Source organism: Vibrio splendidus (assembly GCF_002873455.1).
GTDB classification, from domain to species: domain Bacteria; phylum Pseudomonadota; class Gammaproteobacteria; order Enterobacterales; family Vibrionaceae; genus Vibrio; species Vibrio splendidus_J.
Genome location: NZ_MCUN01000054.1, coordinates 403,700 through 453,465, shown reverse-complemented (window position 1 = coordinate 453,465; position 49,766 = coordinate 403,700). Strand labels below are relative to the sequence as shown.

Here is a 49,766-nt window from a genome sequence, read left to right as displayed (position 1 = left end):
GTTGAGAATCAACAGCAGGAGCAATTGGTTCTGGTATTACTTCAACATCAGCTTCAGCATCGGCTTCTGCCAATGCGTCTTCTTCATTAAACTCAGGAAGTTCGAAGTCATCAAACGAGAACTCTTCTTCGCTGTCTTGTCCTGGAACTTCAGCTTGTTCCGTAGCTTCAATTTTCGGTGCCGTTTCTGCTTTAGGTTCAGCGTCTAGTTGAGGTTCAACAGCAGGAGTAACTGGGTCTGGTATTACTTCAACATCAGCTTCAGCGTCCGCTTCCGCCAACGCATCTTCTTTAGCTGTATCGTCTCCAATCAGCCAATCATTGTCTTCTGGTACACCGAACTCATTTGGAATGATTTCTGGCATATGTGCAGCACGGACTGGCTCTGGCTCTGGCTCTGGCTCTGGCTCTGGCTCTGGCTCTGGCTCTGGCTCTGGCTCTGGCAAGGATTCAACGATATTTTCAAGTTCATCGCTACCTTGAATTTTCGGTTCAAAGTCAAAATCAGAGTCTATATTCGCAGGAGATTCAACATCATCAATGGCTTCGGCTAACCAATCTTCTACCGTTTCTTCATCGTCTTCAGAGATATCATTTAAAGACGACGGCAAAGCTTGATCTTCAGTACTCGCAGCGATGTCTTCACGCTGATCTTGTACGTCGGCTTCTTTCGGTTCTAATTCTTGTTGCTCAGTGTCTTCTTGAGTCGGCTCTTCAAAAACTGGTTTGTCAAAGTCAGAATTCTCAGAGAGCAACGAGTCAATATCCAGTTCATCATCTTTAACAGACGACACCGCTTCTTCTGGTGATAATTCATGACTATCAGAAAGGGACGTTTGTTCTGGCTCCAAAGCACTTTCGATTGATGCTTCAGCTGACTCTTCAGTAGCTTGCAACGAATCGCTGTCATCAGAAGTCATCAACTCATCAATCAATGCTTCATCTGTTGTTTCTAGTGCGTCATCAAGCAACGCATCCGTTGCAGGCGCTACACCAAACAAGTCATCGATAAAGTCATCACGATTAAAGGCTTCATCATTTTCTGGCTTAACATCAGCACCGTCTTGAATCAGTTCCGAATCTAATGAAGCATCACCAACAAGTTCAGGTTGTGGTGTTTCAGTAATGTCCGTTATTTGCTCAAGCTCGGCTTCAGAAGGCTCTGACGTTAATTGAGTATGTTCAACATCTGAATCCTTGATAAGGTCGTCGCCGGCTTTATCAGAACCAAAGGTAGCATCTAGCTCTTTATCAAACGTCTGCTCTTCTGATTCAAGCTCGTCTTCAATGCCACTTGTCAGTAAATCATCAAACGGGTCTAAAGATTCCGATTTTGGTGAATCGGCTTGGTCCGCTGAAAGCGCATCATCCGATAGTTCACTATCAAGGAAATCATCAAGTAAGTCGGTGCTCTCTGCGTCGAGTTCGAAGTCATCATCAGAATCTCCGATTAATTCATCCAAAGTTTCCGTGCTGTCTTCTGCAATGTTTAGCTCATCATCAGTCGATAAACCAGAAAGCTCTTCAAGTTCGGATAAGGCATCAAAACCTAAAGGCTCACTTTCAGATTCATCATCCGATTCATCGCCCAGCATGTCATCAAGGAGGTCGGTCGAGTTACTTAGGTCAACGTCATCCCCTTCCAACTGCTCATCAAGCAGGTCAACGCTGTCTTGAGTCTCTTCATCAACGATTGGCTTATCAAACTGAGACAGGATGTTTTCGATATCATCATCAGACGCCAAACCATTGTTTAGGTTCGTCGCTATCTCATCGTCGCTATCGAGGTTGAAAGGATCATTCGCTTGCTCGTTCTGAGCGGTAACCTGAGCAAAGATGTCATCAATATCATCCTCTACACTAGGAGCTGCAGATTGAGTTGTCTGTTGTTCAGAGATCAGAGCATCAATATCAAAGTCGTCATTGCTTATGTCCGAAGGCGTAGCATCGCTTTGTTGTTCTGAGATAAGCGCATCGATATCAAAATCATCGGTTATTGATGTGTCGACACGAGAAGTAGAATCATTTTGCTCTTCCGAAATCAAAGCATCGATGTCGAAGCTATCATCATCTTCGTCATCGAGAGAAAACAGATCATCTAATAAAGACTGGTCTAATTCGTTAGAGCCTAAATCTTCAGTCTCGGATTCTTTAGATAGCAGTGCTTCAATGTCATCAGCAGACATTGCGTTATCATCTGAGAGATCAAAATCGACTTCATCGGTATCAAGTGCGCTTTCTGCGCTTTTATCGAGCGCGCGCTCCATCTCTTCAAGACCAAGCGCTTTCTCTTCACCATTAACACTGATGCCATTGCTGCTGTCCAAGTCCAGATCATCAAAGTTAGTGTCTAAATCACCATTTTCGCCAATGCTCGCAAATGGGTCATCATCTTCACCGTCGAGATTGAAATCGAGATCAGATTCATCCAATCCTGCAAATACATCGTCTTCTTCAGCAAGAGCTTGGTCGTCAAACAACTTGTTGGCATCATCTTCAGAGCCAAACAAATCATCGTCTAAAGACAGCTCATTAAGGTCGTCCATCTCGTCGCCCAATGTAATAGGCGCGACGCTGCTTGGTTCAGGCTGAATCGGTTGCTCTTGAGTGGTTTGCTGTTGTTCTTCATTTTTAGAACGACGGCCAATCAACATCACGATGATCAAGCCAAGTAGAAGACCCGGAATAATCGCAAGAGCCGCAACTAACCAGCCATTAGATAACAGTTCATCCATGGCACTTGGTGCCATTTTTTCAATTTCGGCGTTCTTTCTACGTTCTTCATCAAGCAGCTTTTCCACTTCACTACGAATGCGGTCTTCATCACTAAGCTCTGTTTTTAGCTCATCCACTTCCAATTGAACATTCGACAACATCAAACGAAGTTGGTGATTTTTTTCTTCAAGTGACAGTAACTCAGTTTCTGAAAGCTCTAACTGCTTCTCAAGGTGGTTCATTTCCTTAGCACCCGTTAGCGGCTTGTTACTCACTACCTCTTGATTACCAATTATCGATTTTTCGACAACTTTAGGTTCGCTAGCCTTGGCTTTGGGTTGTGCATTTTTAGGCGCTACATCTGGTCGACTTTGCGCTACTTTAGGTTTTGAGGCGGTAGGCTTTGTCGCAGGAGCATCAAGCTTAGCAAGGTGCGAGTTCATGATGTTGATGGCTTGCTGCGTCGAACTTGCACGTGCTTGCTCTAAAGAAGGCACACGTAAATTACTGGCAGGCAGCAGGCTATGGATATTCTGGTTTTCAAATGCTTGTGGGTTTAAGCGATAAATCGCCAACAACGTTTGTTGGACTGAAACGGAGTTATCAGGGCGTAACCTTGAAGCAATAGACCATAGCGTTTCAGAGCCACGAGTTGGGCCATAGAAACGAGAAGGCTCAGCGCTATTCAATTGCGCTCTTTGAAGAGGTTCTGAAAACGTAGGCGCTGATTGTATCTGGCCATTAGGCCCTACAACTCGAATGGAATCTGCACGAACAACGGAAATCTGAGTCGCAATGATAAAGGCAAAAGGCATTAACCACGGCTTGAAAAATTGAAACATAAAAGGCTCAGCTAGGTGCTTAAATTCGGAAAAGTGATGATCTATTAAATATATCGGATAAATGACGTAAAACTATAGAGATGAAAACAAAAAATGTGTTGCAGCAACAATATTCGCAGCAATTTCACACAATTTGACTAACAATATTTTCAATCGATTAAAAAAGCCCCACTAAAGAGTGAGGCTTGATAATCAAAGCAATGAAGCTTAGAAGTAATCGCGAATCAAAACTTCAGCGATTTGAACTGCGTTCGTTGCTGCGCCTTTACGTACGTTATCAGCTACTACCCACATGTTCACACCGCTGTGATGGCTAATATCGTTACGAATACGACCAACCATTACGTGGTCTTTACCACCAGCATCACGAACCTGAGTTGGGAAGTCTAAAGCTTGAAATACTTCAACACCTTCCGTGTTCTCTAGAAGCTGAATAACTTGCTCTGCACCGATTGGCGCGCGAGTTTCAACGTGTAGAGATTCAGCGTGACCGTAGAACACAGGAACACGAACACAAGTCGGGTTCACCGTGATTGACGAATCAGCAAAGATTTTCTGAGTTTCCCAAACCATCTTCATTTCTTCACGTGTGTAGCCGTTCTCTGTAAATTCATCAATCTGAGGAATACAGTTGAACGCGATCTGCTGTGAGAATGCTGACTTGTCAGCTGGCATGCCGTTAAGAAGCTTAGCGGTTTGGCCTGCTAGCTCATCGATACCCGGCTTACCTGCACCAGACACAGATTGGTAAGTAGAAACGTTAATACGCTCAAGACCTACTTCATCGTGAATAGGTTTAAGTGCTACTACCATCTGAATAGTAGAACAGTTAGGGTTCGCGATGATGTTGCGGTTACGGAACTCAGCAATCGCTTCAGGGTTCACTTCTGGCACAACCAGAGGAACATCGTATTCATAACGGAAACGTGATGTGTTATCGATAACAACCACACCTTCGTCAGCGGCGATTGGAGCCCAACGTTCTGAAAGCTCGCTACCTGCAGAGAAAAACGCAATATGTACTTGAGACCAATCGAAGTCTTCTACGTTTTGTACTTGTATTGTTTTGCCGTTAAAACGGGAAGTTTTGCCTTCACTACGTTCACTTGCTAGTAAGTGCATTTCACCGACAGGGAATTTACGCTCTTTAAGTACTTCAAGAATGGTTTCACCAACCGCACCAGTCGCACCTAAAATAGCAATATTAAATTCTTGGCTCATTGTTTCTCTCTTTTATAAAGTTGGCTTTACCATAAAACCGAGTTTAGATAACGGCGTTAAATTACAAGATTCATCGCCCGTTAACTCGACTGCACTGTACTCTCTACGGTCCCAATATTCTTTACGCATCTTGTCAAAAGAACCCGGCGTAGAGATATTGCGACGGAATAAGGCGTCGTCTTTGCGCACATCATAGATCAACTGAGTCAAATTGTGCAGTGTTGCTTCATCCCAAGCTCTATCTAATTTCATTTGAGGCACTGGGGCTGTCGGCAGAAGATCGCTTGCATAAGCACGCTGTTCAGTACCTAAAAACTCGCAATAACTGTTGAAGATCATCGTGGTACCACGTGCTTTACCCTCTAAACCGTAGCCCGCTACGTGAGGAGTTGCAAAAGCAAGCAGTGGAAGCAGCTCAAAATCGACTTCAGGTTCAAACTCAAACACGTCAAGAACGGCAGTGAAACCGTCAGCTTTTTGCAGACGAGCTTTTAGCGCTTGGTTATCAACAACAGGGCCACGAGCCGCATTGATCAGAATTTGATCAGCGCGTAAGCTGTTCAGTACTTGCTCATTGATTAAGTGGTGCGTTGGAAACTCACCCGTCTTAGTGATTGGCGTATGCAGAGTGATTACATCCGATTGCTCAAGCAGTGTCTCTAATTCTGTAAACTCACGAGTATCACCCTCTTGTAGTTTGAGAGGATCGTTCAGCAAGACTTTAATGCCAATACCTTCAAGGCACTTCGCTAAATAGCTACCCACTTGGCCACAGCCGATAATACCGACCGTTTTTTCGAATACAGAGAAACCTTGTTGCTGCGCAAGCACCATCATTGCGCTGAAGGCATACTCAGCCACACCCACCTTGTTACAGCCAGGCGCCGCAGTAAAGAAAATGCCACGCTCTTTCATCAATTCTTGGTCAACGTGATCCATACCAGCCGTTGCGGTTCCAACAAACTTAAGCTTGTTCGCTTTGCTGATCAGCGCTTCATTGACCTTAGTCACGGAGCGAATCATCAGAGCATCTACGTCAACAAGATCGTCAGCGGTTAGCGTTCGACCGGACTTCATTGTCACTTCACCTAGCTGGCTAAAAAGCGCTTCAGCATAAGGCATATTTTCATCGATTAAGATTTTCATTGGGAAGGTACTTTCGTTGGGGTCTGTCGACCTTAAATGTGAATTGAAATGATTGTGCAAAATTCCACACACGGTGTCGAGTCGCAATTGGAATACATTATAAATAAAGGGCTGAATCGCCGAGCCTGCACATACAAGAACAGAAATATGAGCCAATATCTAAAATCAAAAAGCAAAAGTCAGAAGACTAAAACGAAAAATGCCCGATTGAATAAACAATCGGGCAAACATCCAGAACAAAAGGATCCTATCTCGCTCTCCAGGAGACAGAGTCTTGCGTCTGTTCAACCAGTACTAACCAAAGTCACTACTGATCAAGCTCTGGAAACCTTTCAACTTTTAAATCTTGATTTAAAAAGCTATTTTCTAAAGCGAAGCTTACAAAGCTAGGGTTTAAAAACACGCTTAAAACCATATTTATAAAAGCTATGTTCTGATGGTCATGATTACTGGGTGACCTGTGCGTGTTGAATCTGCACTCACGTCACCCATTAACGATTAACCTTTTATTAATTTAACCTTGGCTTCAATTAGCCTTGGTATTTTTTGATTACTAGCGTTGCGTTCGTACCACCGAAACCAAAGCTGTTAGACATAACCGTTGTTAGCTCTTGTTCACGAGCTTCCGTTACGATGTCTAGGCCTGCGCCTGCTTCGTCTAGGTTTGCAACGTTAATGCTTGGTGCGATAAAGCCGTTATCAAGCATTAGTGTTGAGTAAATTGCTTCGTGTACACCAGCTGCACCTAGAGCGTGACCTGTCATCGCTTTAGTTGCTGAGATTGCAGGGCTGTTGCCGCCAAAGACTTCTTGGATTGCACCAAGTTCTTTAACGTCACCAACAGGAGTTGAAGTACCGTGAGTGTTCACGTAGTCAACGCCATCAACGTTTTGCATTGCCATCTTCATACAACGAACCGCGCCTTCGCCAGAAGGAGCAACCATGTCGTAGCCATCTGAAGTTGCGCCGTAACCCACGATCTCGCCGTAGATTTTTGCGCCACGAGCAACAGCGTGCTCAAGTTCTTCGATAACTAGCATGCCGCCGCCACCAGAGATAACGAAACCGTCACGGTCTGCATCGTAGGTACGAGAAGCCAATTCTGGAGTGTCGTTGTACTTAGTAGAAAGTGCGCCCATTGCGTCGAACATCATAGTCAGAGACCAATCCAGTTCTTCACCGCCACCAGCGAATACAACGTCTTGTTTACCCAGTTGGATAAGCTCCATTGCGTGACCAATACAGTGTGCAGATGTCGCACATGCAGAACTCATAGAGTAGTTCACGCCACGGATTTTGAATGGTGTAGCAAGACAAGCAGAAACCGTAGAAGCCATTGTACGTGGAACCATGTATGGACCAACGCGCTTAACGCCTTTTTCACGGATGATGTCTACAGCGTTAACTTGGTTTAGAGATGAAGCACCACCTGAACCCGCAACGATACCTGTGCGGTCATTAGATACTTGGTCTTCAGTTAAACCAGAGTCAGCAATTGCTTGCTCCATTGAAAGATAAGCGAATGCCGCTGCATCACCCATAAAGCGCATTTTTTTGCGATCGATATGGTCAGCAGGGTTCATTTTCAGGTTACCCCAAACTTGAGAGCGCAAGCCATTTTCCTTGAACTGCTCTGAAGCGGTAATACCTGATTTACCCTCTTTCAGTGATGCTAAAACTTCTTCGACGTTGTTACCGATACTTGAAACAATACCCATACCGGTGATTACGACTCGTTTCATGTGACATTCCTATAATTCTAAATTCAGCTAGATGATAACTAAGAAGCCTAACAAAAGTGGTCAGCTTTCCTAGAAATTCGTACAATCCCTACCAACATATCGCTTCAAATCACAAAATGATAGATTTTATGACTTCAATTACTAATGCAGAACTGGAATGGAATGAGTCTGGCACGCCAGTTTCAGACCAATTTGACGACGTTTACTTCTCTAATGTTAACGGTTTAGAAGAAACTCGCTACGTCTTTTTAAAACAAAACCACCTTCCAGAGCGTTGGGTTGAACATCAACAACGCCGTTTTGTGATTGCTGAAACCGGTTTTGGTACAGGTTTAAACTTTCTCGCAGTCTGGCAATGGTTCGATGCTTTTCTTAAAGATAACCCACAAGCTATGACCAAAGAGTTACATTTCATCAGTTTTGAAAAATATCCTTTAAATAAAGATGATCTGATCAAAGCGCACCAATCTTGGCCAGAATTAGCCCAGTATGCGACGCAACTCCAAGAACACTATCCGATTGCTCTGCCTGAATGTCACCGCATTGTGTTGGGCGATGGCGCGATCACTCTCGATTTATGGTTTGGTGATATTAAAGATTGTATGCCAAACGTGCCGACCCCGCAGGAAGGTTTGGTTGACGCTTGGTTCTTAGATGGCTTTGCGCCAAGTAAGAACCCTGAAATGTGGAATCAAAACCTATTCAACGGCATGGCCAAACTGGCAAAACAAGATTGCAGCTGTGCAACGTTTACCGCTGCCGGCTTTGTTCGACGCGGTTTAATCGAAGCCGGCTTTGCAATGAAAAAAGTTAAAGGCTTTGGTACTAAGCGGGAAATGATTGCAGGTCGCCTTGACGAAAAGCACGCTCACACCAACATTAAACCTTGGTATGGCCTAGCTCAACACAGTGATTCACAAGATATCGCCATTATCGGTGGTGGTGTTGCCAGCGCTGCGCTCGCAAAAACGTTAAGCCGACGCGGTAAAGACATCACGCTTTATTGTGAACACCAACAAGCCGCTGGAAATGCCTCTGGCAACAATCAAGGTGCCATTTATCCGCTACTCAGCGAAGCGACATCGAATGTCTCAAGAATATTTGGTCCGGGCTTATTGTTTGCCCGCCAATTTATTAATCAAGCAGCACAATCAGTAAACTTCGATCACAACTGGTGTGGCGTGAATATCTTGATGTGGGATGAAGGTTCAACCAAAAAGCTCAACCGTATGTTGGAAGGCAATTTCCACACAGACTTGATTCAGCGCTTAACGCCTGAACAAGCGAACGAAAAGATTGGCTTACCTGTTGATAAAGAGAGTGTTTACTTCCCTCTGGGTGGTTGGTTAAGCCCTCTTCAGCTTACTCAAGGTTTGATTGGTAAGTTAGAAGAGACCAACCGAGTAAGCGCACACTATCAACACCAAGTTACGCAACTTGAATGGTTAGAAGCAGAGCAGCAATGGTTGCTGACGATTGAGACACCTCAAGGTGAGATTAAAACCAAGCACGACCAGGTGGTTGTCGCGAATGGACACAAGTTCACCCAATTTGAACAAACTCGCCCTGTACCTCTGACGCCAGTTAAAGGGCAAGTGAGTCATATCCCGACCACAGAAAATCTCAGCCAGCTAAAAACTGTGTTGTGTTTTGATGGTTACTTAACGCCACAAAATCCAAATAACGGCCACCACTGTATTGGCGCAAATTACGATAAAACCAATATCGACCAAGAATTTGATATTGAGGTTCAACAACATAATGGCGAGCGCTTAAACGGCTCGTTGCCGGATCAAGCGTGGACCAAAGATGTCGATACCAGTGGCAACTTAGCGCGCCAAGGTATTCGCAGTGTAAGTCGAGATCACCTACCATTCGTCGGTAATGTTGGTAATTTTGAATCCATCAAAGAGCAATATCAGAATCTGCACAACTTTAATCCGCAGCGTGACGCTATCGACAGTATCGAACCTGTTACCAGCTATCCGAACTTGTTCTGCTTTATCGGTTTAGGTTCGCGTGGTTTGAGCTCTACTCCTCTTTTAGCAGAAGTCTTAGCCTCACAAATTTGTGGCGATCCTCTACCTCTTCCGGTTGATGTGCTCGAAGCCATTCATCCAAGTCGAATGTGGATTAGAAGATTACGTAAAGGCAAAGCGTTAACAGAAGGTTGGGTTTCAACGAAACAAGCCAGTGCGGAATAGTCGATTCTAAACTAGGTCTAAATATTCAAATAAGTATTCGGCCGTGTTGATCTTACGAGCTAATTTTTGCAGCGAAAGGCCAACATGACCTAGTACGACCCACAAAAAAGCCCGAGCATCTCTCAATGCTCGGGCTTTGTTTTTCTAATCTTGTTTACGTCGCGGCTTCATATTCTAGAGCAGTACGTTACTTTGCAGCGGCTCGTAACTTTACATCAGCTTGCTACTTTGCAGCTATTCGCTTTACTTTCCGCTTTTACAGCTTAGCAATCGCGTCTTTAATTTGAGCGGCAATCTCTTCGTTGCTAATGGAACCTGACTCAAAATCAAAGTTATCGTAGAAGCTAGGCACTGAAAGCGATGCTTTAACGTTGCCACCAAAGTACGGAGCCGAAGCTGTCGCTGCGCCAAGTACTGTTTGTGCGCCACCTGGGCCTGGTGATGTCGCTAGGTAAACCGCAGGCTTCTCACCAAACACTGAACGTTCAATGCGTGTCGCCCAGTCAAATAGGTTTTTGTACGCCGCAGGATAGTGGCCGTTGTGCTCAGCGAAAGAGATAACAAATGCGTCCGCTTCTGCTAGGTCACGCAAAAAAGCTTGAGCGCCTTCCGCTTGGCCAATCTCTTTTTCAGTGTCTTCACTGAACATAGGAACGTTGTAGTCGTTGATGTTTAAAACTTTGACTTCAGCACCTTCAATCAAGTTAGCTGCGTAAGTTGCTAGAGTTTTGTTGATAGAGGTAGAGCTGGTGCTTGCGCCGAATGCGATAACTTTCATGATGTGACCTTTCTGTGATTCCGTTAAGTGGGATTAGAATAACGTAGTCAGAAAATGGAACCATCACAAGGATTGAACGGACTCATTCAAAAATTTCGAATGAGTCTCAAATTATTGGTGCGCTCAAAAATGAGGAAGGAGAGTAGTGAGCGAATAATGATAAATAGCTAGCGATTAAGCTTGGTTTTGTAGCTCAACCCAAAGGTCATTGACGATCGTGCGGTCTGCTGGCGTCAGTTCAGAGCGAGCGTCATCTAAGCTCTTCTCAATGCGAGCTTTTACTTCGGCTACGTCTTCAATGCCGTCTTCTTCACATGAAGCCACTGAAAGAGAAATATGACCACGTAAGTAACCACCTGCAAACAGTTCATCGTCTGATGCGTTTTCAATGCGAGCATCAATTACTTCAAGTAGTTTTTCTTCAAATTCGATAATCATAATATTCTCTTATTTCACAATAAATTGGCTAGTACATAAAGGTGCAACATCATAGAAGCTGCGTAATGCTTCAGAGAGCATTTTCACGCGAGGCGGAAGACCAGCTTCAAAGATACCCATGACTTCGCTGTGTACTTTATTCATAAAGGCCAAACGATCTGGCTCAAAATCGCCGTGTAGATTGTCACAGCTGACATTAAAAGGAAAGCCTGCACTGGTCGCAATGATCCATTCATACGCTTGTGGGCGAATTTCTACTTTTTCAAACTCAGCTTGAACCGACTCAGTTCGGCCATCAGGCTCATACCAGTAACCAAAATCTTCCAATAAACGACGCTCAGGACCAGCCACACACCAGTGTGCTATCTCGTGAAGTGCTGACGCGTAAAAGCCGCGAGCGAATACGATACGGTGATGAGAAACCTCCCCATCGGCTGGCAGGTAAATAGGCTCGTCCGCTCCCAGTTCTAGCTTGGTATTAAAGCTCTCGAAAAAGGTTTGATTGAAAATGTCGATGATATCTGGGTATTGGTGCGTCATAAGATCAAATTTAAATAAAAAGAACTGGGGCATTTTGCGTTTTTTTAAGCGCTCGGTAAAGCCCTATCACGGGCAATGACATTAGGTTCATCATAATACTTTACGGTGACAATCGATTGCTGATCCCAGATTACACCATTTTGAGGTGAATGATTAGTTTAGCTAATCTGAAATGCCTATTCACGGTACAAATATTCATTCGTCAACCAGCGTTTTTACTACTACACTCGCGCTTCATTTTTATATCCCTATGGCCTATAAGACTCTAATTTATAGACTCTAATTTATAGACCTAAATTATAGAGCTACAGCAATGCTACTAAGTGTTTTGTATATCATTGGCATCACGGCAGAAGCCATGACCGGCGCTCTCAGTGCTGGCAAACAAAAAATGGATTGGTTTGGTGTAATGTTGGTTGCAAGTGCAACGGCAATTGGTGGCGGTACAGTACGAGATATCTTACTCGGCCATTACCCTTTAGGTTGGGTTGAAAACCCACAATATCTGGCGATCACCTGTATCGCGGGTGTTATCACAACAGGACTGGCTAAATGGGTAATCAAGCTAAAAGGCTTGTTCATTCGTTTAGATGCTCTAGGTCTTATCGTGTTCAGCATCATTGGCACTAAAGTGGCGATGACCATGGGTCTGCACCCAATGATTTGTATGGTGTCTGCATTAGTGACTGGCGTGTTTGGTGGCCTGCTACGCGACCTTATCTGCCGTCAAACGCCATTGGTTCTGCATGAAGAGCTTTATGCATCTGTCGCACTTGTCGCTTCAGGTTTATACCTAGGTTTGCTTGAGCTTGGCATTAACGACGTAACAGCGACAATTGTTACGCTTGTGGTAGGTTACTTGCTGCGTATGGCGGCCGTACGATTCAAATGGCGCTTACCTTCGTTCCAGCTTGATCCTGAAAGCTCTGTCCATTAGATATGCTCAGATAAACAGAATATAAAAAGGGTTGCTTCATTACGAAGCAACCCTTTTTTGTTTCTATCAAATCAGTTTCAAGTCTGTTCTGAATAAAACGAAGCAGAACTAGATTTTTGGCGTTTCTGTTGTCACACCAAAGTTTTGACCACGGTGACGTAACAAGTGATCAAGTAGCACGATAGCCAGCATCGCTTCTGCAATAGGCACCGCACGGATACCCACACATGGATCGTGACGACCTTTAGTGATTAGCTGCGTTGCTTCACCGTCTTTAGTGATCGTATCACCAGGAACAGTAATGCTTGATGTTGGTTTAAGCGCAATGCTTGCCACAATATCTTGTCCCGTAGATATACCACCTAAGATACCGCCAGCATGGTTGCTGCTGAAGCCTTCTGGAGTTAATGGATCACGGTGTTCACTACCACGCTGATTAACCACATCAAAGCCATCACCAATCTCAACACCTTTTACGGCATTGATGCTCATTAGAGCGTGCGCGATGTCTGCATCTAAACGATCAAAGATTGGTTCACCAAGGCCCACAGGCACTTTAGTCGCAACTACTTGAATCTTCGCACCGATCGAGTTGCCTTCTTTTAGCAAGTCACGAATCAGTTGGTCAAATTCAGGTACTTTGTCGGCATCAGGACAGAAGAAAGCGTTGTTTTCGATCTCATTCCAATCCACTTTATCAATTGAGATATCACCCATTTGAGAAAGGTAAGCTTGGATTTCAACACCAAATTCTTGTTTCAGGTATTTCTTCGCAATTGCACCCGCAGCAACACGCATTGCAGTTTCACGAGCTGAAGAGCGACCGCCGCCACGGTAATCACGTACACCGTACTTTTGATGGTACGTATAGTCAGCATGACCAGGGCGGAATTTGTCTTTAATTTCGGAATAGTCTTTAGAGCGTTGGTCTGTATTTTCAATCAATAGACCAATAGAAGTGCCCGTAGTTTGGCCTTCAAATACACCTGATAAAATCTTTACTTCATCCGCTTCACGGCGAGCCGTTGTATAACGAGAAGTACCTGGGCGACGACGATCCAAATCTCTTTGAAGGTCTGCTTCGGTAATTTCTAATCCTGGTGGGCACCCATCTACGATACATCCTAGTGCGATACCGTGACTTTCTCCGAACGTAGTCACGCGGAAATGTTGTCCGATACTGTTTCCTGCCATTACTTCCTCTAAATCAGCCATCACTCAGAAGGTTTGATTCCTAAACCAACCGGCTAATAGCTTTACTTGTCTATTCTTCGTGAATTCATAGTGGCTTTATTACCAAATTATGTAAACCCCAAAAAACGAACAATTTTAACTTTCTATTACATAAGCCGAATGAAATGAATAACGAGGGAAAATGAGTGGCGCTTTAATAAAAGTACTTTTAATATGGTAGAAATGCAAAAAACCCGACAACTCAGGGAGTTATCGGGTTTCTTTAAATAGTGGTACGCCCTGAAGGATTCGAACCTTCGACCACCTCCTTAGAAGGGATGCGGTCATATTATTACATTAAATTCCCCAAAGTCACACAATCCATCAAAATCAACACCTTACAAGAACCACATAGAATAATCCTATCACTTATAGTTACATTTAGCTACACTGCATCAAACACTAACCCGACTACGTAGCCGACTACGAATTTTAACAAGTAGCGGGGAATGCAAGGTGACTAACATGTTAACTGTAAATCAAATCAAAGCACTACCTGCCAAAAAGACTGCCTATTACAAACCTGATAATACAGGTGAGCGCGGCACTGGACGCTTAACGGTTCAAGTAACTCCCGCTAACTCTAAGATTTTCAAGTTCAAATACCACAAAGAGAAAAAAGAGGTCTTTATCACCCTGGGCAAGTTCCCTGCCCTCACCCTATCTCAAGCTCGTGAGCTAGCTAAAGAATACAGCGCTATGATCTCTCAAGGATTAGATCCCAAAGGTGAACTTGAGAAGCGCTCTAAAGAGCGAGAGCAAAAGGAAAAAGCGAACAATGCATTAGGGACTTTTGAACAGCTTATCGAGTTCCATAGACAAAACAAAAAAGACATAGGAAATCGCAGTTACGAGGACGAATATCAATTGATAGAGAAAAATGTATTCCCTCACCTCGATATACATAGAAAAGCGAGAGACTTTGAAACAGAAGATTTTCTAGACATATTATCAATCCCGATTGAAGACGGATTTGATGATAAAAGTAATAAAATCCGCTCTATTCTTCATGCTGCATTTAACTTTGCTCTAGGGTTCGAAAATAACCCAAAATTTCGAAAAAGAGGGACAAAGTTCGCAATTAAAAACAACCCTATATCAAATATCCCTAAACAGCCTGAGACAATAGGCTCACACTACCTATCTTGGGAAGAAGTAACCCAACTGTTGTATGACATGAAGCATCGATATAGTGATTTGAACTTTGCGTATCAAACACGGCAGGTACTAAGGCTTTGTTTTCATCTGGGCGGGCAGCGTCCACACGAAGTAGTTACTATCAAATGGTCTAATATAGATTTTACTCAACGAACCGTACTCATCAGTGAACATGACCAAAAAAAGAAAAAGAACCATATAGTTCCCTTGACGGATTCAGCAATAGAGATACTCAACGATATTAAAGAGCAAACTCGTGATACTAGTCCATTTGTTTTTTTTAAAAAAACAAACTCAAACGAGCACATGCCAACTAATACCATCGCCCAGGCTCTTTTAACTTACAAAAGAAAGACAAGTATTCGGCAGTTTATCGCTAAAGATTTTCGTAGAACAGTAAAAACCCTAGGCGGGGAAATCAAGATTTCTAAAGAACATCGAGATCGAATACAGGGACACGCAATTAATGATGTCTCTGGTAGACACTATGATATGTATGAGTACATCGATGAAAAACGACTAGGGCTTGAGGCATGGGAAAAAGCACTGAATGGACGTTTGGATGAATATAAGCACTTATACTCTGAAAGAGAACTACCGTGGGTAAAATAGAGAAAGAATACCCTCATAGAGGGTATTGATTCTAAATATCAATCAAGTATCACGTTGATAGACTCTTCATTAAGACAAATTGTTAATGCAGCCTATGAACACTGTTCAACTTTGATATAAGGCTTAAGTAAACTCACCTTTGCTCCAAAGTGTGCCTGTTTCGGTAGAAACAATTGCTTTCTCAAAGCAATATGGCATTACTACGTCCCTACTCCTAACTGTCTAATATTAAGCTTATAATAGAACAATAGCCTCAGGTACGTATCCTCCTGCCTTCGCAATTTTTTGCTTAAGCTTGTATAAATTGTCGCTAGGCATACCGACCCATTTTCTGAGTTCCTCGACTTGTCGGTACAATTCTAAAGAACTAATGTTGGTGATAACTGCGATCCTATCATTTGGTTGAACAATTGGTTCACGATCATTTAATTCAGTCGGATACTCCAAAATGTTTTGATCTTCAAATTCCATAATGTCTGCCGTCATATGTATTAAAAAGTGGTAATTCATGTTTTCACTTAAATACACTTCGCACCTGATATCACCCCATCGATCTGGTTTAGGCTCTTGTTTCTTGGGAGACAAGATAGGTTGGTCTCCGAAAGGACTATTTCTTGAGTGGATGTCTTTGTAACTATGAGCACTTCCTAGAAGCTTTTCTATTTCTTTGTTTATTGGATAGTTAACCGATGATTCGGATTGTAATGTTAGTATGCGATCCCCAGTCATTACGAGAGAAGTTCGATCTTTAGTCGGGTTGATGTTGACTAATCGTTCGCTACCAAACTCATACTCGATTATGTGTTGTTTCAGGCACCACGATAAGTACAAACTATGAAAGATTCTTTCGTCCGAGATTGTTATATTTTCGATTATCAGTTTATCTTTTGAGTTCCAACCTTGTTTCTCAGTATTTGCCCACTTAAATGTCCATGATAGTCCCGAATCTAGAAGGTGTTTTTGATAATTTAGGCAAATACTTTGAAACTCGTCCTTGACTAAAAGGCTGTTAATATTATCAATGGCTTGCTCTCGGCTAAGAGATGTTTCCAAGTTATTATCTTCTCTGGAGCTACAGTGACTGATTATCGAATCCAAGTAATCTGCGTTTGAGAGCATCGTGAGGATCTTTTTGTAAAAACGATTCTCAGTAACTGGTAACAAGCTCAAAAAGAAAGTATCTAGATCTGGGTATAATTCAGCATATTCGAACCTTCCTGGATTTCTACGGGGAGCACCACATAGCTCAGTAATTCTTTCTATTAAATTTGGAGAAAGAGTCCCTTTTCCAGTTTTCATTTCACTTAAACGTGTCGCTTCAATACCAAGCGAGTTCGCTAGATCTTTTTGTTTTTTACCAAGGCTTTCAAAGTGAGCGATTGCATGGGTTACCCACAAAATCAAATCGTTTTTGGTTAGATGTAGCATGTCATTTCTCCATTTGGGTGTTGAAGAAACAGTAGCAACTCGGCGCTTAATTGTAATTACACAAATTTTGTAATTTCCTGTAATTTATTACAAATTAGGTATAGGGATAAGACTTTGGCAGTTAAAATAAATTATGTATTTCAGGTGATATTCATCAATTGCTGTGGTTCACACTTACTGAACTGTACCAGTGATACTGGACACACAACTAAGCAAGTTGCCACACTTCAGTTAATTCATGCTTTATTCAATTAGGAAAAACGTACCTGGAAATGTACAAAAATGAGTTTGAACACTGTTCTAGCGTATTTCATAATACTAAGTGTTTTTTTTGTTTTTGTTTTTGTTTTTAATTAGATATCGATAGATGAATAAGTCAACAAATATTTGAACTGTGTTCTCTGCACTTTTAATCAAAGAACCAGGAAAAAACATTTGTCAAATATATTAAATTAACCCTTTCAGGAACAGGTTCTATTTCTCTCTCTATTAGTGGTTATTATTTATAAAACAAGCCAATCATTAAAGTATTATCGATTAGGTTATTCCTGATAATAAAAGATAAAGTTTACACTTACTTAAATTAAAAATTAAAGCAACATAAACAAAGTGACCGCTTACTACCTAAGCAACACTAGAAGAGTGTCCGCTATCGGGTATAGCAACACTGAATTTTCGATTTAATGTGTCACTATAAGCAAACGCACTAGAAATGCGCCCTAACGCAGTGAAAATGCTGTTTCGCGCACTAGAAATGCGTTCTGACGCACTGCTTTTTTTGAAAATGTTGGCATATTTTGAATGTTTAATAACAAACTTTCTCAATGAGCCTTATATTAAAATTATAACTTTAAAATAGTTATGACAGTTATAATAGTTATAACACATTTATTTGAGGGAATGAAGATGTAAAATAGATCCAACTCTTATTTTATTTATAACCTATATATAAAATATATTTTAAACAAATTCAAATACAGAGGGAATTATGAATATTAATACTTTTTACAGTATTAATTCATACATAATTAAACTTTCATATTTTTAGCTATATTATTTATAGTCGTTCTAGACAGCCCTGACTTTTTAGCTATAAATGAATACGTTATTGAATCATTTGTCTCTTTTTCTTTAAGTAATTTATTTGCAATAGCATGCTTAGCAACATCAATCTGGCTTCCCGCTTTAGATCCTGTTTTCACTTCAAAATTTTCAACTACACACATCGACTCGTATCGGCTTAAACAATTCAATAGCGTCAATGACTTTTGCATTAAATTTGATTTCACTAGCCATTTATCAGAATCTTTATATTTCCACATATTCGCTTCAATCTGTCCACCTAGCTTTTCTGCGACATTGATGATCCAATCATCAAAGCTAACTGCACCAACACCTTTAGGTAATTTCGTAAAAGTATGCGGATAATGCTTCGAAGCAAAATCGAGAATACACTGTACAAAAGCTTGCCAATTATCAGCATCCTGATCCAATTTGCTTAGATCCCTAATTGCTAACGTTGGTGACGCAGCAAACAAATCTAACCACCTATAGAGTGTTTTCGCTTCTAGCTTTTGCTCACCGTTCTTATATCTCTCTAATTTAGTTTGCTCATTTAGATCATTTGAATGTCTATACACTGCCGACATTAGCCTTCGAGTTGCTTGCTTGTAAATATTGGCATTTCGTGATGAGTGGTGTTCTTTGCAATAGTAAGGGGACTGATTTACCCGCCTAAAACACAAAGCACAGAAAGGTAATGCCAGTACTATATAGTCTTTACTCGTCTTATCTGAAGAAGGCTTTTGCGGTGTCTTTCCTTTTGCTTTCACAAACATTTGTTCCAACACATCTATATAATCAATAATTGCTGGATCTTGTTTTTTCAAACCTGGCTTTTTATTTTTTGGATCATACGTACGGTAATCGATCAACCTTTCAATACAGGAACTCAAGCCACCACTGTAACGGATAAAGTCCTGAACCGTTCGGGGACGCTTTCCAACAAAAGAAACTAAGAAAGGTATGTTTTGGGCTAACACTACTGCTACTTGCTCTTCTATGGGGACATCAAAAGCGTCTAATACTGAGACCCCTCCTTTACTCGTCTTTTGAGTAAGCCTCTTTCCTTCCGATCTTGCCAGATCTTCTAACTGATCTAGGTTTCTCCGTAGCTGTTTATTGAGCTTTGCTGCTGCTAGATCATCCATGTGTGTCACCCATTGTGTCTTTTTGTCACTCTACAAGCCCATCAGCATATTACATATGATTACACCAAGACAAACGAACAATCTAAAAACGAGAATAATAAAATGATTGATAGAAAATTTATAAGAATAAATGAGTTAGCAAATCAACTTGGTGTAACAAAGGTAACGATTTGGCGTTGGAGGAAGGAAGGTCGATTACCACCTGCTACAGCTCTAAGCCCCCGAATTGTTGGGTGGAAACGTGAAACTATCGAAGCGTGGTTAGATGAACAAACAACAGAACTGGCGTACTGAGGAATAAGTAAATGAACGTACACACTAACGAACTTACTGACTCACAGGTACGTGAGTCAGTAAAACAAAAATACGTACAAGAAATGCTCAACGCAAGAAAAGACCCAGAAAAAGGGACGAGTTTTGACATCTACCTAAACGCATTTGAAGAAGCAAGAGCGGCTGGAAAGCCATTTAAAAACCCAACTCAGCTCCAAGATGCAGTTGGAGGAAAGTATACAAAAGTTCAGATCGTATTTAGTGTGCTAGATACAATGCAATCAAGAGTAACAAGAAGCTATAGCGAAATCCCCGAATGGTTTTCTGCTCCTATTGAATCAGCCATTAAACTTGATTTAAATGCCTTATGGCAAGCTGTAGAGCAAGATATATCTCAGGTTGTCGAGACTCGGGTTAAAGTTGCGGAACACCAAGCTGAGCTAAAACGACAGCAGGTAATTCAGTCCAGCGAAACGATAGAAGATCTTCAAGACAAGCTAGCAGAGCTTGAACCTTTACCAGATCAACTCTCAGAACTCACAGAAGAAAAAAGCAATCTTTGTGATGAGGTACAAAGGCTAAAAAATCTAGTGCAAGAATTGCAGGTTAGCTCAGACGCTTCCTTTGAATATCAACGTACTAATGCTGTGCTAGCAGTAGAAAAGGACAGGCTACTAGCAGAAAATGACCTACTACGTACTGAGCTAACTCAATGCAGTGACATCTTGCAGCAAACACTAATTGAAAAAGCTAAACTTGAAGGTCGTTTAGCTGAGCGTAATGAAGTATTGAGCAATAATACTTTGAACTGATGAAAGTCACTTCATTTAACTACGATCAATCAGCTCCATGCTTGAGCTGATTTTTCTTCCCTATTTGCACACGCAATTCAATTGGTCGCTGATAAAGCTGAAATTTTATGTATTCTCGCGACCTTTCTTTCGCTTATTACCCCAAATCTGAAGCTGTGGATCTTGACGCTGTGCTTCGAAATCAGTGTTAGCCATAAGCTCTTTGGTATTGAATTCTGGCTTTTCTGTTAATGGTTTAACGACAATTCCGCCACGCTCGCGGACTAACGAAACTTTAGAACCAAGACTTAAATTCATTTCAGCCAGCCATTCGTCAGGAATCGTTAAGCCTGTTGAATTTCCGATTTTGATTAGCTCTTTTTCCATTTTACCCCTCCTGTCATACGCCCTAAATATCTCAATTCTTGCCATTTAGTTCGTTGGTAATTAGTTTCGCTACGATAATGGCTTTGTACTCCAATATCGAGATCTGACTTTCAAGTTTCGATATTTCTTCGTTAAGATACAAAGTATGCGTGGGAAGTTCTTGAAGTAAATCCTTATGGGCTAACACTAATGTTAAAGAGGGTGTCTTAATAAGACACCCTCTTATTAGAGATTACTGACTATTCTGCTAGTTTTTTTTAACGCCTAGTCGTTTAGGTTTTTCGCCAAAAATTTGATTAAACTTAGGTTTGAAGTCATCTTTGTTTGCAGAAAGCTCCATTACCGTTATTAGCTTTGTAATATGCTGATCTAAGTGAGGTAATCCAATATCTTGAGTTAAGTACCAATAGAATCGATTATTATGTCCACCTTTGTTGTTCTTAGGGTTGTCTTTTTTGATATCTTCCATTACTTCTGGTGGCATATAATCATAGACATATTGCTTAGTAAATTTGCCAACATATGGTGGGTTGGCGATACGTAAACTGCCCTCTTGATATTTGAATTCCCAGTCATATAGTCGAAATAACTCAGTATAGAACTTGCGTGGAAATCGTTCGGTCCATTTCATGAGGTCCTTAGAGATATAAGCCGAAAGTAAGCGAGTAAGCTCATTATGTTCTCTAATAAGCTGAAATTCTGTAACTTCATCAATGAGTGCGACAATGCCTATTTTTGCTAATGCGCGCACTAAAAGCTTACATCGCGTTGCTATATGCTCTTGTTTATCTCCTAGTACACCTGATTCTTGTGCTTTTATATAGACTTCACAGACTTCTGGAATTAATGTCGCGTCATACCCCACTTTCAGTTTACCGTCAGCAACATAGCTAACAGGTTGCGCAACTTCCCTTAATTCTTCAGAAATAAATGGCAATAGGTTTTTGGCACCAACGATTGAGGGTAGACCCTCTAGTCTTTTTTCCCCTTTTCGAGGTCTGGCAAAAGCATCAAACAGGGCTGTTTGAGTAATGATACGTTTATGGTTATCGAGCACTGCCACACCAAGCTTTACGTCCAATAAAGGTAAAATGCCGTCATTTAAAAGTGTTGGAGCATCTGAAAACTCAGTGTTTGTTATTAGTTTATTGCTCATGCTTTCTCCTTAGTGAGCGCAACACAGGCTGGTCACCCTGCTTTTGTTTTCTTTGACCTTTATGGTCCTTGTTTTTATTATTGTGCGGACCATAAAGCTTGTCAATAGCAATTTTACGTTAAACTCTGAAGCCAGTATCAAAGCAGGTTTTAGTCGAGGCTATCTTGGAAAAGTTGAGAGAGAAGGTGTAAGAATTACAGTCGAAAAACTGTATCAACTCGCTCGGGGATTAGAGTGTGATATTACCGATCTTTTACCTGCTGATCGCAAAGACCTTTTAGATAAAGCAGAGTAGATTGTATAAAGATTTTTAAACCAATTAATGAACGTGATACGTCAACGATTAATAGAAACTTACCAAAATCCCACCAGTGGGATTTTGGTTTTATGCTTAAAGCTCAAGCGTTGAGTTAAATCGAGTAGGAACACTGTTCTTATGCATTTTACGATTACCACACTGCATTCGCAGTGTGGATTCTCTATTTAAATTAATCGCTTAAATACAATTCTGCCATTCCATCAAGCTGAGACTTAACTTCTTTCCAGTTAGGCATGACACTGGTAAGCAATCGCCAGAATCGCTCGCTATGGTTATGTTCTGCAATATGACACAGTTCATGGAGAATCACGTAGTCGATGCAGTCCCGTGGCGCTTTTATAAGGTGGGGGTTTAGCATCAGATTTCCTTTCGCTGAACAACTCCCCCACTGCTTCTGCATTGGCATGACTCGAAAGCTTGGGATACCATCCACCCATGTAGTTTTAGGAAGTAATTCAGCTAGGCGTTGATGGAAGATTCGCTCTGCTCGCACCATATACCAGTTCCGAACGAGTGCTTTGACCATTGCAGTCTTATCGTCATTAAACCTTGCGAGCGTAACCTGTAGCTTGCCCCCCACCATTTTTGCAGAAGCAATACCGTCACGATCTTCGACAACCTTCAGGACATAGCGTTTACCCAAATAAAACAGCATCTCACCACTGATATACTGCTTCTTCTGAACATATTCTTGATGAGTGCGAAACTCTTTAAGGTTTTGGTAAATCCAATTCGCTCTCTTCATAACTGCATCATGAAGCTCACTCCTTTCGGCATCCTCTGGAGCATACACGATGATTTCACAACTTGGTTCAACACTGATCGTAATCTTACGTTTCTGTTGGGGTGTCACTTTATTCGGTACTAAAACTCTACGAACAACCTCGTAATCAACAGCCTCATCACCATACACAAAGCTATATTCTTCTTTGTTTCGCTCTTTTGATGAAATAGAAGTCACAGTTAATATTCTGCCATACCATAACCATTGATACCTAAACGAGTAATCTTGATGATTTCTTCAATGATCGTTTTGGCATTGTTCATTCCAATGGCTTTAAACAAAACAGGTAGTAACGACTTACGGATTTGGTTTTCGATTTCACTAGGGTTAATTGAAAACTCAGCGACAGCTTTGGTTACGACCGCATCAATTTGCACGGCATAGTCAAATCGCTCTTTTTCACCTAATGCCACGCCATCAACCAGTTTTAACTCAAACAGACCGTAGTAAGCCTGTACGAAGCGTCTAGCCTTAGAATCTAAGTCAGAGAAAAGCTCGTTAGGCATCGTATCTACCCTACGCTCTTTTACTTGTTGTTCAAAGTCAGCAAACAATAGGTACTGTTTTACTGGAGCATCAAACATCTCTTTCGTTTGCTCGATGGCTTGCTTTAGTAGCTTTGAAAAGTACTCTTTCGCATAAGGGTCATCTTCAAGGTCTTGATCAATCATTCTTCGGATTCGACCCGTAATTACATCTTTTTTGTTGGCGGCTTCCTGATCCGTCATTTGCTCAGGGTTTGCATCTTTACCCATATTTCCAACAAGGTAAGCACCTTCAGCCTCTTTAATTTCAACCCCACCAATATGCTTATCTAGCATGGTGCGAATACCGTCTGAATACTCATCGTAATCAATGGTTTCTTCTGCTTCTTGACGAACTACTTTTCTCAATTCAGACATTGATTTCAGCGTTTTCTTATATAGATCCCGTCTATTTAGTGCTGTTTTAGGATCAATCGTATCAAAACTCTTATCTTCAAAATAAGTGGCAGACTGAAGCCCTACTTTCAAACAGTTAGCAAAAGCTGATAGCGCATCATAGAAGTCATGACGCTTCTTCAAATTGAGGTCGGTTAGCTGTCCATCGATCAATTCAATATGAGGAGTGAACACACTGATCATTGCTTGGTGATCACCTGTATTCTTAACCTCACTAAAGAATGACCACAGCTCAGAATATAACCCTGGTAGCTTCTTATATTCTGTATCCATGCTGTGATACAGACCTTTGATATCTTCAATATCGTAGCCACCCAAGGTTCTTTCAGCTAATTGTTGGTAGTTATCTATGGTTGTATCCAGTTCCGTTAATACACCGAAATAATCAATCAAATAACCGAACTGTTTCTTCTCATGGAGACGGTTCACACGAGCAATCGCTTGAATCAAATTATGCTCTTTTAGGGAACGGTCGATGTAAAGAACAGTGTTCTTTGGCTCATCAAAGCCTGTTAGCAGTTTATCAACCACTATCATCAAGTCGGGACCATCATCCTCTGCAAACCAGTCCACCATACGAGCAGTATATTTTTTTTCATCTTCACTACCAACATTATCCTTCCACCACTTTTGAACAATATCGATATCTTCGTCTTCAATAGTGTTATGAGCTTCTCTGGTATCAGGTGGAGACATAACGACTGTTGATGTCACTTTGCCAATTTTATCTAAGAACTGTTTATACTTGATAGCTGTCGTCTTATTTCGGCAGGCTAACTGCCCCTTTAAGCCCTGACGCTTAAAGTTTTGGAAGTGGTCTGAGATATCATGGGCAATAAGCTCCAATCGACCTTCGGTTTGATAAACCTGTCCTTTCTGAGAAAACTTTTTCTTTAGATCGGATTTTTGCGCTTCCGTGAGCTTTTCTGTAATACGGTCAAACCAAGCATCAATCGCTTTATCATTAGTGCTTAGATCAGGAACTCGTTCCTCATACAGTAAAGGCGTAACCGTCTTATCTTCAACCGCTTGCTGCATTGTATAAGAGTGAATGATCTTGCCGAACTTATCTTCGGTTTTATCACCTTTTAACAGAGGAGTTCCTGTGAATGCGACATACGCTGCTTTCGGCAACATTTGCTGCATACGGATATTGTTCTCACCATTCTGGCTACGGTGTCCTTCATCAACCAATACAATGATATCTTCGCTTTCGTTGTAGCAGTCTGGCTGTTTTATTGCGGTACGGAACTTATCGACAATTGAAAAGATAATACGCTCATTACCCTTACCTATTTGCTTAGCAAGGTGACTACCCGTAGTCGCTAACGCCGCTTTCTTGTCTTTTTCTGATAGTGCTCCGCCTGATGCGAAAGTTCTTGCTAATTGAGCTTCTAAATCCACACGGTCAGTTACTACCACGACTCGACATTTAGCAAGTTCCTTAAACCAAATAAGGGCTTTCGATAAGAAGACCATAGTGAACGACTTACCCGACCCTGTGGTATGCCAGATAACACCTCCATTTCGAGCGCCTTTTCGTTTACCCAATAAAGTGTCATCAAATGATGTAACACGCTCAATAAGAGCTTTAATACCAAACACTTGTTGGTAGCGAGCGACTATCTTGCCTACCTTTTTATCAAACAATGTATACAGGCGAGTCATCTCTAACAGACGGTCATGACGTAGCAAAGAAGCAAGCAATCTATCTTGATCGGTAACTTGTAAATCACCGACAGCGATAAGATTAAGGTAATCACTCTTAGCTTTTTCTGGGCGATGAGCAAAAATTAGATCTAGCTGTTTTTCAGTTAGTTTCTTATTTTTAAGTTGATTAAACTTAGATTCTTTAATCTCTTCTTCTTTCCACTTCGCCCAAAACTTAGCTGGTGTACCACAAGTGCCATAACGACCATCATGACCGTTAACAGACAGCAGTAATTGGCTATAGGCAAACAGGTGTGGGATCTCATCACTTTTCTGATTACGTAAATTCTGAGAAATACCTTCCGCTACAGTAGGTTTACCTGAGTGCGATGAAGCTGGTCGTTTCGCTTCAATCACAACCCACGGGAATCCATTAACAAAACAAACGATGTCAGGGATACGCTTGCCCGTACCATGCGCATTGGTCACTTCAAACTCTTCAGTAAAGTGATAGCTGTTGTTTTTAGCGTTTGTCCAATCAATGATTTGAATGGTTGGGCTTGCTTTCTTGCCCCCCACAAATTCGGTAATTCCAATGCCGTAAGTTAAAGCATTATAGAGTTTTTCGTTTGCTGCTCTTAAACCAATATTCATCGCTGGCGTTAGCTCTTGGATGATTTTATCGATAGACGCAGGTTGGAGCTTTCGCTCCTCTCCTTGGAAAGAGTATGTCTTCTTTTGCAAGGCTTTACGAAGAACATCAGAAAGAATAACGGTAGAGAGATTACCTCTTATTTCATTGCACTTTGTAGGCGGAATAAAGGTATATTTTAGATTGGTAAGGAGCGTAAGCGCTGGGATCTTAGCGCTCTGCTCCTCTTTAAAGTTTGGTAAAGGGTGAGACATTATGTACCTGACACTAACGATTGAACTGCCGAAGGAAAAGAAGCTATCTGTCCATTATGTTCGCTAATTTCGGCTCGAACTATATCGATTTGCTCATCTAAATCATCCAATTCTTCAATATCATCTAACACTTCTTTCATACGTTTGTAGCGTTGGTTCTTGAGGTATGGGTGATTGAGATTAAGTAACTTAATAGTGTATTCAGCTCGTTTAACCTCATCACCTTCCAAACCATTCGCAGGCTTGATTTCACCGCTGTGCTCGATGTACACAAAGTAGCGTTGACAATCTTGTTCAGTTGGTGAAATGAATAAAGCTTCGTCAAGCTCATCATCTTTAGCTTTTGCGCCAAACCACAACTGGTGGCTTAGATCTTCTTCGGCTTCCTCGCCTATAAAGAAGTCTTGCTTAAATTTACGTTGGTCTAAATCGTCAAGTACCGAAATAACAATGTTTTCATACTCAAAAGTTAACTCTGGGAACTTACTTCTAGGCTTTATATGCTCTAAATGACAGCCGTGTTTGCTATCAGCTTTCGACTTAAATTCATCGATATTGAATTCAGTCATCGCACACAAAAAATATTGCTGGCTTAATAAACGGTTCCTAATTGGCGTTTTTTTCAAACTGCCCCAGCGTTCGTCTGCTTCTGCTGAGGTTGTTGGTCTGCCAATTCTATTATTCTGCCTATCTAAGGTTGTTGTTCCCAGTTCTGTTTTACTGACTGTTCTCATGATGAACGCAGTCCTTTTCTACGAATCTTACGGTCTGCTTTTTGTAGTTCAGCGTGCTCTTTACCAAAAAATTCGTCTTGCTCAAGTTCAGCCCTGAGAGCAATTCCTTCATCAAAAGTATGAGTACCTAAATCGACCATTTCTAAATACTTCTCAAGCTTAAGTACTCGTTCGATTCTTGGAGTTGGATTAACTTTCATTACTTCCTTAAGAATATCGCTACTCGCAACACCATAAGTATCACCAATAACAGGAACTCTTGTACCATTATCAATAATTTCAATAGAGTCTTTTTTAACAGTAGATAGAACTTGAGGACTATGCGTAGTTACCACAAATTGAAGGTTAGGAAATGTTTTCTCTAGATTTGTAAGAACTGTCTGCTGCCATTTTGGATGAAGATGGGCATCGACTTCATCAATCATTACTATACCTTCACCAACTAATGGATTGTCTAGACTTGGATTAAGTACAGCCATGCGCCTAGCTATATCGCCCACTAAAGCAAGCATGCACTTCTCACCTTTAGATAATTGAGCAACATCTAATACTTCATCATGTTTCTTAATTGACATGTGAAGCCTTGGTTTCCTCTTAATGTGCAATTCCGTGTATTCAGGCATAAAAACACTAATAGCTCTACGAACAGTTTGAAGTTGTGGATCTTTTTTGCTTTCCTGAGCTAGCACTATCTGTTGGTAAACACTTTCTTCAACATTCTTTTTCAGGTCATCTAATGCGGACTGAGACATCAATGACTCATTCTCTACATCTTCTTGATACCTAAACCATTCAAAGAAATCGTTGAAATTAGCGCCTCGTAGCAAGCCATCGGTATAAGCATCAAATTGTGTGTATTCGGTTTTATTTGGAGTATCTACATCAATATCAGCCACAGTTCGATCATCAGGGTAGTAAATTATTAACGGTAATGAGGCATTATCGTCTTTCGTGTAATTCGCCCTGTATATACTTGCTAACTTGGTTAACTGAGTTAATTCACTCGCTTCGTTTTTTTCTTTCCCTTCTCTGCCTTTAACTAACTTCCATGACTGAAACTCTGAATCTTCGCTAGCCCATAGACTTGCTTGTGATTGAGCGCTATTCAATCCATCATGCTTAAAATAAGTCGTAATTGAAGACAATGAAGTGCCATTTTTGATCGCACTTTCATATATAGATGAAGTTGACCCACCTTCTCTTCTCAATCTTGCAACCAACCAATTTAAAGAAGTAGCTAAAGACGTAAGAATTGTTGTCTTACCTGCACCGTTATTCCCAACGATTACTGTTACATTAGATTTAACAGTCTCAGAGGTAGCAAGCGGCAGTACTAAACTTGAAAACCGTCCATAGTTTTCGAGCTTTAACTTCATTATCTTCATTTGCGATACCTAACTTATTCTAATAGTTGATTGATTCTAACATGGATAAAACTAAGTAGAACAATAACACCCTCACTAAGAGGGTGTTGATTTCTAAAGCTTAAGCAGCGTCTACCACGACTCGTCTTTTTCCTGTCAGTAGCTGTTGCATTAGTGCTTTTTTCTCTTGCTTAAAGTGTGCAAGTTTAGCTTCCAACACTTCAATTTCTTTATCGGCAGCAGTAAGGACTGAGGCGATTTTTTGCTGTTCCAAAGTCGTTGGAAGTAAAACAGGAATACTTTCACAATTGGTTTTATTCATATATGGGATCGTAGTTTTAGAAGCGACACTATCCATATAGGGCTTTTGCGATGAAAGCCAATAACTTAGGTACACATTATCAACCTCATCTGGGCAGACAAAAGCATGGAGTTGCTGATTTAAAACTAATGGTTCTGTTGCAATAGCGGTTAACCCTAACTCTCCAACAGCTGCAATAATTACACTTCCAGCGGGAACAATTTTTGCTCCACATTCTTTCACCGCACTTTGAGAGATATAGTTACTCTGGATAAACGATGGAATAAAGCGCCCAATGATTTCAGGTGTCGTAACCCAAGGTATCTCACCTTCAAATGACTTTGGTTTATTTCGTCCAGGAACTATTGATTTACATATTTTGCCTACAGGGTGCTTCCCCCACCCACCCTCAAATACCTTGCCTGTTTCAGGGTTAACCAAACGCTTCTTACCCGTCAAAAGTTGCTGCATCAAAGCTTTTTTCTGCTGTTTACTGGTTTCAATCAGCTTTTCCGTAGTGCTAATCGCTTTGTCCCATGTTGAGAGGATTTTGGCGATTTTGCGTTGTTCTGGGAGTGGAGGAACTAGCATTGGTAACTTTTCAAGTGTTGCTTTATTTAGCTTAAAGCGCCCTGCACCTTGTCTAGAAAGAAAGTTCGTAATATCTCTATGCTTAAAGTAATTAAAGAACCACTCTGAATCACAAAAAGTGGAACTTTCTAGTATATGTGCGTGATTATTAACTGTACATTTTCCTGAAATAAATTGTGTTTGAGCCATCACCCCAAACTTCAGAAAGTGATCACCATCTTCTCCAATCAACGCATAAGTTCCATCTTGCTCATATTCTGAGATATAGCCTTGGATTTTAGTGGGCCCATAATATGGATATTGACCTTTAATTGTTTCTCTTACTTCCTGACTAATAGGTTTTCGAAAGTTATTACGAATATTAAGAGCTTCATCAACTTTACATAACTGCCAGCCAGTGGGAACCTCTGAAATTCGAGCTTGAATTAGATCTAATTGTGAAATCGAATCAGGCACCATAACCTAACTCCTCTAGGTAGCCCATCATCTCTTTTTCAAGATCAGCAAGCTCGCCTTGTAGCTCTAGGCGCTCTTTACGCACAGCAACCAAGTCAATTTCTTCCTCTTCCTCAAAGGTATCAACGTAGCGTGGAATATTGAGGTTGTAGTCGTTCTCTGCAATCTCTTCCAATGTTGCTAGGTAGGAATATTTGTCCGTTGTTTCACGAGCTTTGTAAGTATCAACAATCTTCTGAATGTTATCGCCTGTTAGTTGGTTTTGATTCTTACCAGACTTAAATTCACGAGAGGCATCAATAAACAGTACTTTGTCATCAGATTTCTGTTTTTTAAAGATTAAGATAGCCGCAGGAATGCCCGTGCCGAAGAACAGTTTTTCAGGTAAGCCAATTACGGCTTCTAATAAGTTCTCTTCAATCAACTGTTGACGAATCTTTCCTTCACTTGATGCTCGGAAAAGTACACCGTGAGGCACAACCACTCCCATTCGACCGCCATCACTGGTAGGAGAAGCTGGCTTAAGCGTCTCAATCATATGTGAGATGAATGCATAATCACCTTTGGTTTTTGGCGGAATGCCTCTGCGGAAACGACCATGAATATCATCGGCAGCATCTTCATGACCCCACTTATCCAGAGAAAATGGTGGATTTGCGGCTACGATATCAAAATGAAGTAGGTCTTCTTTGCCCTTTACTTTCAGTTTCGGGTTACGGATGGTGTCACCCCACTCAATACGGTGGTTATCTTCACCATGTAGGAACATGTTCATTTTCGCTAATGCCCATGTTGAGTTGATCGACTCTTGCCCAAACAGTGCATAACTCTTTGAACCACCGAATGATTTACGAACTTGATTACCGCACTTAAGCAGTAGTGATCCAGAACCACATGCAGGGTCACATATTGAATCGCCCTCTTTTGGCTCAAGTAGAACAGAAAGAAGATCTGAAACTTCTGGTGGTGTATAGAATTCACCTGCGGTTTTTCCACTCCCTGCGGCAAAATGCTTGATCAGGTATTCATAAGCATTACCAATCACATCTAGGTTGCCAACGCGACTTGGTTTAAGGTTAAGGATATCCTTACCAAAGTCTTCTAACAGGTGACGTAACAATGTGTTCTTTTGCTTTTCATCGCCAAGCTTATCAGTATTGAAGCTAATGTCTTGGAACACGTTCTTAAGCTTAGTGCCATTTGCTTCTTCAATTGCGTGTAGCACTTGGTCAATACGAGTACCATTCCCTGGAGTGTCTTTACGTTCAAAAAGACTGTAAAAGTTCGCCTTAAATGTCTCTTTAACTTCATTGTTATCACCAAGAATATCAACCATTGGTAACTGAAAACTTTCGTTTTCCATCATCGCAGTGATCAATTCAGGCTCATCACCATACTCCGCTTTGTAATTGTCATAGTGGTCTTGCCATACATCGGAAATGTACTTTAAGAAGAGCATAGTTAAGATGAAGTCTTTGTATGTATCTGCACTGATAATGCCTCGGAAAGTGTCACAAGCACCCCATACTGCATTATTGATTTCATTTTGGCTGATTTTAATGTCTGACATTATTCGTATCTCTAGTAATTCTAAATTTGGTTTAGCATCTGAGTTGCGATGGAATCCAACTCTATATGCCTTAATTCGATCAGGCGTTGATAAGCTTGCTTTTCTTGTTCTGCACTCTTAACTAACTTCATCAACACCCTTTGCTTTTCTAACGAAGGTATTGAAAGTGGTGTTTGCTCTAGTACAGCCCTTTTTATACTGACTTGCGCAGTACCTTCCGCTGACTGTAATAAATACCTTTGAACTAACGACTGGTTAATTTGCCACGCTAAAAACTCTGGCAACACTTTATCGCTGTTAATTCGAAGCTGAAAAAAGTGAGGAGAGCATACTGTTGGCTTATCTAAATTTTCTATATGTGAGGCGAGATTCCTCCCCCCTCTTGCAGCAAAGATAATATCGCCTTTCTGTAACCATTCAGGCTCTTTGCGCCCTACGACCTCAGTTTTGACCAAATTATCCCACTGAATAAGACCTAGTTCATCTTGGTCTCTTACTTGGATGACATAGCCATTTCCTTCATCCGATTCTTTAATCGAACCTCGAAATGGATGCCCTGCTCTTATCTCAGCAATGTCTTGTAGTTTTAACTTCATAAGCACTTGCATCATTTTAGTTGATGCAGAATATATTAAGACATAAAAACAAGACCGTCAACTGCATCAATCCAAATGACGCAATAAAAGTAAGACTTGACGCATGACATCTCACCGATCAAGAATAAATGCATCATTTAAAATGACGTAATTAAAACAATAAAAAGGATATTAACTTGACCAGTACATCTACTTCTATTTATCTATTAAAAAACTCTCTCCCGTCCACTGTAGTTCCAATCAACACGAGTGGATGCTCCGAGTACGTTCTTAACCTCGAGAGTGAAGAAATTAAAGCAAAGCTCTTTATTAAACAACCAACTAGCAACAAACCAGCTTTCGCTAATCTTTTCTCTGAGCAACCAAACTTTAGTGATATGAACTTTGGTTCTAATCAGTCAACTGGTGCAGTCGTATCTATTGATGTTGCAGGTCGAACATTTTATCTAACCTTTGGTCAAGGATTTCATTTACTTGACAAAACATACTTCGAGCCAAACTTTGGACTTCGTGTTGCCTTAAATTCAATGGACACCGAGCAGATCAGAAGCGTAGATACAGCTTCAAACAAAACTGTCCCACTTAATACTCGAAGTCAGAGCGGATTAGGGTCAAAAGTGAATACCTTTCCGATCGATGTTGATGAAGATATGCTCCAAGCAATCGTAGGTAAGTCTGCCGAATCCGTTTTTAATAGTCGTATATCAGGTAAGCGATATGCCCTAGGGATGATGCTGACAGCAGACTTAAAACTGTTACCTACTGTCTTGAAAAAAGCCTTAGCTTACTTTAAAGCACCACTAAAGCCTGAGTTACAGTGGGTTGAAAACATTGTCGAAGTAACCAATGACAAACAAGTTGATCATCTTAACGATGAGTTAGTCAAACGCCTTTCTAACCTCAAGCAAAAGAGCTTTTATTTCATTGAGCCAGAGGTCATAGACATGGACTTAATCGCAGGTTATAGCTATGAGCCACGCAGCACCCAAAATACAACGATGCTATCGATTTCAAGCTACCTAAGCGTAATTCTTGGTAACGAAGTACAACTCGAACTCAAACACTTGAAAGAGAAGTATAAAGTCTATGCTAAAGATGAGGATCACGTAACAGTCAAATCATGGCAAGGTTACGAGTGCATATACGGTGAGCTTACATATAAAGGTGAGCACTTCGCAATTCGTAGTGGCATCTGGTACAAGCTAAATAAGGATTTTGTAAAGGAAGTGAATAATGCTATTAGCAATATCCCTACCTATAGCTATCCTTTACCAGTTTATGACCATAAAAACGAAGGAGAATACAACGCTGCTGTTGCTAAAAATGATAGGAATATTGAACTGCTAGATAAAAAGAACATTCACATTGGAGGTGGGCATAGTAAGTTTGAGTTCTGCGATCTTGCCAACACCAACAATGGTAAAGATAAAATATTCGACCTAATTCATGTTAAACACTACAAGAGTTCATCAGATCTAAGCCACCTATTTAGCCAAGGTCTTGTTTCAGGTGAAATTTTTCGTTCAAGTGAAGAGGCTCGTGAGAAAATTTATACGAACCATCCAAATGTAATGCCATTGAAAGACTCAAAGCAACTTCCTAACACCAATGATTACCGTATAGTCTTTGCTATCTACGGAGTAAAGAAACTACCTTCAAAGCTGCCTTTCTTTTCAAAAGTGAACTTAAGGAATGCTTATAGACGTCTACATGTCACACTAGGTTATGAAGTAGCCCTGGCGCATATTGATATTTCAAAGAAAAAGTTAGCTGAGATGAACCAGAAAAAAAAGTCTAATAATGCTAAAAAGAAGTGAAAGGGTTTCACATGATTACATTGAGCAACACGCTTACCCGACTATTTAGCCGACTACAAACCCCGAAAACGACAAAGCCCTGACAACTTAAAAAGCTGTCAGGGCTTATAGAATATGGCACGCCCTGAAGGATTCGAACCTTCGACCACCTCCTTAGAAGGGAGGTGCTCTATCCAGCTGAGCTAAGGGCGCGCTACAGGAAAGGATTATACGAATTCGAATCAGTAAAGCAACGGCTTTATGTAACATTCTGATCCAAGTGAGTAAAAAAAGGGCAATAGAATTATAAGTGTTGGAAAATAGAACAAAGCAAACGTTTGCTTGATGGTAATCAAAAAGATTTTCTGGAATAATGCGCCAAAACATCAGCCACTAACTTGAATATCAATACTAAGGAAATTCATGACTGCTCAAAATATTGATGGAAAGCTAATTTCTCAAACAGTTCGCTCTGAAGTAGCGGCACGTGTAAAAGCTCGTACTCAAGCTGGATTACGTGCTCCGGGCCTAGCGGTTGTTTTAGTGGGTGAAGACCCGGCATCTCAAGTTTACGTTGGCAGTAAACGCAAAGCGTGTGAAGAAGTTGGTTTCGTCTCGAAGTCTTTTGATTTACCAGCAACTGCCACCGAACACGAGTTGCTAACGCTAGTCGATCAACTCAACGAAGACCCAGAGATTGATGGCATTTTGGTCCAATTGCCTTTGCCTGCTGGTATCGATACTACTCACGTTCTTGAGCGTATCACACCTGAAAAAGACGTTGATGGCTTCCACCCATACAACGTAGGCCGTTTGGCTCAGCGTATGCCTAAGCTACGTTCTTGTACACCTAAAGGCATCATCACGCTGCTTGACCGTTACAACATCGATTTACGCGGCAAGCACGCGGTTGTAGTAGGCGCATCAAACATTGTTGGTCGCCCAATGACTCTAGAACTGCTTCTAGCAGGTTGTACGACAACAACATGCCACCGCTTCACCAAAGACCTTGAAGGTCACGTACGTCAAGCAGACGTTGTTGTGGTTGCCGTTGGTAAACCTAACTTCATTCCTGGTGCTTGGATTAAGAAAGGTGCTGTTGTGGTCGATGTAGGTATCAACCGTTTGGAATCTGGCAAGCTCGTTGGCGATGTTGAATACGATGTCGCGAAAGAGAGCGCAAGCTTCATCACACCAGTTCCTGGTGGTGTTGGTCCAATGACAGTAGCAAGCCTAATTGAGAATACAATGATCGCTTGTGAGCAATTTCACTCGAAATAGTCGGCAATGACAGCTTAGGTAGTAATACCAGTGGCATGAATTGCCTCGCCCTAGAGTAAAATAAGCTAGAGCAAAATTAGAAAGCCGCAGCGTGAAAACGTTGCGGCTTTTTTGATACTGAGCTATTCGTTTTTGATACAAAGCGACTCACTTTAAATACAGAGCACTCGCTACTTATCTGGAGTATCGATACCTTCAATCTCTTCCGAAGGCGGCAATAAACTAATGACCTCACACTCCGTTGATATGAGTTTTTCCAAATCAGAACCTTGCGTCACTAAACGGAAATCACCGCCAGTAATCACACCCAATGGAATCGCTTTAGGATATAGCGCGTTAAACTCATTAAGGTCAAACGCTTCGGTCAAACCCGTGCTCTTAATTTGGCTACCTTGAGCCATCAAGGAGTTAAGCTTAGAATAGGTAATCCCTTCCGAAAACAAACTTCTGTTGCTATCTCGGCTCACTGAATGCCTTTCGTGTTTTGTTTCTGTCGATTCAAGCTCAAATACCTTGTTTTCACCGAACTCCTCTTGATAATGCATGCTGACTAATGGGTTGGTTTGACGATAAGGCGAGACGATCATCGCGCGCCCTATTCCATCCAATTCCAGATTATTTTCCGCGTGGCTTGAGGCTGGGTTACCAAAATAGACATTCAGGTTATCCATACGCGCCAAACGAATGCTTTCCCAGTTGGTATCGGCAAGCACACTATTGATGTTGTGTGTCGCCAGCACCTTGGCAAACTGTCTTGCAAAATGAGTCGCGCCAAAGAAGATAACCCCTTGCGCTTTCTCTTGAGTCACACCCAACCTTCTTGCCCACCAACTTGCGGTAAGGCTTTGAATCACAACCGTACCGATGATGACCAAGAACACCATTGGCACCAGTAAATCTGCCCCTTCGATTAATTGCTTCTCTTGAAGCTTGATTGCAAACAGAGAAGAAACCGCGGCAGCAACGATCCCGCGAGGCGCCATCCAGCTCAAAAACCATTTATCTGCTGAAGTAAGATCCGTGCCGATCCCGCTGATCCACACACTCAGAGGACGAGCCACCAGCATGACGACCGCTAATAAACCAATACCGCCCCAACCTATCGAGAGGAAAGTCCCAGAATCAAGCCTGCTCGCTAACAGAATAAACAACGCAGAAATGAGTAACACAGTCAGGGTTTCTTTGAATTCAATAATGTCTTCGAGATCCAAGCCTTTCACATTGGCGAGCCAGATACCCATGATGGTCACGGTTAATAAACCGGACTCTTCACTCAGATCATTTGAAAAAGAGAACGCCGCCAGCATTAATGTCAGGACCGCCACGTTACGCAAATAGTGCGGAACCCAATGCCCTTGCAGCATCTTGGCAATCAAATAGCCACCGATGCTCCCTAAGCCCAAACCAATGGCTAAAGTCAGCCCCAACGCCGACAGAACATGACTTGTAGGATCGGCTGAAGAGACAATGTATTCGTAAACGAGAACGGCAAACAGAGCGCCAATCGGGTCAATCACTATCCCTTCCCAGCGCAAGATACTGCCTAGCGAAGATTTAGGTTGAATGCTGCGCAGCATGGGAACAATCACCGTTGGGCCAGTCACCACGACTAATGCAGCAAACAGCGCCGCCAATGGCCAACTGAAATCGACAAAATAATAAGCCCCTACCACGATGCACGCCCATGTAATCAACATGCCGAAACTCACTAAGTGAGTCACCATGCGGCCATGGCCTCTGATTTCTTTGAAATTAAGAGTCAATGCACCTTCAAACAAAATGATGGCGACCCCTAATGAAATCAGCGGGAATAGCACGTCACCAAAAATGGCATCGGGATTAAGGATGTTGAGACCGGGACCTAAAAGCAGACCGACGATAAGCAAAGGAAGAATAGCGGGAAGACGCAAACGCCAACCGAGTAATTGGCAAGCTAGGGACAAGAGTCCAATTAACGCCAAAGAAGAAGTGATCGACAAATCCATTTGTGCCCCTAAACATTTGTACCACACCCTGTGGTACAAACTTATTCACTGAAATAAGAAAGCCTACGTTCTTACACTATAGGCTCTCTTTTTCACGCTAACCGAATATTAGTGTGATTAATCAGTCACTTTACTATAGGGGAAATAAAGTGACTGACTCATCCACTCTGTACTTATCATCTAGCTACAGAGAAAGCACCACGCCCGCAATCGCTGCGCTCATTAGGTTGGCAAGCACACCCGCACAAATTGCTTTAAAGCCGTATTGTGAGATGAAAGAGCGACGCTCTGGAACTAAACTACCCAAACCGCCAATCAGAATTGCCATCGTAGAGATGTTTGCAAAACCACATAGCGCGAAAGTAACGATCGCTTTTGAGTGCTCACTCAGTGCGTCTTTTACGTCCATTAACTGGATGAAAGCCACAAACTCGTTCACAACGATCTTGTTACCGATCAGTGAGCCTGCAACAACAGCCTCAGACCATGGCACACCGATCAGCCATGCAACGGGTGCGAACACATAACCTAGGATAAGTTCGAAGCTTAGGTTTACGCCAAACCAGCCACCAACAATACCTAGTAAGCCATTCAGCATTGCAATCACACTGATAAAGGCCAGAAGTGTAGCACCAACTGCAACGGCAATACGAAGCCCAGACATAGCCCCATCTGCCATTGCCTCAACGACGTTTGTTGCTCGTGGAATTTCAACATCAGACTCAATATTTTCTTGAGCCTCATCTGCATTACCTGGTACCAAGATCTTGGCCATCAATAGACCAGCAGGCGCAGACATGAATGCCGCAGCGATCAGGTAGTTCAAATCAACACCAAGCGATGCATAACCCACTAACGTGCCACCAGCTACAGACGCCAAACCACAAACCATCACGGCAAACAGTTGTGAATCCGTCATGTGCTTCAAGTAAGGCTTAACCACCAATGGCGCTTCAATCATGCCAACAAAGATGTTCGCCGTTGCAGATAGAGACTCCGCACGACCTGTACCTAAGAACTTTTGCAAAGCACCACCGATAAGGTTGATCACCTTTGGCATAAAGCCGATATGGTACAAACCTGAAATCAATGCCGAGAAGAAGATAATGATGCCGAGAACGTTAATAGCGAATACAAATCCGTTATTCGTTAGGACACCAAATAGGAAGTTAATCCCCTCTTGACCGTAGTTGATCAAGCTAGACACTGCACCAGTGGCTGCATTCAGCACTTCTTTACCCATTGGCACATACAGAACCAGTAGGGCGAATGAGATTTGCAGTAAGAAAGCCAAAGAGACGGTTCTTAGCGGGATATTTTTTCTGTCCGTAGATAGTAACCAAGCGGTTACTAAAATAGTGATAATTCCAAGTAGGGAAGCCATGTGCGTCAACCTAAAAGTTGTAGGTAGGAAAGGCGACGCATTCTATAGAGGAAATCGTTTGCGGCAAGTTGAGGTTGTTAATGTGATGTTGGTTGAATCGCCCTTTAATAGCAACTTCCACTAAGTCATTGAATTTTAATGATTAACTTTGATTAAAAAACACACTTTTTCCATATGGAAATTATATTTATAGATTGGGAAACAGTTAGCGGTGCAGTTCAACGCAAGTTTTGAGGTTTTTGTCCCAATAAGTCGGCGATCCGATATGATCTTTGATGAACTCAATCACTGCTGAAAGCTTCTTCGGCATATTCTTTCGGCTCGGATACACGGCATAAAATGGCATCAGCTGACTTGCTCGCCATTCCGGTAAAACTTGGATGAGCTTGCCCGTTCTAAACTCTTCTTTAACTAAGTAAGTCGCTAGGTAAGCAACGCCCCAACCTGATACTGCAGCGTCTCGTACCGCCTCGGCCAAATCTACCGAGTAATCGCCCGCCACTTTAACACTGAGATTTTCTTGGCCGTTATCAAATGCCCATGACGTGTAATCACGTTCACGACTGCGATATATAAGGCAGTTATGGTCAATTAGATCAGATGGCACGTGTGGAGTCCCGGCCTTAATCAGATAATCCGGTGATGCGGCCACCACAAACTGGCTATCGGCTAAACGCTGCGCAATGTAACCTTCAGGCAAGTCTTCATTGTTAGTGATCCAGAGATCCAAGCGCTCCTCAATCATGTCCACTTTGTAATCGAACAAATGCACTTCAATTCTCAGCTGAGGGTAAAGCTGTCTAAGCTGGTCAATCGCTGGAATGATATGCAGTGTGCCAAATGACTGAGACAAGCCTATACGGAATATTCCAGAAATGTCGTCACGCTGGCTATCCATGTCCATTTGAGCCGCTTTCACCGTATTGAACAGCTGCTCACAATGCTGATAGAACACTTCTCCAGCTTCGGTTAACGTAAGGCTGCGTGTGGTTCTTTGCACTAACTTGATACCTATCGAATCCTCGAGCAAAGCAATTTGTTTACTGATGTGAGATACCGACACATTCAAGCTTTTTGCTGCACTGGTAAAGCCTTCATGCTTGATCAACGCATGGAATATCACCATCTGTGCGGCTCTATCTGTTAGCACAAAACCACCTTCTTAAATCTCTGAAATATAAAATAAAAAGGACTCCGAAGAGTCCTTTAGTTCGTTCTGCCTATGGTAGGCCAAATGCTATTCAAAGCGACCTAGGTCAATTAATCAAGTTAAGTCTGTTAATCAAATTTGGCCGATTAATCAAACTTAATTCTGTCTGCTAGGTGGCTGACCGCCAAAGCAAAGTAGTAAGAACGATTCCACTTCATTAACACATTGTAGTTGTTGTAAATGAGGTACGAACGACCCGTTTCATCGTCCGGCATGATCAACCAAGCTTTGATATCTTCATCAAGTGTAGGCAGTGGGCGATCGTCATAACGCTTAATTCCGAGTTCAGACCACTCTTTTAGGTATTTCGCTTTGTCTTCGTCTCGACCTTGCATCTCAATAGACACGGTTGACGGAACGTGAACCTGACGCCCCCAAGTATATTTATCATCCCAACCCGATTGGCCAAGATAATTAGCCGCCGAAGCAAACACGTCTTCTTCGGTACCCCAAATATCTTTCTTGCCATCACCACTGCCGTCAGCAGCATAAGCTAAGAATGAGCTTGGCATAAACTGGGGTTGACCCATTGCGCCAGCCCAAGAGCCTTTCATCTCTTTTGGTGCAATATGGCCTTGATCAAGAATCTTCAATGCCGCCATCGCTTCGCTACGGAAGAAGGCTTCTCTGCGACCTTCATAAGCCATGGTTGTTAGGGCATCAATAACACTGTAATTGCCCGTGAACTTACCGAAGTTACTCTCAACGCCCCATAGCGCGACAATGAATCTTGGTTGAACACCATATTCATCACCAATACGCTTTAACGCTGTGTAGTGTTTCTTATAGAGTGACCTTGCCTGCTTCACTTTCCAATCTGGAACTGCACGTGGAATGTACTCATCCAGAGTCAGTTTCTTTTCAGGTTGGTTTTTGTCGGCTTTGACCGCTCTTGGCTTAAACGTCACACCATCAAAAGCTTCATCAATGATCGCTTCAGAAATACCTTCTTCACGGCCTTGTTGCTTTAGTTTTTCTACATATTGCTCAAAGCTCAGCTCTTCAGCTTGAACTGAGCCAATGGTCAGGCTATTACCCAATAGTAATGCCGACACAGCCAATATGGTTTTCGAAAATTTACTCAACGATCACTCCTCCTTGAATTGAGGTGGCTATCACTCTTCGTCTTGACCTTTTTGTTGAGCTTTACGCTCTTTATGAAGCTCAAGTTCATTAACTGGTGGTGGCGGTACCTGCAAAAAGAAACCATCGGTGTTCAGTGATTCTCTCACTTTATCGATGTTCACTTGAGCCAGTTTACGGCCGTCCATTTTAATTACCATTACAAAACTAGGTTTACCAAACATTTGCATCAATGCGTCAGGAACTTGTGAAAAATCATCCTTCTTAGGGATATAAAGGTATGTTCCTTCTTTCTTTGAACTTTTATATATAGAACACAGCATGACAAACCTTTTTTAAATGTTTATGACTACAAAACTCTCACTTGCGAGATCAATAGTTTATGTTAGGGAAATATTGGGAACAAAACGTTCATTTGACAACAAGATTACTTGCTGTGCTTGGTTTGGGAATATAACATGATAAACCTAGTTTCAGGCAATGCCCTTTATTTTATTGATAAAGAAATTGTACCAATCCGCTATTGAGGTCCTGTAGTTTTTCGATGTCTAGTAACCCAGATCTAAAAGGTAGCAGTTTCACGCTATCTGTTTTGCACTTATCCGATGATCAAGTCGAAAATGCAGTGTCTTTTCTTCAAGAGAAGGTAGACCAGGCACCCACTTTTTTCGCAGCTGCGCCTGTTGTTATCAACATTAGCAAAGTCGCGGGCGATATCGATTTTGTGCAACTGAAAAATGGTATATCTCAAGCGGGCATGATCCCGGTTGGTGTAGCTGGCTGTTCAGATAAACGCATGCAAAACCTAGCGAAAGAAGCCGGTTTTGCCGTAATGACAGCAAGTAAATCTCCCTCTCAAGCGCCGGCAAAAATGGCTCCGATAAAAGTGGTGAGAACCCCTATTCGTTCAGGTCAGCAAGTGTATGCGAAAGATGGTGATTTGCTGATTCTTAGCCACGTAAGTGCAGGTGCAGAAGTGATTGCCGATGGCAGCATCCATATTCATGGCACGCTACGCGGTCGTGCTATTGCGGGTGCGAGTGGCCAAACTGAAGCAAAAATAATTTGTAATGATTTACAAGCCGAGCTGGTTTCCATTGCTGGAAATTACTGGCTCAGCGATCAAATTGATAGCGAGTACTGGCAAAAGAAAACCATGTTCAGTATGGCAAACGATGTATTACACGTTGATGTCCTCGCAATATAAGAGAAATAAAAGGAAAACAGAATGGCACGCATTATCGTTGTAACGTCAGGTAAAGGCGGGGTAGGCAAGACGACCTCCAGTGCAGCTATTGCCTCGGGTCTGGCTTTAAAAGGGAAGAAAACCGCAGTTATCGACTTTGATATCGGTCTGCGTAACCTAGATTTAATCATGGGTTGTGAGCGTCGTGTTGTGTACGACTTCGTTAATGTTATCAATGGTGAAGCGACGCTGAACCAAGCGATGATCAAAGACAAGCGTACAGAGAACCTGTTCATTCTTCCTGCTTCTCAAACTCGTGATAAAGATGCACTGACGAAAGATGGTGTTCGTCGTGTGTTTGATGAATTAGATGAGATGGGTTTTGATTTCATCATATGTGATTCTCCTGCGGGTATCGAGCAAGGCGCTCTAATGGCGTTGTACTTTGCTGATGAAGCGATTGTAACCACTAACCCTGAAGTCTCTTCTGTACGCGATTCAGACCGTATCCTTGGTATTCTTGACTCTAAGTCTCGCCGTTCAGAAGACGGCTTAGAGCCAGTGAAAACGCACCTTCTACTGACTCGCTATAACCCAGCACGTGTAACTCAAGGTGAGATGCTCAGTGTTGAAGACGTTGAAGAAATCCTGCACATCTCTCTACTGGGTGTGATTCCAGAGAGCCAAGCAGTACTGAACGCGTCAAACAAGGGTGTGCCCGTTATCTTTGACGAAGCAACCGACGCAGGTATGGCTTACAATGATACTGTAGAGCGACTACTGGGTAACCAAGTGGACTTCCGTTTCTTAACGGAACAGAAGAAAGGCATCTTCAAAAGACTGTTCGGGGGCTAATACGCAATGTCATTATTAGAGTTTTTTAGACCACAGAAAAAGACAACCGCAAACCTAGCCAAAGAGCGTTTGCAGATCATTGTTGCCGAACGACGCAGCCATGACGACCCTGCTCCATCATACTTGCCGCAACTAAAAGAAGACATCTTGAAGTGTATTGCAAAGTACGTTGAAGTCGACCCATCAATGGTTGACCTGACTTTCGAGCACAAAGATGACGACATCTCAGTATTAGAGCTGAACGTTAAGCTTCCAGAAGAAGATCGATAAGTAGAGCCTGATCTGGGTTTATCAATATTCAATAAAAAAGAGAGCCTAGGCTCTCTTTTTTGTGTCTGAAACTTTCATCTCTAAAGCATTCGTTGCTGACTACAATAACTAAAGTTACTTGATTGCTTTATTTAGCTTTTCGCCAACTACGTCTAGGCGCCAACCTTGCATTACATCAGGCATCTTCTCTGGATTACGATCGTACTTCCAAATCCAGCTTAACACTTGGTTAAGTTGCTTCTTCGACGCCAAAAACTCAGTCGCTAAACCACTGTGTTGCGATGCTGTTTTCACTTCATCTTTCAACACTTTGAAGAGTTGCTTGTAACCTGGATAGTCCATTAGACGTTCGACTGGTGCTGGGTACTCTTCTTCTGGCGTATGCTCAGCCAATTTCACAATTGAACTGATCTTCGCACCATGACGACGTACAGAACGGTAATCAAAACCTTCCTGCTCCATATGCTTAGGATCTTTCATTGCGAATCGAGCCACTGCCCATAAGTCTTGTTCTTTAAAAACAAAGTTCAGCGCTAAATCACGCTTAATCGCTTCTTTTAAACGCCAAGTTGCTAACGGTCTTAAAATAGCTAACTGCTGAGGTTTTAGCTGCCACGCGCCTTTAATATCAAGGTAAGCGTTGTCTGGGTTTGCTTTACGGATGCGCTTAGCCACTTGTAAATCAGACTCTTGTTGCGCCGCTTCCCACCAGCCTGCTTCCATCACTTTTTCAAGAAGCTTGTTGTACATTGGCAGTAGGTAATGAACGTCTGCCGCTGCGTAGTCGAGTTGCTTTTGAGAAAGCGGACGCGCTAGCCAGTCAGTACGAGACTCGCTTTTATCTAGGTCAACACCTACAAACTCTGAAACTAGTGCTGCAAAGCCAGTTGAAAGACCATGACCTAAGAAGGCCGCCATGATCTGTGTATCAACCATTGGTGTTGGCGTACAACCAAATGCGTTCTGGAATACTTCAAGATCTTCGCCACACGCATGTAACACTTTCAGTACTGAAGTGTCTTTCAACAATCCAACAAATGGTGTCATTTCATCAAGAGCAATAGGATCAATCAGTGACAGTGTTTCACCATCAAATAACTGAATTAAGCCTAATTGAGGGTAATAGGTTCTTGTACGAACGAACTCTGTATCAAGCATAACAACATCGGCTTCACGTGCTTGTTGGCAAACTCGCTCAAGGTCTTTTACTTGGGTAATGATTTGATAATCCACAAAAACTCTCACTGATTTTACTTTGATCGCCGGATACAAAAATGCCGACATTAACTGTCGGCATTCTAACACCATTTTTCAGCGCTCGCTTAGATTAAGCGCTGCTATGGCTTAGGTGCATCATCTTCTAGTAAATGAGCTCGTTACTCACTTGCGCGTTTAGCAAGCTCGGCATCGTTCTCTTCACGAAGTACTCGGCGCAAGATCTTACCTACATTGGTTTTTGGTAGTTCTTCACGGAACTCAATCAATTTAGGGATCTTATAGCCAGTTAGGTGTTCACGACAGTGCGCGATAATGTCTTCTTTGGTTAGGCTAGGATCACGTTTTACCACGTAAATCTTAACCAACTCACCAGATACTTCATGAGGTTGGCCAATAGCCGCAACTTCTAACACTTTGCCATGCAGAGCCACTACGTCTTCAATCTCGTTCGGGTAAACGTTGAAGCCAGACACAAGAATCATGTCTTTCTTACGGTCAACGATATACAACAAGCCTTCGTCATCAAACTTAACGATATCACCAGTCGATAACCAACCGTCTTGGTCGATCACTTCTTTGGTCGCTTCTGGACGCTGCCAGTAGCCTTGCATCACTTGAGGACCACGGACCTGCAATTCACCGACTTGGTCATTGCCAACCACTTTACCTTCATCATCAACAATACGAACTTCTGTCGATGGTACTGGTAGGCCGATTGCACCCGTGTAGTCTTTTAGATCGTATGGGTTACCTGTGACCAAAGGAGCACACTCGGTTAAACCATAGCCTTCAAGTAGATGGACACCTGTCGCTTTCTTCCATTGCTCAGCAACAGCGCGTTGAACCGCCATACCGCCGCCAACAGATAAACGCATGTTACTGAAATCCAACTCGTGGAAATCTTCGTTATTCACTAGAGCATTGAACAAGGTGTTTACGCCAGTAATCGCGGTAAACGAAACCTTTTGCAACTCTTTAATAAAGCCAGGAATGTCACGAGGGTTAGTAATCAGAAGGTTACGACCACCCATCTCAACAAACAGTAAGCAGTTCACGGTAAGAGCAAATACATGGTAAAGCGGCAATGCCGTTACCACCAATTCACGGCCTTCTTGCAGCACAGGACTGTATGCCCCTTTCGCTTGAAGTACGTTCGCAATCATATTGCGATGCGTTAGGATTGCGCCCTTCGCTACACCCGTTGTACCACCGGTGTATTGTAGGAATGCGATGTCATCACCCGCCATAAATGGCTTCACATATTGTAGGCGACGGCCTTTGTGCAGCGCTTTTCTGAACGAAATAGCACCCGGCAAATCGTACTTAGGCACCATGCCTTTTACGTATTTCACTACAAAGTCGACAATCGTACCTTTTGCTCTTGGCAGCATTTGCCCCAAGCTGGTTAGCACAACGTGTTTAACCGGAGTTTTATCAACGACTTTCTCTAGTGTGCTCGCAAAGTTAGAAACGATAACAATCGCCTTTGCGCCAGAGTCATTAAGTTGGTGTTCAAGTTCACGAGGCGTGTACAGTGGGTTGACGTTCACTGCAATCATACCTGCACGCAGTACACCAAAGAGTGCAATTGGGTATTGCAGCAAGTTTGGCATCATCAGCGCGACACGATCGCCTTTCTTCAGTTTTAGATCATTCTGCAAGTAAGCAGCAAAAGCACGACTGCGCTCTTCAAGCTTACGGAATGTCATGATAGACCCCATGTTCTCGAATGCTGGTTGGTCTGCGTACTTCTGTACCGACTGTTCGAACATTTCAATAAGAGATGGGTACTGATCTGGGTTGATCGTCTCTGGTACGTCACTTGGATAACGTGAAAGCCAAGGTTTGTCCACTATGTTACTCCTCGTTTATCAGCTGACGACTGCTTCGCCGCTTTTTATCATTGCGGTATTACAGCACAGCTTTAGTGCATGAGCACTAAAAGGCTCAAACACTTGTTTAAATTTTGTTAACTACACCAAGAATTAGCTCTGAAACTAGCTCTGGGCTCTCTAAATGGCAATGATGTCCGCCAGGAACAGTCTCTATATTCAGAGAACTATGGGCTGATTTGTAGCGATTATGCTGCAAATGTCGGAATCCATCATTTCCTAAAACTATTAATTGAGGGCATTCAATAGCCGCCATGATCGCTTCAGCATGCGCTTGTGACATTCGATATAACGAGTCACATTTTAGGTTAGGGTCGCATCGCCATTGCCAAGAGTTCTCGAACTCGGCTGCATCTTGATCTACTGTCGCTTCCTCAAAAGCAGCTTGAGTAACAACAGCTCGATCAACATTACTTAGCTCAACGATTCCTCGTTCAACAATAGGAGCAATGAGTTCTGCTTTGATTTGATTGGCGTGAGCTCTCAGCTTAATAGCATCCTCAAGGCTTGCTAGAGGACGTGAAGGCTTTCTTCGCTGTCGAAGACGACTGAGTACCCCATCTCTCAAACGAGAGACTGTTTCGTGGGGAGCTTCTGAAAGAGGTCCATGACCTTCAATTTGAATTAATCCTGACACCTTTTCAGGAAAGGCGGCACTATAGCAACTTGCGATCAATGCACCAAGTGAATGTCCTACCAGTACCAGTCTGTTTGGCGATAATTTAGTCACCAACTGATGCAAATCATCAATATAGTCATGAAATGGGTAATAACTTCCCAGTTTATGCGACGAGAAACCGTGTCCGAAGAGATCGATAGCAACGAGGTGAATATCTGGAGAAAGCTTGGCTATTTGAGGCATAACCTGAGTAAAACTTGCAGAATTATCTAGCCAACCATGAATAAAAACGACCGTCGTTGCGGTCGTTTTTGGGTTGCCAATCTGTTGTGTTGCAAGCGTCCCGCTCGCAAGGGAATATGACTTTTCAATCATTGATTGTATGGTGTCCCTATCGTTTAGTGTGTCGATCTCAGGTTCGACTATTCCACATCTTGAATCACACGACCTGACTTAGGCATGGTTTGAAAGCTGCGACAATGCAAACTGCGGCAAGAGTAATAGGTTGGCGCAAAGTCGTTGATGACCACTCGCTCGGTGATCTGCCATAAGCGTTGGTTGTAGACATTCATTACTGGGAAGGTATAAGGATATTCACCAACGGTGCCATCTTCAGTGCCATTTGATGTTCCAACCAAGGTGATTAAACGGCCTTCAGCAAAGCTCAATGGCTCAACATAACCATCAATGTAAGCGACAAAGCGCCCTTTTGGCTCGGCATCAATATCTGGCTTACCGTTACTTGAGATAGGTAAGTTAACCACTTCCACACGAGTCTTATCTTGTAAATTTGTCACCTTGGCAATCACACCACCTAAACGAACATCACCAGCATCTGGTACTGTGTTTACCCACTCTTGGTAGTCAGTTACCACCTGTTCAGAATTTGCATTAAGTTCTTCAGGTAAAGAGGAGCAGCCCATCACCATCGAAGAGAAAGCGACAAGGAAAAATAAGCGAGATTTAGAAATGAGAGAAAACATAATGCTGGTCCTTAGAACAGGATAAATAAAAGCACAAAGCTAGATATAAATATCGACCCCAATAAGCTTCGCAAGTTCCTCTTTTTTAGCTTGATTCATCACGTCCATATACTCCTCCATCGCACGTCGTCCACGCCCTTCTGGAAGATCATATTGAACCTGAGCTTTGTGAATCTCAGATTCTTTGACTTGCCGAATCGAATGCGAGACAGCATTCGCGACCTTAGTTGGCTGACCAACTGAGGTTTTTGCATCGCCTTTTTTTACCTCGTTCTTTTTATTGGTTCGATTGGTTTTGGATGTATTGCCTATCGAAGAAGGAGGTAAGCCGTTTATTGAAACCATGCTTAAGGAATTTTGTACCTAATCTTAATAATTTTGTATCTGTTTTAATTTTGGCTCTGCAAAGTGAATGCAGAGCCAAAATAATACGTATTTACTCGCGACCTGGCAGTTTCTTCCACGTCACTTTGTCACGCAGGTAAACTGGCTCAGACTCTTCAGCTGCAACCGCTTTGCCTTCTGCATAAGCAAATTGAGCTAGGAACGCCATATCTTGAGCTTCTGGGAACAGGACCTCACACGCTTTAGTGTTGATCGCTAGTGTGTCCATATGCTCTGCATACGCTTCCCAACCGGTACCTACTTTTGCCCATGTCTCAGAATCCACTTCAAGCTGCGCAGCCAATTCGCTTGGAGGTGTGACACATTCAGCATCAACTGCAGTCCAACGACCATCGTCTTCACGGCTGTAACGAGCCCAGTAGACTTCACTCATGCGAGCATCAATCGCTGTAGCTACGTGAGTTTCCCCAGATTTACGGTAGCTGCCTTGCGCCATCGCTGCCAGTGTAGACACACCGATCATCGGTAAATCAGCACCAAAAGCCAAGCCTTGAGCAATACCGATACCAATACGCACACCCGTGAAACTGCCTGGGCCTTGGCCAAACGCGATTGCGTCGATATCGGTTAAAGCGACATTCGCTTCTTTCAGTACTTCATCAACCATAGGTAGAATTTTTTTCGTATGGTCTCGAGGAGCCTCTTCGCTACGTGCGAACACCTGGTCACCGATTACTAGTGCAACTGAACAGTTTTCAGTTGCGGTATCTACTGCAAGAATTTTCGCGCTCATTCGTGTCTCAAATATTCGTTATCTAATCTAAAAATAATGGCTAAGCTCAACAATGCCAATTACTCAGCAGCGGTTGAGTGGTCTTTAGCTAAGAATTCTCTAATGATCCCTAAGTCACGGGTACGTGGGATAGGCGGTAAACTCGCCAAAAACACACCACCGTAATCGCGGGTCACCAAGCGGTTATCGCAAATAATCAAAGCACCATTATCACGCTTATCACGTATTAATCGGCCAACACCTTGTTTCAAGGTAATCACTGCGTCTGGTAACTGTACTTGTGCAAAAGGATCACCCCCTTTTAGCTTACAGTCCTCGATTCGAGCCTTAAGTAATGGGTCGTCTGGAGCTGTAAAGGGCAATTTATCGATGATAACACAGCTTAATGCGTCGCCCCTAACATCGATACCTTCCCAAAAGGCACCAGTGGCCACCAGCAATGCGTTACCTAATTCCATGAATTCGGCTAAGGTTTTTTGCTTACTGGTCTCACCTTGCAATAGAACGGGTACAGTAAGCGTTTCACGGAATCGCTCGCCTAACTCTTTCATCATGCTGTGTGAGGTACACAAGAAGAAACAACGACCTTGGTTTTGCTCAATCACAGGAGCCAGCATTCTGACTAATTTGTCAGCCAAGCCCGGACTATTGGGCTCTGGAAGATAGCGAGGCACACACAAGCGTGCCTGATTCGGATAATCAAATGGGCTCGGCAGTGAAAACTGTGCCGACGGCTTTAATCCAAGTCGAGAGGTGAAGTGGTCGAAATCATCCGACACAGCTAGTGTTGCTGAAGTAAACACCCAAGCACCCGGCTTGAGCTCGATTTGTTCGTGGAATTTAT

43 protein-coding genes and 1 tRNA gene (1 of these 44 cut by a window edge) are annotated in these 49,766 nt (G+C 42.4%); 12 read left to right on the top strand and 32 right to left on the bottom strand.

The features are described from left to right. The 3 genes from BCU75_RS24175 to BCU75_RS24165 form a co-directional block, all read right to left on the bottom strand. Positions 1 to 3,556: FimV/HubP family polar landmark protein (locus tag BCU75_RS24175; protein WP_102475308.1), on the bottom strand; the 3,556-nt coding region annotated here is incomplete at its 3' end. A gap of 207 nt (positions 3,557 to 3,763) precedes the next feature. Continuing rightward, positions 3,764 to 4,777 (bottom strand): aspartate-semialdehyde dehydrogenase, encoded by a 1,014-nt coding sequence (locus BCU75_RS24170; protein ID WP_076674391.1) that lies wholly within the window; start codon positions 4,775 to 4,777, stop codon positions 3,764 to 3,766. Between the two features lie 12 nt (positions 4,778 to 4,789). Further along, complete coding sequence (locus tag BCU75_RS24165) at positions 4,790 to 5,923, bottom strand: 4-phosphoerythronate dehydrogenase (protein ID WP_102475307.1); 1,134 nt, start codon at positions 5,921 to 5,923, stop codon at positions 4,790 to 4,792. 48 nt (positions 5,924 to 5,971) lie between these two features. Here BCU75_RS24165 and BCU75_RS24650 point away from each other — a divergent pair, with 48 nt between their 5' ends. Continuing rightward, on the top strand, positions 5,972 to 6,313 hold the full coding sequence (locus tag BCU75_RS24650) for a hypothetical protein (RefSeq protein WP_102475306.1): 342 nt from the start codon (positions 5,972 to 5,974) through the stop codon (positions 6,311 to 6,313). Positions 6,314 to 6,453: 140 nt separating this feature from the next. On the opposite strand, the gene fabB is transcribed toward BCU75_RS24650, so the two are convergent. Continuing rightward, entirely contained in the window at positions 6,454 to 7,665 is a 1,212-nt protein-coding gene (gene fabB / locus BCU75_RS24155; protein WP_010436883.1) for a beta-ketoacyl-ACP synthase I, read from the bottom strand. A gap of 128 nt (positions 7,666 to 7,793) precedes the next feature. On the opposite strand from fabB, the gene mnmC reads away from it, so the two are divergent. Continuing rightward, positions 7,794 to 9,869 carry a bifunctional tRNA (5-methylaminomethyl-2-thiouridine)(34)-methyltransferase MnmD/FAD-dependent 5-carboxymethylaminomethyl-2-thiouridine(34) oxidoreductase MnmC gene (mnmC, locus tag BCU75_RS24150; RefSeq protein ID WP_102475305.1) on the top strand — a complete coding sequence of 692 codons (2,076 nt, stop codon included), beginning with the start codon at positions 7,794 to 7,796 and terminating at the stop codon, positions 9,867 to 9,869. A 256-nt stretch (positions 9,870 to 10,125) separates the two neighbouring features. Here the strand turns inward: mnmC and BCU75_RS24145 are convergent, their stop codons facing one another. From BCU75_RS24145 to BCU75_RS24135, 3 genes are all read right to left on the bottom strand, one after another. Next, complete coding sequence (locus BCU75_RS24145) at positions 10,126 to 10,647, bottom strand: NADPH-dependent FMN reductase (RefSeq protein ID WP_102475304.1); 522 nt, start codon at positions 10,645 to 10,647, stop codon at positions 10,126 to 10,128. Between the two features lie 174 nt (positions 10,648 to 10,821). After that, positions 10,822 to 11,085: a YfcL family protein gene (locus tag BCU75_RS24140; RefSeq protein ID WP_102475303.1), complete on the bottom strand. Its 264-nt coding sequence runs from the start codon at positions 11,083 to 11,085 to the stop codon at positions 10,822 to 10,824. 9 nt (positions 11,086 to 11,094) lie between these two features. After that, positions 11,095 to 11,625 (bottom strand): elongation factor P hydroxylase, encoded by a 531-nt coding sequence (locus BCU75_RS24135; RefSeq protein WP_017079495.1) that lies wholly within the window; start codon positions 11,623 to 11,625, stop codon positions 11,095 to 11,097. 313 nt (positions 11,626 to 11,938) lie between these two features. Here BCU75_RS24135 and BCU75_RS24130 point away from each other — a divergent pair, with 313 nt between their 5' ends. Continuing rightward, positions 11,939 to 12,562: a trimeric intracellular cation channel family protein gene (locus BCU75_RS24130; protein WP_004734183.1), complete on the top strand. Its 624-nt coding sequence runs from the start codon at positions 11,939 to 11,941 to the stop codon at positions 12,560 to 12,562. A 108-nt stretch (positions 12,563 to 12,670) separates the two neighbouring features. Here the strand turns inward: BCU75_RS24130 and aroC are convergent, their stop codons facing one another. After that, positions 12,671 to 13,756 (bottom strand): chorismate synthase, encoded by a 1,086-nt coding sequence (gene aroC, locus BCU75_RS24125; protein ID WP_004734182.1) that lies wholly within the window; start codon positions 13,754 to 13,756, stop codon positions 12,671 to 12,673. Between the two features lie 504 nt (positions 13,757 to 14,260). Between aroC and BCU75_RS24115 the strand changes: the two genes are divergently transcribed. Next, positions 14,261 to 15,565, top strand: a complete 1,305-nt coding sequence (locus tag BCU75_RS24115; protein WP_102475302.1) for a tyrosine-type recombinase/integrase — start codon at positions 14,261 to 14,263, stop codon at positions 15,563 to 15,565. A gap of 234 nt (positions 15,566 to 15,799) precedes the next feature. Here the strand turns inward: BCU75_RS24115 and BCU75_RS24110 are convergent, their stop codons facing one another. Beyond that, positions 15,800 to 16,993, bottom strand: coding sequence for a helix-turn-helix domain-containing protein (locus tag BCU75_RS24110; RefSeq protein WP_102475301.1), 1,194 nt, complete (start codon positions 16,991 to 16,993; stop codon positions 15,800 to 15,802). 1,028 nt (positions 16,994 to 18,021) lie between these two features. Beyond that, a complete protein-coding gene (locus BCU75_RS24105; RefSeq protein ID WP_102475300.1) occupies positions 18,022 to 19,203 on the bottom strand; it encodes a hypothetical protein in 1,182 nt (393 codons plus the stop codon). Positions 19,204 to 19,305: 102 nt separating this feature from the next. On the opposite strand from BCU75_RS24105, the gene BCU75_RS24100 reads away from it, so the two are divergent. Beyond that, positions 19,306 to 19,497, top strand: a complete 192-nt coding sequence (locus BCU75_RS24100; RefSeq protein WP_102475299.1) for a helix-turn-helix transcriptional regulator — start codon at positions 19,306 to 19,308, stop codon at positions 19,495 to 19,497. Positions 19,498 to 19,508: 11 nt separating this feature from the next. Further along, positions 19,509 to 20,288 carry a DNA repair protein gene (locus BCU75_RS24095; protein ID WP_102475298.1) on the top strand — a complete coding sequence of 260 codons (780 nt, stop codon included), beginning with the start codon at positions 19,509 to 19,511 and terminating at the stop codon, positions 20,286 to 20,288. Between the two features lie 105 nt (positions 20,289 to 20,393). Here the strand turns inward: BCU75_RS24095 and BCU75_RS24090 are convergent, their stop codons facing one another. After that, a complete protein-coding gene (locus BCU75_RS24090) occupies positions 20,394 to 20,654 on the bottom strand; it encodes an AbrB/MazE/SpoVT family DNA-binding domain-containing protein (RefSeq protein WP_102475297.1) in 261 nt (86 codons plus the stop codon). 247 nt (positions 20,655 to 20,901) lie between these two features. Beyond that, complete coding sequence (locus BCU75_RS24085; protein ID WP_102475296.1) at positions 20,902 to 21,810, bottom strand: P63C domain-containing protein; 909 nt, start codon at positions 21,808 to 21,810, stop codon at positions 20,902 to 20,904. A 43-nt stretch (positions 21,811 to 21,853) separates the two neighbouring features. Between BCU75_RS24085 and BCU75_RS24080 the strand changes: the two genes are divergently transcribed. Then, positions 21,854 to 22,105: a helix-turn-helix domain-containing protein gene (locus BCU75_RS24080; protein WP_425336952.1), complete on the top strand. Its 252-nt coding sequence runs from the start codon at positions 21,854 to 21,856 to the stop codon at positions 22,103 to 22,105. 193 nt (positions 22,106 to 22,298) lie between these two features. On the opposite strand, the gene BCU75_RS24075 is transcribed toward BCU75_RS24080, so the two are convergent. From BCU75_RS24075 to BCU75_RS24045, 7 genes are all read right to left on the bottom strand, one after another. After that, positions 22,299 to 23,090 (bottom strand): M48 family metallopeptidase, encoded by a 792-nt coding sequence (locus tag BCU75_RS24075; RefSeq protein WP_102475294.1) that lies wholly within the window; start codon positions 23,088 to 23,090, stop codon positions 22,299 to 22,301. Between the two features lie 2 nt (positions 23,091 to 23,092). Then, positions 23,093 to 26,410: a type I restriction endonuclease subunit R gene (locus BCU75_RS24070; protein WP_102475293.1), complete on the bottom strand. Its 3,318-nt coding sequence runs from the start codon at positions 26,408 to 26,410 to the stop codon at positions 23,093 to 23,095. After that, on the bottom strand, positions 26,410 to 27,144 hold the full coding sequence (locus tag BCU75_RS24065; protein ID WP_102475292.1) for a retron system putative HNH endonuclease: 735 nt from the start codon (positions 27,142 to 27,144) through the stop codon (positions 26,410 to 26,412). Before BCU75_RS24065 ends, BCU75_RS24070 begins: the two co-directional genes overlap by 1 nt. Next, the gene (locus BCU75_RS24060) at positions 27,141 to 28,529 is read right to left on the bottom strand and encodes an AAA family ATPase (RefSeq protein WP_102475291.1); all 1,389 of its coding nucleotides are present in this window, start codon (positions 28,527 to 28,529) and stop codon (positions 27,141 to 27,143) included. The genes BCU75_RS24065 and BCU75_RS24060 overlap by 4 nt, the downstream gene beginning before the upstream one ends. A gap of 100 nt (positions 28,530 to 28,629) precedes the next feature. Continuing rightward, complete coding sequence (locus BCU75_RS24055; RefSeq protein WP_102475290.1) at positions 28,630 to 29,859, bottom strand: restriction endonuclease subunit S; 1,230 nt, start codon at positions 29,857 to 29,859, stop codon at positions 28,630 to 28,632. Next, complete coding sequence (locus BCU75_RS24050) at positions 29,849 to 31,426, bottom strand: type I restriction-modification system subunit M (RefSeq protein ID WP_102475289.1); 1,578 nt, start codon at positions 31,424 to 31,426, stop codon at positions 29,849 to 29,851. Before BCU75_RS24050 ends, BCU75_RS24055 begins: the two co-directional genes overlap by 11 nt. A gap of 20 nt (positions 31,427 to 31,446) precedes the next feature. Then, positions 31,447 to 32,022 (bottom strand): restriction endonuclease subunit S, encoded by a 576-nt coding sequence (locus tag BCU75_RS24045; protein WP_157933923.1) that lies wholly within the window; start codon positions 32,020 to 32,022, stop codon positions 31,447 to 31,449. Between the two features lie 176 nt (positions 32,023 to 32,198). Here BCU75_RS24045 and BCU75_RS24040 point away from each other — a divergent pair, with 176 nt between their 5' ends. Then, on the top strand, positions 32,199 to 33,839 hold the full coding sequence (locus BCU75_RS24040; protein ID WP_157933922.1) for a TIGR04141 family sporadically distributed protein: 1,641 nt from the start codon (positions 32,199 to 32,201) through the stop codon (positions 33,837 to 33,839). 115 nt (positions 33,840 to 33,954) lie between these two features. Here BCU75_RS24040 and BCU75_RS24035 read toward each other — a convergent pair. Next, a tRNA-Arg gene (locus BCU75_RS24035) sits at positions 33,955 to 34,031 on the bottom strand. 210 nt (positions 34,032 to 34,241) lie between these two features. On the opposite strand from BCU75_RS24035, the gene folD reads away from it, so the two are divergent. Next, positions 34,242 to 35,099 (top strand): bifunctional methylenetetrahydrofolate dehydrogenase/methenyltetrahydrofolate cyclohydrolase FolD, encoded by an 858-nt coding sequence (gene folD / locus BCU75_RS24030; RefSeq protein WP_004734180.1) that lies wholly within the window; start codon positions 34,242 to 34,244, stop codon positions 35,097 to 35,099. Between the two features lie 170 nt (positions 35,100 to 35,269). On the opposite strand, the gene BCU75_RS24025 is transcribed toward folD, so the two are convergent. From BCU75_RS24025 to BCU75_RS24005, 5 genes are all read right to left on the bottom strand, one after another. Next, the gene (locus BCU75_RS24025; RefSeq protein ID WP_102475286.1) at positions 35,270 to 37,084 is read right to left on the bottom strand and encodes a cation:proton antiporter; all 1,815 of its coding nucleotides are present in this window, start codon (positions 37,082 to 37,084) and stop codon (positions 35,270 to 35,272) included. Between the two features lie 184 nt (positions 37,085 to 37,268). Next, positions 37,269 to 38,468 carry a NupC/NupG family nucleoside CNT transporter gene (locus BCU75_RS24020; RefSeq protein ID WP_102475285.1) on the bottom strand — a complete coding sequence of 400 codons (1,200 nt, stop codon included), beginning with the start codon at positions 38,466 to 38,468 and terminating at the stop codon, positions 37,269 to 37,271. A 205-nt stretch (positions 38,469 to 38,673) separates the two neighbouring features. Then, positions 38,674 to 39,594 (bottom strand): LysR family transcriptional regulator, encoded by a 921-nt coding sequence (locus BCU75_RS24015; protein WP_004734177.1) that lies wholly within the window; start codon positions 39,592 to 39,594, stop codon positions 38,674 to 38,676. A gap of 170 nt (positions 39,595 to 39,764) precedes the next feature. Then, positions 39,765 to 40,763: a lytic murein transglycosylase gene (locus BCU75_RS24010; protein WP_076674379.1), complete on the bottom strand. Its 999-nt coding sequence runs from the start codon at positions 40,761 to 40,763 to the stop codon at positions 39,765 to 39,767. A gap of 30 nt (positions 40,764 to 40,793) precedes the next feature. Next, positions 40,794 to 41,084 carry a YcgL domain-containing protein gene (locus BCU75_RS24005; protein WP_076674378.1) on the bottom strand — a complete coding sequence of 97 codons (291 nt, stop codon included), beginning with the start codon at positions 41,082 to 41,084 and terminating at the stop codon, positions 40,794 to 40,796. A gap of 221 nt (positions 41,085 to 41,305) precedes the next feature. Between BCU75_RS24005 and minC the strand changes: the two genes are divergently transcribed. Genes minC through minE form a run of 3 tightly spaced genes read left to right on the top strand, consistent with a single transcriptional unit; the run spans position 41,306 to position 43,072 of the window. Next, complete coding sequence (gene minC, locus BCU75_RS24000) at positions 41,306 to 41,968, top strand: septum site-determining protein MinC (RefSeq protein ID WP_102465847.1); 663 nt, start codon at positions 41,306 to 41,308, stop codon at positions 41,966 to 41,968. 21 nt (positions 41,969 to 41,989) lie between these two features. Beyond that, on the top strand, positions 41,990 to 42,802 hold the full coding sequence (gene minD, locus BCU75_RS23995; protein ID WP_010436849.1) for a septum site-determining protein MinD: 813 nt from the start codon (positions 41,990 to 41,992) through the stop codon (positions 42,800 to 42,802). A gap of 6 nt (positions 42,803 to 42,808) precedes the next feature. Continuing rightward, on the top strand, positions 42,809 to 43,072 hold the full coding sequence (gene minE, locus BCU75_RS23990) for a cell division topological specificity factor MinE (RefSeq protein WP_010436847.1): 264 nt from the start codon (positions 42,809 to 42,811) through the stop codon (positions 43,070 to 43,072). A 114-nt stretch (positions 43,073 to 43,186) separates the two neighbouring features. On the opposite strand, the gene rnd is transcribed toward minE, so the two are convergent. The 7 genes from rnd to BCU75_RS23955 all read right to left on the bottom strand — a co-directional run. Beyond that, positions 43,187 to 44,305 carry a ribonuclease D gene (gene rnd / locus BCU75_RS23985; RefSeq protein WP_131825456.1) on the bottom strand — a complete coding sequence of 373 codons (1,119 nt, stop codon included), beginning with the start codon at positions 44,303 to 44,305 and terminating at the stop codon, positions 43,187 to 43,189. Positions 44,306 to 44,448: 143 nt separating this feature from the next. Beyond that, a complete protein-coding gene (fadD, locus tag BCU75_RS23980) occupies positions 44,449 to 46,143 on the bottom strand; it encodes a long-chain-fatty-acid--CoA ligase FadD (protein ID WP_076674372.1) in 1,695 nt (564 codons plus the stop codon). A 106-nt stretch (positions 46,144 to 46,249) separates the two neighbouring features. Next, a complete protein-coding gene (locus BCU75_RS23975) occupies positions 46,250 to 47,176 on the bottom strand; it encodes an alpha/beta hydrolase (protein ID WP_102475284.1) in 927 nt (308 codons plus the stop codon). A gap of 47 nt (positions 47,177 to 47,223) precedes the next feature. After that, positions 47,224 to 47,784, bottom strand: coding sequence for a Slp family lipoprotein (locus BCU75_RS23970; RefSeq protein WP_076674364.1), 561 nt, complete (start codon positions 47,782 to 47,784; stop codon positions 47,224 to 47,226). A gap of 39 nt (positions 47,785 to 47,823) precedes the next feature. Beyond that, complete coding sequence (locus BCU75_RS23965) at positions 47,824 to 48,129, bottom strand: hypothetical protein (protein WP_017074520.1); 306 nt, start codon at positions 48,127 to 48,129, stop codon at positions 47,824 to 47,826. A gap of 91 nt (positions 48,130 to 48,220) precedes the next feature. Beyond that, positions 48,221 to 48,922, bottom strand: coding sequence for a tRNA (adenosine(37)-N6)-threonylcarbamoyltransferase complex dimerization subunit type 1 TsaB (gene tsaB / locus BCU75_RS23960; RefSeq protein WP_102475283.1), 702 nt, complete (start codon positions 48,920 to 48,922; stop codon positions 48,221 to 48,223). A 59-nt stretch (positions 48,923 to 48,981) separates the two neighbouring features. After that, a protein-coding gene (locus BCU75_RS23955; protein WP_102475282.1) for an ATP-dependent DNA helicase crosses the window boundary here: on the bottom strand, positions 48,982 to 49,766 show its 3' end. 1,144 nt of this gene lie beyond the right edge of the window; only the last 785 of its 1,929 coding nucleotides appear in the window; its start codon lies beyond the right edge, outside the window; its stop codon occupies positions 48,982 to 48,984.

Bases quoted from the DNA above. Each gene is read 5' to 3' on its own strand.
- BCU75_RS24170 (WP_076674391.1), bottom strand. From the start codon at position 4,777: ATGAGCCAAGAATTTAATATTGCTATTTTAGGTGCGACTGGTGCGGTT.
- BCU75_RS24165 (WP_102475307.1), bottom strand. From the start codon at position 5,923: ATGAAAATCTTAATCGATGAAAATATGCCTTATGCTGAAGCGCTTTTT.
- BCU75_RS24650 (WP_102475306.1), top strand. From the start codon at position 5,972: ATGATTGTGCAAAATTCCACACACGGTGTCGAGTCGCAATTGGAATAC.
- fabB (WP_010436883.1), bottom strand. From the start codon at position 7,665: ATGAAACGAGTCGTAATCACCGGTATGGGTATTGTTTCAAGTATCGGT.
- mnmC (WP_102475305.1), top strand. From the start codon at position 7,794: ATGACTTCAATTACTAATGCAGAACTGGAATGGAATGAGTCTGGCACG.
- BCU75_RS24145 (WP_102475304.1), bottom strand. From the start codon at position 10,647: ATGAAAGTTATCGCATTCGGCGCAAGCACCAGCTCTACCTCTATCAAC.
- BCU75_RS24140 (WP_102475303.1), bottom strand. From the start codon at position 11,085: ATGATTATCGAATTTGAAGAAAAACTACTTGAAGTAATTGATGCTCGC.
- BCU75_RS24135 (WP_017079495.1), bottom strand. From the start codon at position 11,625: ATGACGCACCAATACCCAGATATCATCGACATTTTCAATCAAACCTTT.
- BCU75_RS24130 (WP_004734183.1), top strand. From the start codon at position 11,939: ATGCTACTAAGTGTTTTGTATATCATTGGCATCACGGCAGAAGCCATG.
- aroC (WP_004734182.1), bottom strand. From the start codon at position 13,756: ATGGCAGGAAACAGTATCGGACAACATTTCCGCGTGACTACGTTCGGA.
- BCU75_RS24115 (WP_102475302.1), top strand. From the start codon at position 14,261: ATGTTAACTGTAAATCAAATCAAAGCACTACCTGCCAAAAAGACTGCC.
- BCU75_RS24110 (WP_102475301.1), bottom strand. From the start codon at position 16,993: ATGCTACATCTAACCAAAAACGATTTGATTTTGTGGGTAACCCATGCA.
- BCU75_RS24105 (WP_102475300.1), bottom strand. From the start codon at position 19,203: ATGGATGATCTAGCAGCAGCAAAGCTCAATAAACAGCTACGGAGAAAC.
- BCU75_RS24100 (WP_102475299.1), top strand. From the start codon at position 19,306: ATGATTGATAGAAAATTTATAAGAATAAATGAGTTAGCAAATCAACTT.
- BCU75_RS24095 (WP_102475298.1), top strand. From the start codon at position 19,509: ATGAACGTACACACTAACGAACTTACTGACTCACAGGTACGTGAGTCA.
- BCU75_RS24090 (WP_102475297.1), bottom strand. From the start codon at position 20,654: ATGGAAAAAGAGCTAATCAAAATCGGAAATTCAACAGGCTTAACGATT.
- BCU75_RS24085 (WP_102475296.1), bottom strand. From the start codon at position 21,810: ATGAGCAATAAACTAATAACAAACACTGAGTTTTCAGATGCTCCAACA.
- BCU75_RS24070 (WP_102475293.1), bottom strand. From the start codon at position 26,410: ATGTCTCACCCTTTACCAAACTTTAAAGAGGAGCAGAGCGCTAAGATC.
- BCU75_RS24065 (WP_102475292.1), bottom strand. From the start codon at position 27,144: ATGAGAACAGTCAGTAAAACAGAACTGGGAACAACAACCTTAGATAGG.
- BCU75_RS24060 (WP_102475291.1), bottom strand. From the start codon at position 28,529: ATGAAGATAATGAAGTTAAAGCTCGAAAACTATGGACGGTTTTCAAGT.
- BCU75_RS24055 (WP_102475290.1), bottom strand. From the start codon at position 29,859: ATGGTGCCTGATTCGATTTCACAATTAGATCTAATTCAAGCTCGAATT.
- BCU75_RS24050 (WP_102475289.1), bottom strand. From the start codon at position 31,426: ATGTCAGACATTAAAATCAGCCAAAATGAAATCAATAATGCAGTATGG.
- BCU75_RS24045 (WP_157933923.1), bottom strand. From the start codon at position 32,022: ATGAAGTTAAAACTACAAGACATTGCTGAGATAAGAGCAGGGCATCCA.
- folD (WP_004734180.1), top strand. From the start codon at position 34,242: ATGACTGCTCAAAATATTGATGGAAAGCTAATTTCTCAAACAGTTCGC.
- BCU75_RS24025 (WP_102475286.1), bottom strand. From the start codon at position 37,084: ATGGATTTGTCGATCACTTCTTCTTTGGCGTTAATTGGACTCTTGTCC.
- BCU75_RS24020 (WP_102475285.1), bottom strand. From the start codon at position 38,468: ATGGCTTCCCTACTTGGAATTATCACTATTTTAGTAACCGCTTGGTTA.
- BCU75_RS24015 (WP_004734177.1), bottom strand. From the start codon at position 39,594: ATGGTGATATTCCATGCGTTGATCAAGCATGAAGGCTTTACCAGTGCA.
- BCU75_RS24005 (WP_076674378.1), bottom strand. From the start codon at position 41,084: ATGCTGTGTTCTATATATAAAAGTTCAAAGAAAGAAGGAACATACCTT.
- minC (WP_102465847.1), top strand. From the start codon at position 41,306: ATGTCTAGTAACCCAGATCTAAAAGGTAGCAGTTTCACGCTATCTGTT.
- minD (WP_010436849.1), top strand. From the start codon at position 41,990: ATGGCACGCATTATCGTTGTAACGTCAGGTAAAGGCGGGGTAGGCAAG.
- minE (WP_010436847.1), top strand. From the start codon at position 42,809: ATGTCATTATTAGAGTTTTTTAGACCACAGAAAAAGACAACCGCAAAC.
- BCU75_RS23975 (WP_102475284.1), bottom strand. From the start codon at position 47,176: ATGATTGAAAAGTCATATTCCCTTGCGAGCGGGACGCTTGCAACACAA.
- BCU75_RS23970 (WP_076674364.1), bottom strand. From the start codon at position 47,784: ATGTTTTCTCTCATTTCTAAATCTCGCTTATTTTTCCTTGTCGCTTTC.
- BCU75_RS23965 (WP_017074520.1), bottom strand. From the start codon at position 48,129: ATGGTTTCAATAAACGGCTTACCTCCTTCTTCGATAGGCAATACATCC.
- tsaB (WP_102475283.1), bottom strand. From the start codon at position 48,922: ATGAGCGCGAAAATTCTTGCAGTAGATACCGCAACTGAAAACTGTTCA.